We start from the raw sequence: 42,034 nt of genomic DNA on the forward strand, positions 1-42,034 counted from the left end.
GCTGCGTCTGCCCGCCTACGATTACAACATGAGCCGGCTGATTGCCCTGAAGGACATGCTCCGCAAGCTGGATCGCATTGAACAGCTGCCGGATGCGATCCTTCGGCTGGAAACCATCATGGCCGCACCGCTGCCTTGGAAACCTTGGGTAATGGTGCTGAGCGGCTTCGTGCTATCGGGCGCCATTGCGCTTTTGCTCGGCGGTGCCTTGCCGGAAATGACGGCCGCCGGCCTCAATGGCATTATTTTCATCCTCGCATTACTTTATCTGGGCGCGCGTCCCGGCTTGGTGCCGATCATGCCGGTTTTGCTCTGCGCCATTGCCGCCATCGGCGCTTATCTCTTGAGCGTGCTGATTCCGCTCACCTCGCCATTTGTTGTCATTCTGGCCAGCATCGTGCTGCTGCTGCCCGGTTTCACCATCACCATCGCCATGATCGAACTGGCAACCGGAAATCTGCTGGCCGGTACCGGACGCCTGTCCGGAGCCGCGATTCTCATGCTGCTGATGGGTGCCGGCGTCGCCATCGGTACTGGCATCGGCACCGAATGGATTCCTTACCGCACCCTGTCGGCGCTGGATAAACTTCCGGACTGGACCCTCTGGCCGGCCATCGCCCTGCTCGGCGGCACCCTGATGATCTTCCTGCAGGCGCCGCTTCGGTCACTGCACGTGATGATGGGCGCCTGCCTGCTGGCCTTTGCCGTGGCCAGCAGCGTCGGCGCCGTGTTCGGACCGGTTGCAGGCGCCTTTACGGCCGCCTTCAGCGTGGCGCTCGCGGGTCAACTGTATCAGCGCTTCAGCGGCGAGCCGGGTATTCTGGTGCAGATTCCCGGCCTGATCACGCTGGTGCCCGGCAGCGTCGGTTTCAAAGGCCTGCATGCCTTGATGGAACAGGACAATCTGGCCGGCATCAGCACCATCACCACGATGGCCACCACCGGCGCCGCCTTGGTGATTGGTACCCTGCTGGCCAACAGCATGGCCCTGTCGCGCTTCGCCCGCGGCGCTAAATCGGAAATCGACGAGGAACCGGCATGAGCCACTACACCCTGTATATCGCCAACCGCAATTATTCGTCCTGGTCGCTCCGGCCCTGGCTGCTGATGACCGAACTGCGGATTCCCTTTACCGAAACCCTGGTGCCGTTCCAGGAATCCAACCATGCCACGTTCAGCCGCTTCTCGCCGAACGCGCGGGTGCCGTGCCTGCATGACGGCGACACGGTGGTTTGGGACTCGCTCGCCATCATCGAATACCTGGCCGAGTCGCATCCCGGGGTCTGGCCGCAACAACGCGTTGCAAGGGCATGGGCCCGCGCTGCGGCGGCGGAAATGCATTCCGGCTTCAGCGCATTGCGCAACCGGTGCTCGATGAACTGCGGACTGCGGCTGCGCCTGCACACCATGACGCCGGATCTGCAGGCGGATATTGAACGCTTGGATGCCCTCTGGCAGGACGGATTGAGCCGCTTCGGCGGACCGTTCCTGGCCGGTTCGGATTTCAGTGCAGCGGATGCCTTCTATGCCCCGGTGGCTTTCCGTATCCAGAGTTACGGCCTGCCCCTGAGCGAAGCCTCGCAGGGCTATGCACAGCGGCTTTTGGCGCTGGCCGGCATGCGTGACTGGTACGACAAGGCGCTGCAGGAGCCATGGCGCGAAACCGGTCACGAGCAGGAGATACTGGCGCAGGCCGAACTGCTGGCGGATCTGCGGATTCAGCCGTAAGCCAAACGATGCAGATCCGGCGGATTTACGCTAAGGTAAAGCCGTCCCCCCCTTACATTGGAGCACCCCGTGGAAGAAAACGCAGTGAAAGATCAAAACAACTGGGCCGGCGGCGTACATGTAGCCGCTTTCGTGCTGGCGCTGTTCACCTCCTGGTCGGCCGGTGTCGGTGGCATGATTGCCGCGTTCGTGGTCTGGCTGATGAAAAAGGACGAGTCGGCGTTCATCCGGACGCACGCCACGGAAGCCTTCAATTTCAATTTCAGCATGTTCCTGTACACGCTGATCGCGGTGTTCCTGACGGTCATGACTCTGGGCATCGGTCTGATTTTCGTCATTCCGGCGGCACTGGTGCTGGCCATCGTGTGGATCTGGTGCACCATCAAGGCCGCCATGGCCGGCTTCAACGGCCAGGAGTACCGCTATCCGTTCACCCTCCGCCTGCTGAACTGAGCATCACATCCGTTAAAGAACAACGCCGGCGCAAGCCGGCGTTTTTTTGTGGTCAGACGCTATCGGCGGCCTGACAGCTTCGGCATAGCCCGTGCACCTCGAGCACCTGCGCACCCGGCGAAAAACCGAGCGCCTGCGCCTTGGCATCGAGCGATCTGGCGATGGATTCATCTTCAAGCTCGATGGCCGTATGACAGCGGTCGCAGATCAGGAACGGGACGGTATGGCGGATGCTCGGGTGATGGCAGGCCACGAAGGCATTGATGGACGCCAGCCGGTGAATGAAGCCATTGGCCATCAGGAAATCCAGGGCACGGTAAACGGTCGGCGGTGCATTGGCCCCGACTTCCGAACGCATCTGCTCGAGAAGATCATAGGCCTTGATCGGCTTTCCGCTCCGGGCAATCAGACGGAGAACCTGCTCCCGGATCGGCGTCAGACGCAGCCCGCGTTCGGCGCAGGCGGCCTTGACGGCCTCCAGATACGCGCCGGCATCATGCACGTGATGGTGCGGATGCGTGCAGGCCGGCGCACTCGGGCTCATTGCGGCAGCGATCCAATGGCGGCATGCAAACGCGCCAGCGCGGTTTCCCGGCCACAGAGATACACGGTGTGGTCGATCGATGGCGACGCCGTCGAGCCGGTGACCGCGACACGGATCGCCGGGCCGACTTTGCCCATGGCCAGATTCAGTTCCGCCAGGGTTCCGGCAAAGGCCTCATGCACGCCGCTCAGCGTCCAGTCCGGCAGGGCTTCCAGCTTTGCAGTGAACACGCCGAGCGGCTCGCGGACGGCCGCGGTAAGTTGTTTGGCCGCTGCGGCGGCGTCGATGTCGGCCTCGGTCAGCGGGCTGAACCAGCATTTGGCCTTCTCGGCCATTTCCTTTAAGGTATGGACACGGTCCCGCAGCGCCACGACCACCTCGGCCGGATCGGGCCCCTTGGTCAGGTCATAGCCGGCGTTCTGCAGGTGCCAGACCAGGTGCTTGGCCACATCCGAGGGCGCATCGGTTTTCAGATAATGCTGGTTGATCCAGTTCAGTTTGGCCGGATCCAGGCGCGAGGCCTTGGCATTGACGTCTTCGATTTTGAACAGATCGAACATTTCGGCGCGGCTGAAGATTTCCTGGTCGCCGTGCGACCAGCCCAGACGGACCAGATAGTTCAGCAAGGCATGCGGAAGATAGCCGTCATCGCGGTATTGCATGACGTTGGCCGCTCCATGCCGCTTCGAGAGCTTGGCGCCTTCCGGATCGAGAATCATCGGCATGTGCGCGAAACGCGGCATGAAATCGCCCAGGGCTTTGTAGATGTTGATCTGGCGCGGCGTGTTGTTGACGTGATCATCGCCGCGGATGACGTCGGTGATGCCCATGTCCAGATCGTCGACCACTACCGCGAAATTGTACGTGGCATAGCCGTCGGAACGGAAAATCACCAGATCATCGAGCTCGCTGTTGGAGAATTCAATCCGGCCCTTGATGCTGTCATCCCAGGCGACGGTGCCGTCCTGCGGATTGCGGAAACGGATGACCCGGTTCGGATCTTCACGGAACGGTGCGTTGGCATCGCGATAGGCGCCGTTGTAGCGCGGCTTTTCATTTTTTTCCAGCGCCTCATTGCGCATCGCCTCGAGCTCGTCCTTGCTTTCATAGGCATAGTAGGCTTTGCCCTCGGCCACCAGCTGTTCAGCCACCTGTTTGTAGCGCTGCAACCGGTCGGTCTGATAGATCGGACCTTCGTTGTATTCCAGCCCGAGCCAGTCCATCGCATGCAGAATGGCATCCACCGCCGCCTGGGTGGAGCGTTCACGGTCGGTGTCTTCGATGCGCAGCACGAATATGCCCTGGCGCCGGCGGGCTTCGAGATAACAGTAAAGTGCGGTGCGGGCGCCGCCGATGTGCAGGAAGCCGGTAGGACTCGGGGCGAAGCGGGTACGGCAGGTCATAGGAAGGCCAAAGGAAAAATCACCCTAATTTTAACGGATTCAGACGTCCGCGTCAGAACGGTGCACCGCCGGCCAGTCCGGCAGCGCCCTGCCCGCCTGCCAATCCGCCGCCTGCATGGCATCCAGAAGCCCCTGAACGGCCTCGCGCTCGGCCAAGCCATGGACCGGCAGCGCCAGCACATCACCGGCGCGGGCCCAGAGCAGGATATCGCGCACGGCCTGGACTTCATCCAGCTGCACATGCACATCGTCGGCGGCGATGCCGTTCTGCAACAGGGCGCTCTGCAGCAAGGCCGGCACCTCGCCCGGGGCGCGGCCGCGTTCATAGCCGGCCATTTCCTTCAGCACGACCTGCCCGGGAACATAGTGCGCCACGGTTTCCGCCAGCTTGACGATGTCGTCATTCTCCCGGTTTCCGGCCTGACCCAGCAGCACGGCCAAGCGACCTTCGCCCTGCAGGGCTTTGGCGATATCCAGGAACCCGCGCAGTCCTTCCGGGTTGTGCGCATAATCCATCAAAACGCGGACATCGCCGAACTGCCAGGATTGCAGTCTTCCGGGATTGTCCTGATGGCGCAGGCCGAAGGCTTGCAGGCAAGCGGCGATGGCCGAGGGCGTGAAGCCCAAAAGCGCCGCGGCCAATGCCGCGCCCGCGAGGTTATCCAGATTGTAGGCGGCCCTGCCGCCGAAACTGAGCGGCATGCTGCGGGTATCGCCGAAATCCTGCACGACGCCGTCCATCGCCAGCAGCAACCGGCCGTCCTCGATGCCGCAGGCCGGTGCGCCGGCGGTGCGCATTTCAGCCAGAACCGGATTATGCCAGTCGCGTGCAAACCAAGCCTTGGCGACTTCCAAAACCGTACCGTGCTTTACCAGCATCGGATCGGCGGCATTCAACACCAGCACACCACCGGATTTCAGGCCGCGCGACACCGAGAGCTTGACCTGTGCAAGATCATCCAGCGTGAAAACGCCATACTCGCCGAAGTGATCCTCGCTGACATTGGTGACCAGCGCGACATCAGCTTGGTCCGTGGCCAAACCCCGGCGCAACAGCCCGCCGCGTGCGGTCTCCAGAATGGCGGCCTGCACGCCCGGATGGCGCAGGGTCGCACGGGCACCGGCCGGTCCTGCGTAATCATCGGCTTCAATCAATTCGCCGTTGAAGAACAGCCCGTCGGTGCAATTATGGCCGCTGGCCAGACCCGAGGCCCGTGCCATGGCCGCGAGCAAACGGACGGTCGTGGTTTTGCCATTGGAGCCGGTCACCATGGCCACCGGCAAGCGCTGCACGGGATCGGTCAGCGCGGCTTCCGGCATTTGAAAGCCGGCGCGCGGCCAGAGCCGTGTCTGCGCCCCGAAACCGATGCTGATGCTGTCATCGTCCAGCAGTACCGGCCAACCGGTATCTTGCGCTGCCGCGCAAAAACGCATCAATGCCGGCTCGCATTCGGCCACGGCGGATTTCCGGAAAATACGGGCGGCGGCATCGACATCGCCGATCAGCGGAAACGCCGGGGCATGCATGTCGGCATCCCCGCACACCGTGGACCAGGCCCACTCGTTGATTTCCGTCGCGGTGAACAGCTGATCCATCGGCGCCGTAAAGGCCAAGGTGGCGCCCTTGGCGTGGCAGCGGCTGACGAAATCAGGCGACGCCCATCCCAGCAGTTCGGCCATGCCGGCCACGGCCTGCATCCATTGCTTGCATTGCACTTCGTCGATATCCGCGGCACGCGCCTCCAGCACCACGCCGGGCACGGCGAAATACACATTCGGCCCGGTCAGCCGGCGTGAATCGGTAAAAGCCATCCGGCAGGAACTCAGTCGTCCTGCTCGGGCAGAATGACGATGCCGCGTTCGTCACGCGCCACGCCTTCGAACTCCGGCAACACGGCATCCACGTTGCGGTTAAGCCAGGACTCCATGGCGGCGTTGCTGTCGAGCACCTGTTTCTGGGCGGCCGCCTGCCGGCTCATCTCGCCGTCGGGATTGAATTTGGTGATCTGCTTCCAGCAGCGCGCCAGCGCGTCACCGAAGATCAGCAGCAGATCGCCGGTGGCGGCCATGCGCAGCGCGCTGTCGATGGCCTGCTGCTCGTCCGGAATGACATGGATGCGGGAGTCCTCGATGCCGTTGGCGCGCAGACGCGCCGCCAGCATGTTCGGCACCTCATCGCCGTCGCGGCCGCGCAGTCCGTCATCGCGCTTGAGCACGTAGGCATCGAATTTGCCGCTGACGGTATCGGCGATGTCCAGGATGTCCTCGTCGCGGCGGTCGCCCGGGGCGGCCAGCACCACCAGACGGCGGTTCTGCACATCCATGCGCTGCACCAGATCGGTCATCACGCCGACCGCGTGGGCATTGTGGCCGTAGTCCAGAATGACTTTGAACGGATGCTCGGAGAACACATTCATGCGTCCCGGCGCCTGGAAGAAGCTGGTATCGAAGGTGCGCAGACCCTGACGGATCGCGTCCAGACCGACGCCCAGCGAAAACGCCATGGCTGCGGCGAACATCGCATTCTGCACATTGTGCATGGCCTTGCCTTCCAGCGTGGCCGGCACCAGGTGCGTCCACATCAGCGGGATGTGGCTGCCTTTGTCGTAAAGGGTGATCATCTGGCCGTTGACGCCGGCCTCAAGCGCACACGCGCGGCCGCCGGCACGGATGTGTTCGCGCACCAGGCTGTGATCGGGATTCATGGTGACGTAGCAGATCACCTTGGCATCGGTGTAGCCGGACATCTTCAGGACGTTGGCATCGTCGGCATTGAGCACCGCGCAGTCCTGGGCGACCTCCACCACGATGCGCTTGACTTCAGCCAGCTGCTCCAGGGTATCGATGCCTTTCAGACCCAGATGATCAGCCTGCACATTGAGTACGGCACCGACATTGCAGTTGCGTACGCCCATGCCTGAGCGCAGCAGCCCGCCGCGCGCGGTTTCCAGAACGGCCAGATCGATTTTCGGATCCGACAGCACCATGCGCGCCGATACCGGACCGGTCATGTCGCCCTCGATGGTGCGCTGGCCGTCGATGTAGACGCCGTCGGTGCTGGTCATGCCCGGCGTGTAGCCGGCCATCTTGCAGATGTGCGCCAGCATGCGGCTGGTGGTGGTCTTGCCGTTGGTGCCGGTGATGGCGGCAATCGGCACCCGTGACGGCGTACCTGCCGGGAACAGCATGTCGATGACCGGACCTGCGGCATCGCGGGGCGTGCCTTCGCTGGGTGCCACATGCATGCGGAACCCGGGCGCGGCATTCACCTCGCAAATGCCGCCGCCGATCTCGCGGTAGGACTCGGCGATGTTCTTGCTGAGGAAATCGACGCCGCCCACGTCCAGACCGATGGCCCGGATGGCGCGCACGGCCATGTCGCGGTTATCGGGATGGATGATGTCGGTGACATCGGTGGCGGTACCGCCGGTCGACAGATTGGCGGTCGAACGCAGCGGCACGATCCGGCCGGCTTCCGGAACCGATTCCGCGGTAAGCTCCTGGCGCGCCAGCATCATGTCGGCCTGCGCATCCAGTTCGATGCGGGTCAGCACCTTCTCATGACCGACGCCACGGCGCGGATCGGCATTGACCTGATCAACCAGCTGGGCAACGGTGTGTACGCCATCGCCGATGACCTGGCCGGGCGTGCGCTTGGTGGCCGCGACCAATTCGCCATTGACCACCAGCAGGCGGTGATCATCACCTTCAAGAAAGGTCTCGACGATGACGGAACGCGAATGTTCCTTGGCGGCCTGGAAGCCGAGCGCGACTTCCTCGTCGGTTTGCAGGCCGATGGAGATGCCGCGGCCGTGATTGCCGTTGTAGGGTTTGGTCACCACCGGGAAGCCGATCTTGCGTGCGGCTTCGATGGCGCGGTCCTGATGCTGGACCAGAATCTGGCGGGGCACCGGCAATCCGAGTCCGGCCAGAATCTTGTTGGTTTCTTCCTTATCGGAAGCCAGCTCGACGGCGATATAGGATGTTTTTCCGGTAATGGTGGCCTGGATGCGCTGCTGATATTTGCCGTGACCCAATTGAACCAGCGACTGTTCGTTCAGGCGAACCCACGGAATGTTGCGTTCTTCGGCGGCGCGCACGAGGGACGCCGTGGACGGCCCCAGGGCGCGCTTCTGGGCGAAGCGGATGAAGGCATCGCGGGCATCCGGCCAGCTCCAGTCCGCCGATACGCCGCGCACTTCCGCCAATTCTTCCGGCAACAGTGAACCGAGCAGTTTCAAGGCCAGCTCGCCGGCCTCGATGCCCTCTTCGCGCTGCGCATATTCATAGACCACCGAATACACCCCGGGACGGCCGGGGATCGAACGCGTGCGGCCGAACGTCACATCTTCGCCGGCCATGTTCTGCAGCTCGATGGCGACATGTTCGAGCACATGGCCCAGCCAGGTGCCTTCATCTTCCTGCATGCGCCGGATGAAGCCGCCGGGCTCCTTGTAGGAACAGCCATGCTGCTTCAGCTCCGGCAGCGCCGCCACCAGGGCATCGACGAACGCCGGTCCCAGACGGCCGGTAGGCCATTGCTCGAGGATACCGAGGTCGAGCTCGAGGCGGATGACCGGAAAATGGGCGTACTGTGAGGGACCGACGAAAACCGAACGAGCCGTGATGCGCATGACGTAATCCTCTATTTTTTGACGGTCACCAGCGTGCCGGGAGAGGCCACGCGGGTATGCAGATTGAAGGTGCTGCCGGCAACCAGAATGTGGATACGCAGGCCGAGCATGCATACCGGCTGCCCTTCGTCGACCTGATCCATCGATGAAAACGACAGTTCGGAGGCATCGACCACGGTCACGCCACCCGACCCGCCCACTTCCAGTACGTTTTCCGGACTGATGAACGCGGCGGAATCCTCATCCAGCCCGATGCCGATGGCGAAAGGGTTGTAAGCCAAGGCCGCGGTCAGACGCCCGAGACGGTCGCGCTGCCGGAAATGCTGGTCGATGACGAAGCGGTTGGTCAGACCGAGTCCCGGCGCCAGGCGGACATTGCCGGCAACCGGCGTCGAACCTTCCTCGCCGAAGGCGATCATGTGTTCGCTCAGGAAACTCGCACCGGCACTGGTTCCGCAGATATGCACACCGCGGGCATTGAGCTCACGCAGGCGTTTGGCCACCGGCGTACCGCCGAGCAGTGTCGCCAGCCGCAATTGACTGCCGCCGGTCAGAAACACGCCGGTGACGCCATCGAATACCGCCAGACGTGCGGGATCGGACGCATCGCTGCGCTGTTCGAAATCCACGGATACCGCCGATTTGGCACCGAGCGCGCTGAAAATGCGTTCGTATTTCGGCCCGGTTTCAAGCAGGCGGCTGGCGGTCGGAATGATGGCGATACGGGCTTTCTTGCCGCCGCATAATTCAACGAAGCGGCTGAGGATCTGCGGGTTGTTTTCCTTGACTTCGGCACCGCCGACGGGAATGATCCAACCGCGCGACTTGCCTTTGGGGGGACGACTGGGACACATGCGGGAAAGGACTCCATTGTTTTTGTTCGAATGCGCCAGCCAAAACAGGTTAAGACCGCCACGAACAGCCATTATTGCCGAAAAATCAGGGCTTGGCACGGCTTATCTGAAGCGCCCGAGGGCACTGCAGGATGCTTTTATGGCATAGTGTTGGCTGAAATCAACGCTCCGGAACACCCGCTCATGGCCGTAAACTCCCCCTCAACTCCGGCAATGGCCGGATATCGGCCCTGCCTTCGGGCGGTTCGGACATGAGCACCGTGAATGTGCGGATGGCCACCCCTTCCGATCTGCGCGATTTGGCCGAGCTGTTCGACGGCTACCGCCAGTTTTACCGGCAACCGGCCGACCTCGAGCGTGCCCGCGACTTCATCGAAGAGCGCCTGGCGCGCAACGATTCCTGGATCCTGGTCGCCCAGCGCGGCGAGTCCTTGGTCGGCTTCAGCCAGCTGTATCCGAGCTTCAGTTCGACCCACACCAGCCGCATTGCCATTCTCAATGATCTGTTCGTGGCCGAGCCGGCACGGCGCTCCGGTGTAGCTGCTGCCCTGCTGCTGGCTTCGCAGGACCTCGGCCGTAAGCTCGGACTCAGCGCCCTGGAGCTTTCAACCGCCATCGATAATACCGGCGCCCAGGCGCTGTACCGGAAACATGGCTGGATCCGGGATACCGAATTCCATGTGTTCAGCCGTTCGCTTTCGGACTGAGCCATGAAGAAATGGGCGCTGATTGCCGTATTCGGATTCGCGGTTTTCGTGCTTGGCCGTTACAGCGCCACCGAATCGCCGCAGACCTCCGGCCCCACCCGTGTCACCGCGCAATCCGCAGCGCCTCTGCCCGCAGCAACCGGTGCCGACAGCATTGCCGAAGCTTACAACCGGCGCCTGCATGACGTCCCGGTCCAGGCCGAGGGCCGCGTCGTGAAAGTGTTGCCGGATGACAAGCAAGGCAGCCGGCATCAGCGGTTCCTGCTCGATACCGGCCACGGCCATACCGTGCTGATTGCACACAACATCGATCTGGCACCCCGGATTGACGCCCTGGCGCCGGGCGACAGGGTCGCCTTCAAAGGCGAATATGTCTGGAATGACAAGGGTGGCGTCGTGCATTGGACCCACCGGGATCCGGACGGACGGCATCCGGGCGGCTGGCTGCAACACGCGGGACGGACTTACCAGTAAGCCCGGGCATGCCGCAATGCTTTAAACTAGACCCATGAAACGCCCTCTACCGACCGTCGCCATTCTGCTGTTCGTACTCAGCGCCTGCGGCAAACAGCCCGCCCAAGTCAGCCAGGAAGTCGCCATTCCCGGTGTCGAGGCGGCAGGTGAACGCACCCTCCAGGAAGTGGCGATTGCCGATTATCCGAAGGTCGTACTGAGCACCGATGCCGGGGAGGTCGTCATTGAACTGTATGAGGACAAAGCACCGCTGACGGTGCGCAACTTCATGGCTTATGTTGAAGCGGGCCATTACGACAATACCGTTTTTCATCGCGTCATCGGCAATCTGCTGGTGCAAGGTGGTGCCTACACGCCGGACTACCGCCTCAAACCGGACCGCGGCTTCATCCGCAGCGAAGCCAACAACGGTCTGCGCAACCTGCGCGGCACGGTAACCGCGGCACGCCGTGCCAACGATCCGAATTCTGCCGGCGCGCAGTTTTTCATCAATGTCGTCGACAATCCGCAATTCGATTTCGTCTCGGCGGCCGATGCAAAGAGCCAGGGATATACCGTTTTCGGCCATGTCGTCGAGGGCATGGAGGTCATTGACGGCATGCGCAATGCGAAAGTCGGCCCGCGCGCCGGCATCGGTGATGCCACGCCGGTCAAACCCATCATCATCCGTCAGATCCGGGCCGCGAAAACGCCGTGAGTCAGATTTTCATTTCCGATCTTCATTTGGATGCGGCGCGTCCGGAGACCACCGCGCAGTTTCTCGAGCTGCTGGCCGGCCAATGCCGCAGTATCGAAGCACTGTACATCCTCGGCGATCTTTATGAAGCCTGGATTGGTGACGACGAGGACAGCGCACTTGCGCTCCAGACGCAGCGGGCTCTCGCTGCCTGCAGCGCCAGCGGCACCCGTATTTTCGTGCAACGCGGCAACCGCGACTTCCTGCTCGGCCCGGCCTTTGCCGAACGCATCGGCGCGCAGTTATTGCCCGACTACGCGGTCATTTCCTGTGCCGGCGAACCCACCCTCTTGATGCATGGTGATCTGCTGTGCACCGAAGACCGCGAGTATCTCGCTTTCCGCAATCAGGTCCGTAATCCCGTGTGGCAACAGCATTTTCTGGCGCAACCGCTTGCGGCACGCCGTGCCTTTGCTGAACAGGCTCGGCAAGCCAGCCAAAACCGGCAACAGGGCCTGAAAGATACCCGTCAACTCGAAACCATCACCGATGTCTCGTCAGATGCGGTACTGGCGACGATGCGCCGCTACGGGGTCAAACGGCTGATTCACGGCCATACCCATCGACCGTCACGGCATGCACTGGCCATCGACGGTGTAGCTGCCGAACGCATCGTTCTGGGGGACTGGTATACCCAGAGTTCGCATCTTGCCGCGGACGGCAATACCCTCAACCTGCATTATTTGCCAGCACCGTAATGCCGTGCATCTCGCCGGAAGTGAAACCGGCAAGGCGACGCGCTTCGGCATTGTAAGGTCCGCGCAAAGCACCGCGACCGACATCCTTCAGCAACTCCAGAAAAGTGCTTTCCGGATCACAGCCACGCGCCTGGCAGCAGAAGTTGAACCAGCGCGTGCCGATGGCGACATGGCCGACCTCTTCCCGCAGAATGATTTCAAGCACCGCCACTGATTCACCATCACCGGTCTGGGCAAGCTTGGCGATCATGCCCGGGGTCACATCCAGTCCGCGGGCCTCAAGCAGACGCGGCACCAGGGCCATGCGTGCCAGGCAGTCCTGACGGGTTCGCAATGCCATTTCCCACAGGCCGTCATGGGCCGCGAAATCACCGTAGGCGTAGCCCATTGCAGCGAGACGGTTCTGCAGCAAGCGGAAATGCCGCGCTTCGTCGGTGGCCACGCTGATCCAATCGGTATAGAACCCGGCCGGCATGTCCGGAAAGCGCTGTACCGCGTCGCAGGCCAGATCGATGGCGTTGAATTCGATATGGGCAATGGCATGCGAAGCAGACTGCGCTTGGGCAAGGATTTCGGCGGGACCAGTTCCGGCCGTCCCGGACGTCCCGGCCGCATGACATCCTCGCCTTGCGCCGAAACATCGATTCGGACACCCTGCTCTGCGGCCGCCATCAGCGCATCCGCCGCCGCAAGCTTGGTTTCGACCGAATCCGCCTTCAGCACATTGCGGGCCAAAAGGCGCAGATCGGCATCCATGCGGCTTAGCCTGACTTGGCTTTCGCAGCGTCGCTGCGCGCCTGTTCCAGTTTCTCGAAATAGCCGGGCTCGATGCCGGTGATGTATTCCCCGGTGAAACAGGACGAGTCGAAATCCGCCACTTTGTGTTTCGGGCCGGATACGGCATCTTCCAGATCGGCGATGTCCTGATAAATCAGCCAATCGCAGCCGAGCAGTTGCTGGATTTCGGCTTCGGAGCGGCCATGCGCGACCAGTTCCGAGGCGGCCGGCATGTCGATGCCGTAGACATTCGGAAAACGAACCGGCGGCGCGGCCGAAGCCAGGTAAACCTTTCGTGCACCCGCTTCGCGCGCCATCTGCACGATCTGCTGCGAAGTCGTGCCGCGCACGATCGAGTCATCGACCAGCAGCACCACCCGGTCCTTGAACTCGAGCGGAATCGGATTGAGCTTGCGCTTGACCGACTGCACGCGCTGGCTCTGCCCGGGCATGATGAAGGTACGTCCGATGTAGCGGTTCTTGATGAATCCCTCGCGGTACTTCACGCCCAGCAGGCTGGCGATTTCCAGCGCGGCGTCGCGCGAGGTATCCGGAATCGGAATCACGGTATCGATGTCATGATCCGGACGCAGACGCAGGATTTTCTCGCCGAGTTTGACGCCCATGCGCATGCGCGCCTTGTGCACGGAGATGTCATCCATCATCGAATCCGGACGGGCGAAATAAACGAACTCGAAGATACAGGGGGTGTGTTTGCGCCCGGGCGCCGCCTGATGCGTGAACAGCTGGCCGTCATCGGTGATGACCACGGCTTCGCCGGGGGCGATGTCGCGCAGGCGGGTGAAGCCGAGGATATCCAGCGCCACCGACTCGGAGGCGACCGCATATTCATCGGTCAACAGGGTTTCGCGCTTGCCAAGCACCAGCGGACGGATGCCATTGGGATCACGGAAGGCCAGCAGCCCCAGGCCCATCACCGTGGCGACCACGGAATAGCCGCCGGAGACGCGGCGGTGAACGCCCTCGACCGCTTTCAACGCGGACTGGGGGCTCAAGGCGCCCTGCTCCAGCAGCTCGTGGGCCAGTACGTTCAGCAATACTTCCGAATCGGACTGGGTATTGATGTGCCGGTGATCCTGCTCGGAAACTTCACGGCGCAGGGTTTCGGTGTTGGTCAGATTGCCGTTGTGCGCCAGCGACAGGCCGAACGGCGCATTGGCATAGAACGGTTGCGCCTCATCGCTGCCGGACGAGCCGGCGGTCGGATAGCGGCAGTGTCCGATGCCGACATGGCCGCGCAGACGGGCCATCTGCTGTGGGCCGAATACATCGCTGACCAGCCCGTTGCCTTTATGCAGATTGATGCGTTGTCCGGACACAGTGGCGATGCCGGCCGCATCCTGACCCCGGTGCTGCAGCACGGTGAGGCCGTCATACAGCGCCGCGGCAACATCCGTGGTACCGACAATTCCGAGTATTCCGCACATAAAAAGCCTTTTTAGGGATGCTTGACCACGATGCCGTCGATGCCGGTTTTCTGCTTGACCGCCGCCAACAGGGCCGTGGCGGCCTCGCGGCTGTGCTCCGGACCGATCCGCACCCGGTAACGGCGGCCGGAGTCGGTATCAACCGGCTGAATGAAGCTGGCGAAGCCGGCAGCGCGGGCTTTGTCCCGCAGCGCCTGTGCCGCCGGTTCACTGGCAGGCGCGCCGATCTGCACGGCAAAGCCCTTGGCGTCGTCTGCAGGTTCGGGTTTCAGCACGGGCTTCTCGACCGCAGGCACGCTGGCGGGCTTTGCCGCTGCAACGGCAGGAGTAACGACGGGAGCAACATCCGCCGTCTTGACGGGCGCAGGCGCAGTTGTCGCCGGAGGCGCTGCATCCATGGCCACCACGGTACCGCCGGAAACTACGGCCGTGCTGCGCAGGCGCGCGGCTTCGGCCAACTCGCGGCTGTCATAGGGCCCGATGCGGACGCGGAAACGCTGGCCATTGCTTTGAATCAGCGGCACCAGTTTCTGGGCTTTCAAGCCTTCGGCAATGGATTTGGCCTGGGCTTCATCACTGGCGTTGATGATTACGGCATATTGACCGGCGGCAACGGCAGCCTCATCGGCAACCGGAATCGGCTCGAGACTGGGAGTTTCGGGATCCGGCACCGGAGTCGCGGCGGCGGGTTGGTCGAGCGGAATGTCGATGGTCTTGATGCCATCGGCATCCGGCTCATCCGGAATTTTCAGCGAAACATCGGCGCTGTCCGGATCGCGCACATCGGGGCTACGGAGCAGCATCGGCACGAAGATGAGGGCGAGTGCCGCCAATACGACGGCGCCGATCAGGCGTTGCTTCAACGGTGCTTCCATGTGAACCTCCGGTGGAAGCGGTAATTATACTCCGACTGCCTCCGGCTGCGGGAGGCGCATCACCGCTTCCAGGGTATGGAATGAGCCGAATACCAGAATGCGCTGTCCGTTGCTTTCGGCCAATGCCGCGGCATAGGCGGCGGCGACATCGGCGTGGATCCGGAAATCCGCACCCGGCAGTCCTGCTGCGGACAGCCGTTCCTGCCAGTCCTGTACCGACAACGCCCTGTCGGCCGGCTCGGCCATGACACCGACATGCCAAAAGCCGATATACGGCGCGAGCCGGACCAGCATTCCGGCGATATCCTTGTCCTTCAGAGCGCTGAATACCGCCACGGTCGGTTTCGGATGCATCTGCAACCATGTTTCCAGTTGCGCGACGGACTGGGGATTATGGGCCACATCCAGAATCACTTCCGGATCGGTCCGCCAGCGTTGCAATCGACCGGTCACCGTCGCCGACGCCACGCCCTGTGCCCAGGCGGTTTCGGCAATGGTCAAGGATGAGGCGCGCAAAGCCGCAATGGCACAGGCCGCATTCTGGATCTGTGCGGGAGCCTGCAACTGCGGATACGGCAACTCCAGACTGAACCCGGGTTCGCGCCAGACCCAATGGGTATCGAAACGGTCGATCAGATAATCACTGTAGGCACGGACACAATAAACCCCGTTTTCGTAGGCATGGCGGAGCACTGAAGATGGCGGGTCTTTTTCGCCCAGAATGCAGGGCCGTCCGGGACGCATGATGCCGGCCTTCTCGAAACCGATGCTTTCACGGTCATTGCCGAGATAGGCCTGATGATCGAGATCGACGGTGGTGATGACTGCGATATCGGCATCGAGGATGTTGACCGCATCCAAGCGGCCGCCCAGACCGACTTCAAGGATGGCCAGATCCAACCCGGCACGGGCAAACAGTACTAGGGCCGCCAAAGCGCCGAACTCGAAATAGGTCAGGGCGATGTCCGCACGTGCCGCCTCGATGGCCTCAAAGGCACTCACCAACTCGGCATCGGAGACCTCCGTGCCATCGATGCGGATCCGTTCGTTGTAGCGCAGCAGATGCGGTGAGGTGAAAGCGCCGGTCCGGTGCCCGGATGCCCGCGCAATCGCTTCGATGTAGGCGACCGTGGATCCTTTGCCGTTGGTGCCGGCCACCGTGATGACCGGACAGGGCAGAAGGAGTAGATTCAAACGCTCCGCCACCGCGCGCACACGCTCCAGACCCATCGCGATGGCCTGCGGATGGGTGCCGAGCTGGTACTCCAGCCATTGGTCGAGCGTTCGTGTCTTCACAGGGCGCGGTGCAATGCCTCGCCGAACAGCGGCGTATGGTGTTGGCAGTCATTCAAGCGCACCACGGCCAGATTGTCCACATCATCACCTTCCAGCAGATTGAGCGTGGTCGGCGCCTGCCGGAACGACCACAGGCGGTCGAGGCCCAGACCGAGAATGCGGCACAGCAGGACGCGGTTGACCGCATCATGCGCCACAATCAGCAAGGTGTCGTCCGCACCGAGACCCTCGCAAGCGGCGGCAAGGCCTTCCCAGGCCCGGTCCAGCACCTGCTGCAGATTCTCGCCCTGCGGCATCTGCACGGTCTGCGGCGCTTCCCGCCAAGCCTGGAAGGTGACCGGATCGCGCTCGGCGATTTCCTGGGCCAACAGCCCTTCCCAGTCGCCATGGGCGATTTCCTGCAGGCGCGGGTCGATCTGGAGCATGTGTTTCCGGCTTTCGCCGAGCGCCGCTTCGGCGGTGCTGCGGGCGCGCGCCAACTGCGAACTGACGGCCCGGGTGATGCTCACATCACGCAGGCGTTCCCCCAGCTTGGCGGCCTGGGCTTGTCCGATGTCGGAAAGCGGTATATCGATTTGACCCTGATAACGGCCGGCGGCGTTCCAGGGGGTTTCGCCGTGACGGGCAAGAATGATTTTCATCCGGGCCGCCTCAGAACATTTCCAGGGACACGATGCCCGGGATGGTGCGTAACCCGGCCACTTGCGCCTGCGAGACTTCGCGGTCGACGGTGATGGCCGCAATCGCATGGCCATCGCCGGTGGCACCGAGTGAGAAATTGATGATATTGATGCCGGCCGCGCCCAGATTCGAGCCCAACAGACCGATCACGCCCGGACGGTCTTCGTTTTTCATCAACAGGATGTGCGCACCCGGATCGAAATCGAGTTCGACGCCGTCCAATCGGACCACCCGCGGTCCGCGGTGCAGGGTGGCTTCGATGATGCGTCGGCCCTGTTCGCCGGCCACTTCAATGCGCAGCAGTCGGTCGAAACCGTCGCCATCGCCGCCGAGGGTTTCCGAAACCTTAAGACCGCGGGCGGCCGCCTCGCTCAAAGCATTGACCGGGGTCACCCGGCCGGACGCCGTGCCCAGCATGGCGGCCACCAGAAGGCGGCTGAGCGGCCGGGTATCCAGTGCTTCGGTGCGGCCGGCATAAGTGATATGCAGACTGCTGGCTGCCGGGACCAGACGATTGGCCAGTTTGCCCAGTTCGGTCATCAGCGGCATCCACGGCCCGACTTCCTTGGCCGCCTCGGCGCTGAGCGGCGGCAGATTGACGCAGCCGGCCACGGCGCCGGTTTTCAGGAAATCGATCATCTGCCGCGCAAGAATGGTGCTGACCGCCTGCTGCGCTTCCGAGGTCGATGCGCCCAGATGCGGGGTCAGAATCAGTTTCGGGTGTGCCCGCAGCGGCGAATCCTTCTGCAGCGGCTCGGTCACGAAAGTATCAAGCGCAGCGCCGGCCAGATGACCTTCATTAAGCACGGTAATCAGTGCTTCTTCATCCACCAGGCCGCCGCGGGCGGCATTGATCAGATAGGCGCCTTTGCGCATCTTGCGCATCTGCGCCTCACCGATGATGTTGGTGGTTTCCTTGGTGCGCGGAATATGCAGGGTGATGATGTCGGCCCAGGCCAACAGTTCATCGAGTGTCTTCATCGGCACGCTCATGCGGCCGGAGGCGGAGGCCGGCAGGAATGGGTCATACGCCGCTACTTCCATGCCGATGCCGGCGGCTTTGCGCGCCACGGTCGCCCCGATACGGCCCAGGCCGATGACACCCAGGCGCTTGCCTTCCAGTTCGAAGCCGGTCAGCCCGTTTTTCGGCCATTCGCCGGCTTTCATCCCGGCATCGGCCTTGGGCACATGGCGAGCCATGGAAAACAGCAGGGACACCGCATGTTCGGCAGCCGCCAGCGTATTGCCGTCCGGGGCATTCATCACCGCGATACCACGGGCGGTGGCGGCTTCGACATCGATGGTGTCGACGCCGGCGCCGGCACGGCCGATGACCTTCAAATGCGCCGCATGCTGCAGGGATTCTGCGCTAATCAGGGTCGCCGAGCGCACCATGATGCCGTCGAAGTCTTTCAGTTTCTCGGCCAATACGGCCGGATCTTTGATGGGGTCACTGGTTTCAACGGTGAAACCGGCTTCTTTGAACAGGGTCAGGCCATCGGCGTGGATGCCGTCACAAGCGAGGATTTTCATGGGAGCTCCAAGGGGGTTGATTCAAGGCGGAAAATTGTGCGCCAGAACCCCATGCGTGGAGTCGGAAGAATAACGATGTATACGGGCTACCGTGGTTGCCTGAAGCAACCGCAGAGGCCAGGAGACGGGGCGTCATACGCATGGGAGTCCTGTACCAATTCCATTTCAGGCTAACAAACCCGCGGGGATTTGCCAAGTGGTTTTATCAGGCCTCGATTGAATAATGACGCCAATATTCAAATTTTTGCACAGAAATTCATAGAGTTAGATAGAAACATGCACGCCCAGCTCCACGAGGCGGTCATCTGGAATGCCGAAATACACCGTTGCGGGCGTTGCATTGCGCGACATGAACAGAAAAAGCTTGTCACGCCAAAGTGCCATGCCCTGATTGGCACGTGCGTTGAGCGCCTCGCGGCTGGCGAAAAACGTGGTATTCATCGAATCAATTTTCGGACCCGGAAGCTGCCACGACTCAAGGGCTTTCGGTACGTTCGGGTCTTCCATGTACCCGAAACGAAGGTTCAGCCGTGAAAAGCCATTGCCAAGATCGGCATAAGACACGCGCTCGTCACTCTCAGCCCGCGGAACAGCCAGTGTTTCAACGCTCAAGATGACGTTTCTTTCATGCAAAACCTTGTTATGTTTGAGGTTATGCAGAAAAGCCGGCGGTAGGTAGTCGTTGGATGGCGTCAGGAATACTGCTGTTCCTGATACGCGTTGCGGCGGATCCGCCATTACGCTACGCACAAAGTGTTCGATCCGGAGACTGTCCCGGTTCACCTGCTGACGCACCAATTCCCGACCACGGCGCCAAGTGCGCATCACTGCAAATACCAAGGCCCCGATCAATAGCGGGAACCATGCACCCTCCATGAATTTAACCAGATTGGCGCTCAGGAAAGCCATATCTATCAGGATGAACGCAAGTGCCGACACCCAGAGAATGAACGATGGAACCCGCCAGCGTTCTGAGGCCAGCACGATAATCAGTACGGTGGTGATCAACATTGTTCCGGTAACGGAGACGCCATATGCGATGCCAAGAGCACCAGACGACCCGAAGCCTATTACGACGGCCATGACAGCAAACAACACAGCGCGGTTCACCCATGGGATATACACATGGCTGATTTCGTCAGTCGAGGTGTGAATGATATGCATACGTGGCAAATATCCCAGCTGGATAGCCTGGCGCACAACTGAGAAAGTCCCGGAAATGAGTGCCTGAGAAGCAATTACAGTCGCCAGCGTGGCAAGCACGATCATTGGATACTGGAACCATCCGGGAACCAGCAAATAGAAAGGGCTGCTAACCGCATCGGGGTTTGAAAGAATCAGTGCGCCCTGACCGAAATAGTTGAGTAGCAAACACGGTAATACCAGACCAAGCCAGGCCAGCTTGATCGGGTGGCGTCCAAAATGGCCCATATCGGCATAAAGCGCCTCGCCTCCGGTAATCGCCAAGACCACGGCGCCGAGAGCCAGCCAGGCCAATGCGCCGTGGTGGATGAAAAAATTAACTGCCCAGATGGGATTCAATGCCTCTAGTACCGAAGGGTCTTTGAGAAGCTGTGCTGCGCCGGTCGCGCCTATCGCCAAGAACCAGAGCACGGTGATTGGTCCGAATAGTTTTCCGACACGGGCCACGCCATGGCTTTGTATTGAAAACAACAGCAACAGGACCACGATAGTTGCGGGAATGATGTATTCAGACAGTTGCGGCGCAACTACACCGAGCCCTTCGATGGCGGATAACACCGAAATGGCCGGCGTCAAAACGCCGTCGCCGAAAAAAAGTGCCGTCCCGAAGATTCCCAGTATCCCCAGCCCATACGAAAGCGACGATGAAATTGGAAGGCTTCGCTGCACCACGGCCATCAGGGCAAGTATCCCGCCTTCACCCCGGTTATCCGCGCGCATCACGATGAAAACGTACTTGAAGGTGATGACTAGAATCAATGACCAGAAAACAAGAGACAGGACACCCAAGACATTTCCAGGGTCCGGATTCAATCCGTAGGATTTGCTGAATGCCTGCTGCAAGGCATATAAAGGACTTGTGCCGATATCCCCGAAAACAATGCCGACAGCACCAATAACCAATGGAAAGATTCGTTTGTTGTTGTTTGTTTGTGAGGTCTTGCTCATAAATCCATTAATCCTAAATGCCGGCGCGGCAAATGCGCTCTGGTGCAGGCATTATGCAAAAGATTGTCGCGATCAGAGGCGCGCTCAATACACTTTTTACGGACAATTTACGCAGAGTTGGGCACAATATACGGGTTGTTTTCAAAGCCCAACCATTTAAATCGGAATTCCAGATATTGCTCTGCCATCGCGATGAACTATCAGAACAACGAAGTAACGATTGAATACTCCGGTCTCGCGAGAGAAACCGGTTATGCCACGGGAGCGTGCGCGTTAGCGGTACTGGTCGGCATGGTCGCCGAAAGAACGGTTCAGTTCGATGACCTCTCACTCATATTCATCACTGCGGTAATTTTCGTTTCAACACGCTCACGCATGTCCGTAGCGGTTTATTCCGCGATTCTGTGCTTTCTTTTCTATAACTATTTCTTCATACATCCCCGCTATAGTTTTCTCATTACCGCCTCCAAAGGCATGGTGACGGTCGGGACGTTTCTGGTGGCGGCGCTTATCTGCGGACGTCTCGCCAATAAACTGCGGACCCAGATTATTCTGCTGCGATCGGCCAATGCCCAGGCATCTGCATTGAAGACATTCGGACAGCGGCTTACTTCAGCAGCAGACGAAAGTGAAGCCATGCGGGCAGCAAAGAATGCGCTACGTGATGCTCTCGAGGCCGAAGTCGTCATGTTCAGCGTCGATGAATTAAGCGGTGAAATTCATGAACAACGCGATGAGCCCGCGAACACGCGCTTCGATCCGTCATTACAGTCATCGGCTTTGGCTTGCCTGCATGCAAAGCAGGACGGCCGCACAAATGAAATGCGCGACCTGTCCTGGCACTGTCAGGCGGTTTCGCTGCATAGCCGCAATCTGGGGATAGCCTGCTTTCGACAAACTACCGCCATGCCGCAAATACCGCAGGGCAAGGCGCAGATGGTCGATGCGATGCTGCGCGATCTTGCGCAGGCGCTGGCGCGCGCAAGACTGGTCCGCCAACTCGAAGATGCCCGCGTCCAGGCTGAATCCGAACGCCTGCGCGCCGCTTTGCTATCTTCGGTATCCCATGATTTGCGCTCGCCACTATCGACCATCATCGGCAGTGCGGAAAGCTTAAGCGCGTATCGGGACAATCTAACTACGGAAGATCAATTGGCATTGGCACGCGACATTCACAGCGAAGGCCAGAGACTGGACCGCTACATTCAGAACCTTCTCGACATGACACGAGTCGGCCATGGCGCTCTGGCTATAACGCGCGAGTGGATAGGTCTTGACGAAATCTTCGGCGCAGTACTGGCAAGGATGCGTAAATTCCATCCATCCGCTACCGTTAATCTGGATTCACCGTCTCCCGTGCCGCTGCTTTATGTGCATTCCGCGCTGATTGAACAGGCTCTGTTCAATGTGCTCGATAATGCCGTAAAGTTTTCGCCTTTCGATGAACCCGTTACCATTCGCGCAAGCTGGACGCAGGACCAAATAAAAATAGACATCTGCGATCTCGGCATCGGCATTCCCGAGTCGGACAGGACGATGATATTTGACCGTTTCCATACATCCGGCCGAAGCAATCGAAGCGGCGGCGGAACCGGACTTGGCTTGACGATATGCCAGGGCATCGTAACCGCCCATAAGGGCACCGTCGTGGCTTTGCCGGGCGAACACGGCATAGGCACGATCATACGTATAACATTGCCATTGGAAGCCATGCCTACCGATTCGATCCGGGAGGAATGATGCAGAACCCGAAGGAAATGCGCATCTTGATCGTCGATGATGAACCGCAGATCCGGCGGTTCCTCGGAATCAGTCTGCGCGCACAAGGCTATAAGGTCATCGAGGCCGAAAACGGGCATTCCGGGCTGGAGCTGCTGGCAACCAACGGCGCGGATTTGGTGATACTCGACCTGGGACTTCCTGATCTTGATGGACTCGACGTCCTACGCGAGATGCGTGCCTGGTCTGGAACTCCGATCGTGGTGTTGTCAGTGCGTTCTACGGAGCCCGAAAAGGTCCTGGCGCTTGATGCGGGCGCGAACGATTATGTCACCAAACCTTTTGGCGTGCAGGAGTTATCGGCACGCATTCGGGCGCTGCTTCGTTTGCAGGCCGTCAACGATGCCCCGACGGTTTTCGATGACGGAGTTCTTCGCATCGATCTCGGGCATCGCTCGATAACACGGTACGGAGAGGCGGTCACTCTCAGCCGCAAAGAATGGGCAATGCTCGCTTTGTTGATTAAACATAGCGGCCGGGTCATCACGCAACCGCAAATTTTGCGGGAACTTTGGGGGCCTACACACCAGGAAGATACCCACTATCTCCGGATCCTTGTTGCAAAGTTGCGTACAAAACTCGGAGATGATGCTTCATCACCGAAATATATCTACACGGAGGCTGGGGTCGGCTTAAAGTTCATCCCGGAACTTATTCGATAAGTTGCTGATTTTTAAAATAGGGCCGAGAGATTACTTCCGGCATATCGCCTTAAAAGGTCAAAAAGCGTATGCTCGGAGTGCATTTTTGCCCCTACCCCCACCTTCTGCTGGAGTTTTCGTGAACAAGTCCTTGAAACTGCTGTCATTGAGCGTCGCAGTCGCGCTCAGCCTGTCTGCCTGCAAAAAAGAACAACCGGCCGCCGCCGATGCCGGAGCCGACACGCTCAGCATCGACATGAGCAAACTGCCGAAACTGCCCGCTTTTGCCGTGGCCGATCTCGACACCACCGTTTCCGCCTGCACCGACCTCAACCAGTACGTCAACGGCAAGTGGCTGGCCGCCAATCCGGTGCCGTCCGACAAAACCTCCTGGGGCAGCTTCGAAATGCTCGGCGAGTATTCGCTGGCCGTACAGAAACAGATCGTGGAAGCCGCCGCTGCCGCCAAAGCCGCGAATGGCACGGTTGAGCAGAAGCTCGGCGATATCTACGCGCTGGGCAACGATGAAGCCAAGCTCAATGCCGACGGCGTGGCTCCGGTTAAGCCGCTGCTGGCTGAAATCGACGCCATCAAAGACGGCGCCGCACTGGCTGCATACCTGCGCAGCAGTTATGCCAAAGGCAATCAATCGGTTTTCTCCTTCGGTCCTTATGAAGACTTCAAGGACGCGAAGAACGTCATCGCCTACGCCTTCGAGGGCGGTCTGTCCTTGCCGGAAAAAGCCTACTATCTGGAGCCGCAGTACCAGGACAAACGCGATGCCTTCCTGGCCCATGTCGAGCGCATGCTGGTTCTGGGCGGCGCGGATGCCGCCGCGGCGAAGACCCAGGCCGCCACCGTACTGGCCTTTGAAACCCGTCTGGCCAAAGCCTCGCTGTCACCGATCGAATCGCGCGATCCGGCCAATCAATATCACTTCGTCAGCATGGCCGAAGCCGACAAAGCATCCCCGAATTTCTCCTGGAGTGAATTCTTCAAGGCCCAGGGGCTCGGCGATGTCAAAGGCTTCTCGCTCTCGCAACCCAAGTTCTTTGCCGAAATGGACCGCATGATCGCCGAGGTTCCGGCCGCCGATTGGCAGGCCTACCTGCGTTATCAGACCCTGTCCGGCGCCGCGCCGTATCTGTCCGATGCACTGAGCAACGAGAATTTCGCGTTCTATCGCACCGCCCTGCGCGGCCAGAAAGAACAGAAGCCGCGTTGGAAGCGCGTTCTGGATACCGTCAATGGCACCATGGGCGAAGCACTCGGCCAGGTCTATGTGGAAGAAACCTTCCCGGAATCTTCGAAGAAACAGATGCAGGAACTGGTCGGCAATTTGAGCAAGGCACTTAAGACCCGCCTCGAGAACCTGGAGTGGATGAGCGCCGAAACCAAGGAAAAAGCACTGGCCAAATGGGCCACCTTCGATCCGAAAATCGGCTATCCGGACAAATGGCGTGATTACAGCGGCCTGAAAATCGACCGCAGCAAAAGCTATCTGGAAAACGTCCTGGCCGCCCAGGCTTTCGAGAACGCCTATCAGATGGGCAAAATCGGCAAGCCGGCCGACCGCACCGAATGGGGCATGACGCCGCAGACGGTCAACGCCTATTACAACCCGACCAAGAACGAAATCGTGTTCCCGGCCGCCATCCTGCAGCCGCCGTTCTTCGATCCGAAAGCCGATCCGGCCATCAACTACGGTGGCATCGGCGCGGTCATCGGCCATGAAATGCTGCACGGCTACGACGACCAGGGCAGCCAGTTCGACAAGGACGGCAACAATGTCAATTGGTGGACCGAAGCCGATCTGAAGAACTTCCAGGCCCGTACCGGCAAGTTGGTGGCCCAGTTCGACGATTACGTCGCGATTGACGGCCTGCATGTCAAAGGCCAGCTCACGCTCGGCGAGAACATCGCCGATGTCGGCGGCCTGAAAGTCGCTTACGATGCCCTGCAGCTGGAACTGGCCAATAAGAAAGTCGCGGCCATCGACGGTTTCAGCCAGGACCAGCGTTTCTTCATGAACTGGGCCACGGTCTGGCGCCGCAATTTCACGCCGGATGAGCTGAAAGTGCGCCTGAATACCGATCCGCACGCGCCGGCGAATTTCCGCGCCATCGGTGCGCCCTCGAACATGGACAGTTTCGCGGCGGCGTTCAGCTGCAAAGCCGGCGATGCCATGGTGCGTCCGGCCGACAAGAAAGTTTCCATCTGGTAAGCGCTTTTGTTTTCCCGGAAAAACCCCGCTTCGGCGGGGTTTTTCTTTGCGCTGCAAGGGCAGAGCCAGTACAATGCGCCGATGCCGAATATCATGCCCGGACAACGATGGATCAGCAGTGCCGAGCCCGAACTGGGACTCGGTACGATTCTCAGGGCAGACGCCCGGCAATCCGACATCATCTTCACCGGTTGCGGCGAACTCAAGCATTTCACCCATGCCGCTTCACCCCTGCTGCGCGTGCGCTTCGCGCCCGGTGACTGCCTGCACATGGATGGCGCTGCACGCCGCGTGGATGCGGTGACCGAAGATGCGGGCGGCACCCTGAACTACCACTGTGACGCGGATATTCTGCATGAAGGCAGCATCGATCCCGAGCAGCCTCATCTCCCGTCTGCGCTGCGCCTGCTGGTCGGCCAATACGATGCCGCCTATCTGTTCGAACTGCGCCGCCGTGCCCTGCAGGCCGGTTTTCTGGACCAGGAAGCTTTCGAACTTTTTGCCATGGCCCTGCTCGGTCACTTCGGTTGCCGGTTCACACCGGTCTCGGAACATGTATTTCTGCTTGATGCCGGAACCTCCGGGCTGGACCCGGGATTTGACAAAGGCACGCCCTGCCGTTTTGGCAGCGATGAAGGCAGTGAGGCGGGACATTTCATCCACGGCGGTCATCCACTCATGCAGGAAGCCCTCGAACGCTTTCTGCAAAGCCGTGCCGGTTGCGCGAGCTTCCTGATTGATGACACCCTGCCCGCACGCAGTGCCGTGCTGGAATCGGTATTCCGAAGCACCGAGGGTGCCGTGTCCCTGTTAGCGCTGGATGTACGGGGCAATCTCCTGACCGCCTACGCCCCGAACGAGCAGGCGGTATTCCGCTCGCGCGACAGCGGTATTGAGCTCAAGCCGTTCATGCGTAGCCTGACGCAGATCTACCCGCTACTGTTGGAAAGCAGCCTGGAACACGCCGCGGCAACCGATGCCGGAACATTGGAAGCGCTACGGCTGGTGGTCGGCGCCGAGTTTGCCTTGTTCGGCAAAAAGAACCGTTAAACGCCCCAAGGGCCTTTGCGTTTTCGGGTAAACGGGGCTTGGCCGCGCCAGTAGCGGATCAGCAGCCAGCCGAACAGCATGCCGCCCAAATGGGCGAAGTGGGCGATGCCGCCGGCCGTGCCGGTCACCCCCATCAGCAGGGACAGTGCACCGAACACGATGACCAGCGTGCGTGCCGACATCGGAATCGGCGGAATCAGCAGCATCACGCGTTCACGCGGAAACAGCATCCCGTAAGCAAGCAGAAGTCCATAGATGCCGCCGGAGGCCCCGATGGTGGGGCCCGCCGTTTCCGGCATCCAGGCCATGAACGCCAGCTGGCAGATGCCGGCACCGGCCACGCAGACCAGAAAGAAGGTCAGGTAGCGGCGAGCGCCCCAGACCTCTTCCAGCCGGCTTCCGAACTGATACAGGGCGATACCGTTGAAGAACAGATGCCCGAAGCCGGTCGGATCATGCATGAATCCGTAAGTCAGCAGCTGCCAGGGCTGGAAACCCATGCTGACCGGCAAACCGTCACTGCCGGTTCCGACCATGATCTCACCGAACGGCCAGAGCATGAACGGCATCAGCGCATCGCCGAGGAACTGCTGCGCCAGATAGACCAGGGCAATGATCCAGAGCAGATTACGGGTCACTTTCGGTAAATGCATGGCGGTATCTTCAGGAATGGAATCCCATGATACCCGATTGACTCAATCCGGCGCCCACAGCAACGTGTCCAGATCGAGGCCGCGCTTGGGCATTTTCACCCGCCCCGCACGGACCGCGACGCCCTCGGCACGCAGGCGCGCGGCCTGCTCGAGGAACATCGGCGAGCCTTCGGGGAAGGCGATTTTCCCGGAGGAAAGCAAAACCCGGTGCCAGGGCAGATCCGGCGCCCCGGAGGTGGAAAGAATCCGTGCGACCAGCCGGGCGCAGCCGGGAAAACCGGCCTTGGCCGCAATGGTGCCGTAAGACCACACACTGCCGTGGGGCAGCGTACGGATGACCGCAAGAATCCGGTCCTGCCTAGATTCCGACACCGTAATGCACCAGCAGACGGACCAGACCGTAAGCGATGCCGCCCGCGGCCGGGATGGTCAGGATCCAGGCCCAGATGATGCGTTCGATGACCGAGAACTTCAGTGCACGCGGATTTTTGGCGAAGCCGACGCCCATGATGGCGGTCGAGATGCTGTGGGTGGTCGACACCGGCATGCCGAAATGCGCGGCCACGGTGAGAATGGTCGCGGAACTGGTTTCGGCGGCAAATCCATTGATCGGATGCAGTTTGACCATTTTATGGCCGAGCGTCTTGATGATGCGCCAGCCACCCATGGCGGTACCGGCCGCCATGACCGTGGCACAGGTGAATACGATCCAGGTGTCGATATCCTTTTCACCGCCGCCGGGATGCAGGAAGGCCAGCCAGTCCGGCAGGTTATCGAGGGTTCCGGCCGTCTGCGCACCGAACAGCGCAAGCGCGATGATACCCATGGTTTTCTGGGCGTCATTGGTGCCGTGCGCGAAACCCATGTAGGCAGCGCTGGCAATCTGGGCCTTGCCGAACACGGCGTTGATCCAACGCGGGCGGGAAATCCGTGCCAACCAGCCTCCGGCGGAATTCATCGAACTGATGACCGCCATCAACAGCCCCATCAACAGCATGCCGAGCAGGAAACCGGCCATGGGCGAGGTGATCATCGGGATGACCACTTTCCAGAGCAGGCCGGCGTTCTTGGTCCAATTCTCGCCGATATCCGACCAGATCAACGCATGCCAGTTGTTGTCGGCCGCGGCCAAAGCCGCGCCGCACAGGCCGCCGATCAGGGCATGGCTCGACGACGACGGCAGACCGCGCCACCAGGTGATCAGATTCCAGATGATGCCGCCGGTCAGGGCGCAGATCAGCACCTGCGAACTGACATTGACCACATCGGTATCGATCAGGCCGGAAGAAATCGTCTTGGCCACGGCCGTGCCCGCCAGGGCGCCGATCAGGTTCATCACCGCCGCCAGCATGACTGCCTGGGTCGGGTTCAGCACTTTGGTGGCGACCACCGTGGCGATCGAATTGGCGGTGTCATGGAAGCCGTTGATGAATTCGAACACCAATGCCGTCATGATCACCAGCAGCAGAAGCACCAGTGCGAAATCCATTGCGGCGTCCTCAGGAGTTCTTCAGGATGATGTGGTGCACGACATTGCCGGCATCGCGGCAGCGGTCGATGGCTTTTTCCAGCATTTCGAACAGATCCTTGAGAATCATGTAGCGCATCGGATCGGTTTCATTCTGGTAGGCATCCCGGTAGAGCTCCAGGATCAGCCTGTCGGCCTCGGCTTCGATGGCCTGCATCTTGTCGTTCAGGCGCTTGCTGGTTTCGATATTCATGCCTTTGCGTAGCTGGCCGACCATGTCTTCGAGCACTTCGCAGCTCTGCTCCAGCATCTTGGCGCGCGGAATGAAGTCGACATCGCCGAGACGGTGCGAGGCCAGGGTGAACCGTTCCGCGAACTTTTCGATGACTTTGGGGATTTTGTACAGCACATTCGACAGTTCTTCGATATCCTCGCGCTCCAGGGCGGTCACGAACGTGTTGACCAACTCCTGGCTGATCTGGCCGGCTAAGTCCTTTTCACGCTGGCGGGCCAACTTGAATTTTTCCAGTGAGCGCTGCGGTGCAGGCGTGGCCAGAAGCTCAGCGAGAGCGTGCGTGCTTTCCCGGGCTGCTGAAGCGCTCGCCTCCAGAAGTCCGTAGAATTTATCGCCTTTGCCGAAAATGGTTTGCAGGGAAAACATGGCGCGCTCCTGAACAAGGGATTAACTTGGCATTATTGTAGGACAAAAGCAGGGGAATATTACAATTTTGTAATATTCCCGGCAACAGGGCGCTATGCCATAAGGTATGCTATCCACTGCATCCGGAATCGTCAGATATCCATGTTTGAAATCGCCATCGTCATCCTGCTGGTCCTGCTGAACGGGTTTTTCGCCCTTTCGGAAATGGCCGTGGTGACTTCACGCAAATCCCGGCTGAAACAACTGGCACAGGATTCCAAGCGTGCCAAGGCCGCCCTGGAGCTCTCGGAACACCCGGAAAGCTTCCTGTCGGCGGTTCAGGTCTGGATTACCCTGCTCGGCCTGCTGACCGGTTATTTCGGCGGCGAATCGCTGGCGGATCGGATTCAACCGGCCTTGGCGCATATCCCGCTGCTGGAGCCGTATGCCCATGCCATTGCCTACGCGCTGAGCTTTGGCGGCATCCTCTATATCTCGGTCGTGCTCGGCGAGCTCCTGCCGAAGCGCCTCGGCACCCTGCATTCCGAGAAAGTCGCGGTCATGGTCGCCATCCCGATGCGGATCCTGGCCACCATCGCGCGGCCGGCCGTGGTCGTTCTGGCCGGAAGCACCCGCTTCCTGATGCGCCTGCTCGGGCTGGATAACCGCGCCGAGGATAAAGTCACTGACGAGGAAATCCGCCATCTGGTCGCGGAAAGCCACGAACAGGGCATGATCGACGCCGACGAACGCAACATGCTCAACCGTGTGCTGCGTCTGGGTGACCGCACGGCGGAATCGCTGATGACGCCGCGCACCCTGATCATCTGGCTGGATGCCGACGCCAGCCTGGAAGAAAACCAAACGACCCTGCGCGAGCATCCTTACAGCCGCTACCCGGTGTTCGACAAGGACGACAGCAATGTGCTCGGCGTGCTGGAGTCGAAAACCCTGGTCGGCCGCGAGGCGCGCAGCAACGGCGAATTGTTCGGCGTACTGCGCCCTGCCCTGTTCGTGTCCGAATCGACCAATGCCCTGCGCCTGCTGGAAATTTTCCGGGAAGAGCAGCAGACCCTGGCTTTGGTGGTCGATGAATACGGCGACATCCTCGGCATGGTCACCGTCAATGACCTGATCGGCGCCGTGCTCGGACGCATCCAGGGCATGGAAGATGCCGAAGACGAGGCATTGATCGTTACGCGCGAGGACGGTTCCTGGCTTGTTGACGGCCGCCTTGCCATCGAGGAACTCCGGGAACTGTTGAATGTGCAGGTGCTTCCCGGCGAGGACGACAATGATTTCACCACGGTCGCCGGCATGGTCATCGCGCACTTCGGCCGGATACCGCACACCGGCGAGATTTTCGAGTTCGGCGCGTGGCGGGTGGAGGTCATCGATCTCGACGGCGCCCGGATCGACAAGCTTCTGATCGGCCGTAAACCGGCAGCCGACGCCGCATTCGACCAGTAATGCCATGAGCCATGAAATCAGCACCCGCGTCCTTCTGCAGCAGCTGGCCGATGGCAGTCCGGACGACGAGCTGACGCTCGAGCAGCTGCTGGACAGCTTCCGCCACCGCAGCTACGGTCTGTTCCTGATGCTGGTGCTGATTCCGGTGTTCATTCCGATTCCCGCCGGCCAGGGGGCGCTCAGCGGCCTGCTGACCACCCTGATCGGGGCACAGATGCTCTGGCAGATGGAGCATCCCTGGGTACCGCGGTTCATCGGCCGCAAAACATTCAAGCGCGTACACATCATCAATTTCCAGAAACATTTCGACCGCTGGCTCGGCTATATCGAAAGACTCTGCAAGCCGCGGTATGAATACGCCTTCGATCACGCCTGGGCGCGCGCCTTCAGCGGCCTGCTGCTGGTGATTCTGGGCATTCTGCTGGCCCTGCCGATCCTGGGCACCAACTATCCGTTCGGCGCCATCATTCTGGCCTACAGCCTGGGCTTCATCGAACGCGACGGCATTCTGCTCGGACTGGGCTGGATTCTGGGTCTGATTGAAATCGTCGCGGCCGTGGTGTTCTCCAGCCTGCTGATCGAACTGACCCAGAAATTCATCGCCTACTTCACCTGACGCAGCAGCCTCTGCGCATCCGAGAGCAGACCCCGGATGATTTTAATTTCGCGCTCATCCATCCGTGCCCGCAGAAACAGCCGGCGCAGACGCTGATTGATCATGTCGGGCGAGCGCCCTTTGTGGAAATCGATTTCATCCATGAATTCACCCAGGTGCGCGAACAGACGTTCGAGCTGGTCGATGCTGGCCGGTTCGGCTTCCGCCATTAGCGGGGCTTTGGCCGGCAACTGGCCGAGTTCAAGACGGCGCAGGCGGATTTCATAGCTGAGCACCTGCACCGCCGAGGCCAGATTCAGGGAGGCGTAATCCGGATTGCAGGGAATGAAGACGCGGCCATGGCAGCGCATCAGCTCATCGTTTTCAAGGCCGGTCCGCTCGCGCCCGAACAGCAGTGCCGCCTGGCCGCCATCTGCGGTGTGCTCCAGCAAGGCCGCAGCGGCCTCGCGCGGCGTGTGTTCCGGCAGACTGATGGCGCGGTCACGGGCGGTGGTTCCCAAGGCGAATCGGCAGCCCTGCAGGGCCTCGTCCAGACTGGCCACGACCCGTGCCTGTTGCACGATATCCTCGGCGCCGGCCGCCAGGGCATTGGCTTCCGGATCCGGAAAGCGCCGCGGTGCCACCAGCACCAGGTGGTTCAGTCCCATGGTTTTCATGGCGCGCGCCGCCGAGCCGATATTGCCGGGATGCTGGGTACCGACCAGCACGATGCGGATGGGATCAATCGGAACCATGGTCGGCATTTTCCGGTCTGGTGGATGAATGGGGACCACGGCGGCATTCCAGCCGGGCGGCGGTTTGAGGTATGATAGACGCGGTGTTGCTCGACAGCATCCTGTTCTTATTCCAACTTAGCCAAGGGTAGTCCCCATGCAGAATCCCGTCATCACCGTGATGGTGAAAGCCGCACGCCAGGCCGGCACGGTCATTTTACGCCATATGAACAAGCTCGACAGCTTGAACGTGTTCGAGAAGACCAAACAGGACTACGCCAGCGAAGTGGACTCCCTCGCCGAGGCCGAAATCATCAAAGAACTCAAACGCGCCTACCCGCAGGCGGCCTTCCTGTGCGAGGAATCCGGCGCCATGGGCAAAGGCAAGCAGACCTTCGTGATCGACCCGCTTGATGGCACTTCCAATTTCCTGCACGGCATTCCGCATTACTGCGTGTCAATCGCGCTGGTGGAAAACGGCGAGCCGATCGAGGCGGTCATCTACGACCCGATCAAGAACGAGCTGTTCACCGCCAGCAAGGGCAAAGGCGCCCTGCTCAATGACCGCAAAATCCGGGTCACCGACCGCAAGGATCTGTCCGGCGCCCTGGTCATCACCGGCACCCCGCCGCGTGACCGCGGCCGCATCGGTCCGCATCTGGACTTCTGCAAGGCCCTGCTGAGCACCGCCGAGGACATCCGGCGTACCGGTTCGGCGGCGCTGGATCTGGCCTATGTGGCCTGCGGCCGCAGCGATGCCTACTTCGAATCCGGCATCAAAGCCTGGGACGTGGCCGGCGGCATGTTGCTGGTGCGCGAAGCCGGCGGACGTGTTTCCGACTTCAAGGGCCGCGGCGAGCGCATTCTCGACGCCGGCAACATCGTGGCCGGCAATGTCCGCATCAACCCGATGCTGCAGGCGGCCATCGCGCAATCGGAATACGGCAAGAGTTTCTGAGCCGGTTCGGTTCGATGCCACTAAAAAACCCCGCCTTGGCGGGGTTTTTCATGCATCCGTTTCCGGCAATTACGGACGGGCGTTCAAGGCTTCCTCATCCCGCGCTTTCGGCATCAGGTCCTGCTTGGTGACGCCGAGCAGCAGCAGCAGCGGACAGGCCACGAAGATCGAGGACAGGGTACCGATGACGATACCGAGAATCTGGGATTCGGCCATACCCTTGAGCGAATCGCCGCCGAAGAAATACAGGGCGAGCACGGTCAACAGAGCCACGAACGAGGTGATGATGGTGCGTGACAGGGTCTGGTTGACCGATCGGTTCATGACTTCGAACGGCGACAGCTTGTGCAGGGTCTTGAAGTTCTCGCGGACGCGGTCGAACACCACGATGGTGTCGTTGATCGAATAGCCCATGACCGACAGCACACCGGCGAGCACGGCCAGATCGAATTCATGTCCGGTCAGCGCAAACCAGCCGGCGACCAATACCACGTCGTGCAGGGTGGTGATGATGGCGGCGACCGCGAATTTGAATTCGAAACGGATCCAGACATAGGCCAGAAAGCCGATGACCACGAAAATCAGGGCCTGCAGACCGCTCTCGGCGAGTTCCTTGCCGACCTGCGGTCCGACGTAGTAATAGTCGCGCAGGGTTGCGGGGTTGTCCGCGCTCTGAACGGCGGCAACGACGGTTGAACCGTCGATGCGCTTGCCGCTTTCCTGGGCCTGCATGCGGATCACCACCTCATTGGACGAGCCGATGACGCGCACCTGGGTGCCCTTGAAGCCGGCCTGTTCCAGTTTTCCGCGGAGCGCACCGACATCCACCGGCTGGCTGAACTGGACTTCGGTTTCGTAGCCGCCGGTGAAATCAAGGGCGAAATTGAAGCCCTTGAACACCATGCCGCCGATGGCGATGAACATGACGATGGCGGCAAACGCCAGCGAAATGAGGCGCAGGCGCATGAAGTTGATATTGCTGTTCGGGGGGAAGAGTTCCACTGTAATGCTCCTGCGATCAGACCGAAACCGTCTTCAGCTTGCGCCGGCGGCCGTAGATCAGGGTGGCGATGGCCCGCGACACGGTCACGGCCGTGAACATCGAGGTGACGATGCCGATGATGAGGGTGATGCCGAAGCCGCGGATCGGGCCGGCGCCGAAGGCCGCCATCGCGATGCCGCCGAGAAGCGCGGTCAAGTTGGCATCGGCGATGGTGCCGCTGGCCTTGTCATAACCCGCCGCGATGCTCGCCAGTGGCGTATTGCCGATGCGCAGCTCTTCCCGGATGCGTTCATTGATCAGCACGTTGGCGTCAACGGACATACCGACGGTCAATGCGATACCGGCAAAACCGGGCAAGGTCAGGGTGGCGCCGAACATCGACATCACCGCGACCACCAGCAGCAGGTTCAGCACCAGTGCCAGGTTGGTGATCAGACCGAACATCTTGTAGTAGATGACGAAGAAGATGAGCACGAACACGAACGAGAACAGTACGGCTTTTACACCGCGCTCCACGTTCTCGGCACCGAGGGTCGGGCCGATGACTCGCTCCTGGGCGAAATCCATCGGTGCCGCCAGCGCGCCCGACTTCAATTGCTTGGAAAGGCGGTCGGCTTCCTGCGGATCCAGACCGGTGGTCTGGAAATCCTTGCCGAACACGCCCTGGATTGTGGCATAGTTGATCACGTCTTCAATGATCTTGATGCTGCGCACTTCGACGCCGTCGACCTTGCGGGTCTCCGGGATGCGTTCGACGTAGACCACGGCCATGCTCTTGCCAACGTTATCCAAGGTATGGTTGAACATGCGTTTGCCGCCGGCTGTATTGAGCTTGATGCTCACCATCGGCTGGCCGTTTTCGGGATTGGTGCCCGGCGTGGCATCGACCAGCTGGTCACCGGAAACGATGACGCGGCGCGACAGCAGGATCGGGATGCGGCTGCCGTCGGGATTGGTCTCACGCATGTAGTACAGGCGCGCTTCGGCCGGCACGATGCCGGAGCGCTGCGCCTCGGCGGCGGCGGCCATGTCGCCAATCATGGCGCGGTATTCCAGAGTCGCGGTTGCGCCGATGATGTCCTTGGCTTCCGCGGTATCCTGCACGCCGGGCAACTGCACGATGATGCGGTTGCTGCCTTGGCGCTGGATGACCGGCTCGGAAACCCCCAGGGAATCGATGCGGTTGCGCAGCGTATTGATGTTCTGGTCAACGGCACCGTCGGCAATCGACTTGGCTTCCGACGGAATCATGCTGACATTCATGCCAAAGCCCTGCGCTGCGGGCAAATCCACTGCGGCAAGGGTCAGGAAGTTCTTCCCCAACAGGGATCGGGCTTTGTTGCGGTCGGCTTCGGAGGCGAACGTGACCCGTATGCCTTGGGGCGTAGAACTCACGTCATAGCCGGAGATCTTGTCTTCGCGCAGTGCCGCCCGGATTTCCTCGGCGTAGGCATTGGTGCGTTTGTCGAGTGCGGCCTGCTGATCGACCTGCATCAGGAAGTGCACGCCGCCCTGCAGATCGAGACCGAGGGTCATCGGCTTGGCACCCACGGCACTCAGCCAGGCCGGAACCGTGGAAGCCAGGTTCAATGCCGCCGTGTAACGCGCCCCGAGTTCCGGCCGGATGATATCGGCGGCCTTGATCTGGTCTTCGGGATTGGCCAGACGGACCATGACGTCGCCGTTTTCGACGGCGACCCCGACCGGGCGGATGCCGTTGCGCTTGAGCAGGGCTTCGATCCGGCCGGGAAGACCGGTTTCGAGCTGACCGCGGCTGACGCTGATCTGCACCGCGGGCTGCTGCGGGTAGATGTTGGGGAGGGAGTAGATGACGCTCGCAATCAATACCGCTGCGATGAGAGCGTACTTCCATTTCGGAAATTCAAGCATGACGGAACCCGAGGCCGAACGGCCTTCAACGAGGAATTAAGCGGACTTCAGGCTGCCCTTGGGCAACACCGCGGTGATGGCGTTCTTCTGCACTTTGATAACGACGCCGTTGGCGATTTCGATGCCGACGAAGTGTTCGCCGAGGTCTTCGACCCGCCCGGCAATGCCGCCGGCGGCAACCACTTCATCGCCTTTCGACAGACCGGCCAGCAAGGCGCGGTGTTCCTTGGCGCGCTTCATCTGCGGGCGGATGGCCATGAAATAGAACACGGCGAAGAACAGCACCATCATCACCAGCAGCGACATCGGGCTGCCCTGTTGGGCGGGGGCGGCCTGGGCGGCGGCCGGCGAAATGATCAAATCGAGCAGGGACATACGGTAAATCCTTGATTGAATGCGAAACAATGGGCAATTATGACATAACTGGGTACGGCCAGCGGGCTTTTCAAGGCGTTGTGCGTTGCCGGTAGAAGTCCTCGCGGAACGCCGCGTAGGCATTATTTTCAATGGCTTGCCGGATTTCCCGCATCAATTGCTGGTAGTAATACAGGTTGTGGATGGTGGCCAGCATCGAGGCCAGGATTTCATTGCAGCGGTCCAGATGGCGCAGGTAGGCCCGGGTGAATCCGTGCGTGCAGGTGTAGCAGCCGCAGCCGGGCTCGATCGGTGACAGGTCTTTTTCGTAGCGGGCATTGCGGATGCGGACCTGGCCCTGGTGGGTGAAGTAATGGCCGTTGCGGGCATTGCGGGTCGGCATCACGCAATCGAACATATCGATGCCGCGGGCCACCGCCTCCACGATGTCTTCCGGTTTGCCGACGCCCATCAGATAGCGCGGCTTGTCCTCGGGCAGCTGCGGACAGATGGCTTCCAGGGTCTGTTCCCGCTCATGCGCCGGCTCGCCCACGGCCAGACCGCCGACCGCGTAGCCGTCGAATCCGATGGCTTTCAAACCGTCGGCCGAAGCCGTACGCAGATGCGGATACACTCCGCCCTGTACGATGCCGAACAGGGCCGCATCATTGCCTTCGTGCGCCTTTTTCGAGCGCTCGGCCCAGCGCAGCGACAGCTCCATGGACTTGCGCGCCACGATTTCCGTGGCCGGATACGGCGTGCATTCGTCGAAGATCATCACGATGTCGGAACCGAGCACGCGCTGGATCTGCATGCTTTCTTCCGGTCCGATGAAGACCCTGGCGCCGTCCACCGGCGATGCGAAGGTCACGCCCTGCTCGGTGATCTTGCGCCGTTTGGCCAAGGACCAGACCTGGAAACCGCCGGAGTCGGTCAGGATCGGTTTCTGCCATTGGGTAAACCGGTGCAGTCCCTCATGCGCTTCGATCACTTCAAGACCGGGACGCAGATACAGATGGAAGGTATTGCCGAGGATGATTTCGGCGCCGGTGGCGAGGATATCCTCGGGCTTCATGGCCTTGACCGAGCCGTAGGTGCCGACCGGCATGAACGCCGGGGTCTGGATGGTCCCGCGCGGAAATGTCAGTTCGCCGCGACGGGCCATGCCGTCCTGTCCGGTTTTGCGGAAACTCATACGGCTCATGGCGCGGCTCCGGGAAACAGCAACATGGCATCGCCGTAGGAAAAGAACCGGTACTTTTGCGCAACCGCATGCCGGTAGGCGTCAAAAATCCGGTCCTTGCCGGCGAACGCCGACACCAGCATCAGCAGGGTGCTTTCCGGAAGATGGAAATTGGTGATCAGCGCATCGATGCTGCGTATCCGGTAGCCCGGGAAGATGAAAATCTGGGTATCGCCGGCGAACGGCTTGACCGTGCCATCGACGATCGCCGTTTCCAGTGCACGCAGCACCGTGGTTCCGACCGCGATGACGCGTCCGCCACGGGCTTTGGTCGCCGCAATCTGGGCACACAACTCGGCGCCCACATTCAACCACTCACTGTGCATGACATGGTCTTTCAGATGTTCGGCCCGCATCGGCTGGAAGGTGCCCGCGCCCACGTGCAGGGTGACATGTCCGAACTGCACCCCTTTATCCTGCAGCCGGGCCAACAGCGCCTCGTCGAAATGCAAACCGGCGGTCGGCGCCGCGACCGCCCCGGCATGGCGGGCGAAAACGGTCTGGTAACGTGTATCGTCCTCGGCATCGGCATCACGGCGGATGTAGGGCGGCAAGGGCATGCGACCGATGCGATTGAGCACGGTTTCCAGCGGAGTCTCGGTTTCAAAACGCAATCGGTAAAATTCATCTTCGCGGCCGAGCACGGTCAACACCGTGCCATCGCTCAGGCTGATGGTGCTGCCTGTTTTCGGCGACTTGGAAGCGCCGACTTGGGCACGCACGCATTGATCGGGCAACAGACGTTCGATCAGGATTTCCACCTGACCGCCGGTTTGTTTCTGGCCGTAAAGCCGCGCCGGAATGACGCGGGTGTCGTTGAAGATCAGCAGATCACCGGCGTGCAGCAGTTCCGGCAGGTCACGGAACTGCCGATCCTGGAACGGGGCATGCTCCGGCGGCACCAGCAACAGGCGGGAATCGCTGCGGTCGGGTAAAGGCGCTTGGGCGATCAGCTCGGAAGGCAGATCGAAGTGGAAATCGGATTTCTTCATAAGGCTCCAAATCAGGCGCTTATTGTAGCCTAAGCCATTGATTTTCCCCTACAGGGGGTTACGGGGCGAAAACCCGCATGATAAAATCGCGTTTTGCCAATGGCTGTCTGTCAGCCGGAGTACCCGATGAGCATTCTGGACACCCTTACCCCCCTGCGCAGCCGTACCGGTGCCGTTCGCACCCAAGGCCTCGATGACGCTACCCTGCTTCGCCTGTCGGCTCAGTACCCGGATCTGTTGACCGCCGCCGAACGCGCCGCCGCCGCATACCCGGCATTGGCCGCGGAATTTCCGGAACTGATGGATGCCGACGAGCAGGTCCAGATCGATGCCACCCAGGCCGGCTTCGTGAACTTCTACCCGGACGATGCCATCAACCCCTATGTGGCGATCGCCGCCTGCGGCCCCTGGGTCATCACCCTGAAAGGCCGGGTGCTGCACGATTCCGGCGGTTACGGCATGCTGGGTTTCGGTCACACCCCGCAACCGGTCATCGATGCCATGGCCAAGCCGCAGGTCATGGCCAACATCATGTCGCCGAGCCTGTCGCAGCTGCGCGTGGTGCAGGCACTGCGTGCCGAAATCGGCCACCGCCGCGGCGGCTGCCCGTATGCCAAATTCCTGACCCTGAACTCCGGCTCGGAGTCGGTGTCCCTGGCCGGCCGCATCGCCGACACCAACACCAAACTGATGACCGATCCGAACGGCCGCCACGCCGGCAAACGGGTCAAGCGCATCGCCGTGCAGGGCGCCTTCCATGGCCGCACCGAACTGCCGGCCCTGTATTCGGATTCCTCGCGCAAAACCTACCTGCAGCATCTGGCCAGCTACCGCCATCACAACGATCAGCTGATCACCATCGAGCCCTACTCCATCGAAGGCCTCAAGCAGGCCTTTGCCGATGCCGATGCCAATGGCTGGTACATCGAAGCCATGTTCCTCGAACCGGTCATGGGCGAAGGCGATCCCGGCCGCGCAGTACCGCCGGAGTTCTACGCCGTTGCCCGCGAACTGACCGCCGCACACGGCACCTTCCTGCTGGTCGACTCCATCCAGGCCGGTCTGCGTGCGCATGGCGTGCTGTCCATCGTCGACTATCCGGGCTTTGAACACCTGGAAGCGCCGGACATGGAAACCTATTCGAAAGCACTCAACGGCGGCCAGTACCCGCTCTCGGTGCTGGCGGTGAATGAGCGCGCCGCCAAGATCTATGCCAAAGGCACCTACGGCAACACCATGACCACCAATCCGCGTGCCATGGATATCGCCACCACCGTGCTGCGTTCGCTGACCCCGGAAATCCGCGCCAATGTCCGCGACAAAGGCAAGGAAGCCCTCGAAAAACTCAATATCCTGAAAAACGAACTCGGCGGTTTGATCACCAAAGTCCAGGGCACCGGTCTGCTGTTCAGCTGCGAACTCGATGCCGCCTTCAAATGCTACGGTGCCGGCTCCACCGAAGAGTTCATGCGCGAACGCGGGATCGGCGTGATTCATGGCGGCACCAACTCGCTGCGTTTCACCCCGCACTTCGCGATCACCAGCGCCGAACTGGATCTGGTCATCGAACATATCCGCTTCGCACTGCTCAATGGTCCGCGCCGGAAAGAAGCCGCCGCGGCCTGATTCAACGCCATTGCGACATTCCGAAAAAACCGCCGCAAGGCGGTTTTTTTCGTTGCCGGAACCCCTGATTTCCGCTTGAACGTGCTTGCTTTTGAAACTGAATGCAGCATTAACCAATAACAACGAAGCTGAACCATTTACAAGGCCCGCACCGCAGCAGTAGACTCGCTTCAACACGCAGGGGAAGGCGTGTATGCAGAATTCATGCAATTGTCAGCAAAGGGGAGCGAACGATGGGAAAACCCACTTTTTTCAGCGAGATGAAACGCCGGCAGATTTACCGCGGCGGTGTGATGTACATCGTGGCCGGATGGGTCATGGTGCAGGTCGCGACCAGCGTGTTCCCCTATTTCAATGTGCCGCCGTGGGCGGTGCGTTATCTCGTTGTTTCGATTCTGCTCGGTTTCCCGGTTTCACTCGTCTGCCTGTGGATGTTCGAAAGCGTGGATCCCAATGATCCCGAGAAACATCTGCACGACCGCCGGCAAAGCCGGGAAGAAAGCGCTTCGCTGACCAAGATGATGGAAGCCGAGCGTGCGCAGCGGCAGAAAGACAATCAGGAACTGATTGCGGCACTGGCACAGCTCAAGGCCGGCGGCCCCGAAGCACCGGCAGTCGCCGCGCCGGCTGCGGCAGCATCCATCCCGGCCGCGCAGCCGGCGCCTGAACCGGCGCCAAGCGCGCCGCCGCGGAAACGCAAAAGCCTGATGACCATGTTCGCCACCGCATTCGCCATCGCCTTGGTCCTGGCCGGCATCTGGATTCTGTTGGGTCCGAAAGACGCCCATCAGGCCTCGGCGGTCACCGGCGAAATCACCCAGAAGTATGTTGCGCCGGGCTTTGCCCAGGTCGAGAGCATGGGCGTGGCGCTATTGACTCCGCTTCTGGACAAGCTCGGCATACCGATTGCACCGCAGCGGGTCTTCACGGCTCTGCTGGTGCTGTTTTCCCTGATGGTACTTCGCGATCTGTACCGCCAGATCAAGCAGTCCGCACGCCGCCGGGCGCAGGCGCCCTGACCCTTATTGGAAGCGGGGAATCTGCGCGCTGATGGAACCGACGATGGCGAACGCCGCCATCACGATCATCGGCAGCCAGGTCAGCACCATGCCCCAGAACCGGCCTTTGGAATAGCCGGCATTGTGGCTCACGCCCCAGGCATGGATGATGCGCGAGAACAGGAACGTGCCGCCGAGCACATGGATCAGATAAGGCGGAAATCCGGTCAGTTCCAGCGAGCCCAAGAGAATCAAGGCCAGCGGCATGTATTCGGTGGCATTGGCATGACGCGCACGGCAAGCAGGATGACCAGCAGCGTGCAGAACCCGGCATACATCATTGAAATCATGGCATTGCTCCTTAAAGGGGATGGGCCAACCAGACGGCTTGGGCATCGGTGGTGGTGTAACGGCCTTTATCATCGCGCACCAGGCGCGCCACGGCAAACTCGGCATCATGGGTGAAGAACAGCTGCACATTGCGGGCATGCATATCGGCCAGAAAAGGCGCCTTTTCATCGATGACCAGTTCAGCATTGCGGTCGTAGCCCATGGTGATCGGCAAATGGACCCAGGCTCTGCCGGGAATCAAGTCCGCGCAGAACACCACGCTCTCCGAACTGCCGCGGATTTCGGCCAACAGAAGACCGGGCGTGTGGCCATCGGAATGATGAAAGTGCACGGCATCGCCCAATGTCGGCGTGGTATCCCCGGACACCAGTTC

Annotated in this window: 39 protein-coding genes and 1 pseudogene; 16 read left to right on the forward strand and 24 right to left on the reverse strand. The window is 60.8% G+C overall.

What is annotated here, in order from left to right; genetic code table 11:
- The 3 genes from Q0W88_RS04130 to Q0W88_RS04140 all read left to right on the forward strand — a co-directional run.
- The coding region (locus tag Q0W88_RS04130; protein WP_297800344.1) for a threonine/serine exporter family protein at nucleotides 1–1,042 on the forward strand (1,042 nt) is incomplete at its 5' end.
- Entirely contained in the window at nucleotides 1,039–1,728 is a 690-nt protein-coding gene (locus Q0W88_RS04135; protein ID WP_297800346.1) for a glutathione S-transferase family protein, read from the forward strand. The genes Q0W88_RS04130 and Q0W88_RS04135, both read left to right, overlap by 4 nt.
- Before the next feature lie 69 nt (nucleotides 1,729–1,797).
- A complete protein-coding gene (locus tag Q0W88_RS04140) occupies nucleotides 1,798–2,181 on the forward strand; it encodes a DUF4870 domain-containing protein (protein WP_297800348.1) in 384 nt (127 codons plus the stop codon).
- 52 nt (nucleotides 2,182–2,233) lie between these two features.
- Here the strand turns inward: Q0W88_RS04140 and Q0W88_RS04145 are convergent, their stop codons facing one another.
- The 5 genes from Q0W88_RS04145 to Q0W88_RS04165 are packed head-to-tail and all read right to left on the reverse strand — an operon-like array spanning nucleotide 2,234 to nucleotide 9,616.
- The gene (locus Q0W88_RS04145; RefSeq protein WP_297800351.1) at nucleotides 2,234–2,725 is read right to left on the reverse strand and encodes a transcriptional repressor; all 492 of its coding nucleotides are present in this window, start codon (nucleotides 2,723–2,725) and stop codon (nucleotides 2,234–2,236) included.
- On the reverse strand, nucleotides 2,722–4,128 hold the full coding sequence (gene gltX, locus Q0W88_RS04150; RefSeq protein WP_297800353.1) for a glutamate--tRNA ligase: 1,407 nt from the start codon (nucleotides 4,126–4,128) through the stop codon (nucleotides 2,722–2,724). Before gltX ends, Q0W88_RS04145 begins: the two co-directional genes overlap by 4 nt.
- Nucleotides 4,129–4,167: 39 nt before the next feature.
- A complete protein-coding gene (locus tag Q0W88_RS04155) occupies nucleotides 4,168–5,940 on the reverse strand; it encodes a Mur ligase family protein (RefSeq protein ID WP_297800355.1) in 1,773 nt (590 codons plus the stop codon).
- A gap of 11 nt (nucleotides 5,941–5,951) precedes the next feature.
- On the reverse strand, nucleotides 5,952–8,762 hold the full coding sequence (gene cphA, locus Q0W88_RS04160; RefSeq protein WP_297800357.1) for a cyanophycin synthetase: 2,811 nt from the start codon (nucleotides 8,760–8,762) through the stop codon (nucleotides 5,952–5,954).
- An 11-nt stretch (nucleotides 8,763–8,773) separates the two neighbouring features.
- Entirely contained in the window at nucleotides 8,774–9,616 is an 843-nt protein-coding gene (locus Q0W88_RS04165) for a cyanophycinase (RefSeq protein ID WP_297800359.1), read from the reverse strand.
- Nucleotides 9,617–9,867: 251 nt separating this feature from the next.
- On the opposite strand from Q0W88_RS04165, the gene Q0W88_RS04170 reads away from it, so the two are divergent.
- From Q0W88_RS04170 to Q0W88_RS04185, 4 genes are read left to right on the forward strand one after another with little or no spacing between them, the layout of a single operon-like run.
- Nucleotides 9,868–10,323: a GNAT family N-acetyltransferase gene (locus tag Q0W88_RS04170; RefSeq protein WP_297800362.1), complete on the forward strand. Its 456-nt coding sequence runs from the start codon at nucleotides 9,868–9,870 to the stop codon at nucleotides 10,321–10,323.
- A gap of 3 nt (nucleotides 10,324–10,326) precedes the next feature.
- Entirely contained in the window at nucleotides 10,327–10,797 is a 471-nt protein-coding gene (locus tag Q0W88_RS04175; protein WP_297800364.1) for a DUF3465 domain-containing protein, read from the forward strand.
- Between the two features lie 34 nt (nucleotides 10,798–10,831).
- Entirely contained in the window at nucleotides 10,832–11,494 is a 663-nt protein-coding gene (locus tag Q0W88_RS04180) for a peptidylprolyl isomerase (protein WP_297800366.1), read from the forward strand.
- Nucleotides 11,491–12,231 (forward strand): UDP-2,3-diacylglucosamine diphosphatase, encoded by a 741-nt coding sequence (locus Q0W88_RS04185; RefSeq protein WP_297800368.1) that lies wholly within the window; start codon nucleotides 11,491–11,493, stop codon nucleotides 12,229–12,231. The genes Q0W88_RS04180 and Q0W88_RS04185 overlap by 4 nt, the downstream gene beginning before the upstream one ends.
- Here the strand turns inward: Q0W88_RS04185 and Q0W88_RS04190 are convergent.
- From Q0W88_RS04190 to Q0W88_RS04220, 7 genes are all read right to left on the reverse strand, one after another.
- Nucleotides 12,203–13,102 carry a ferritin-like domain-containing protein gene (locus tag Q0W88_RS04190; protein ID WP_343212529.1) on the reverse strand — a complete coding sequence of 300 codons (900 nt, stop codon included), beginning with the start codon at nucleotides 13,100–13,102 and terminating at the stop codon, nucleotides 12,203–12,205. The genes Q0W88_RS04185 and Q0W88_RS04190 overlap by 29 nt on opposite strands.
- Nucleotides 12,993–14,456 carry an amidophosphoribosyltransferase gene (gene purF, locus Q0W88_RS04195; protein ID WP_297800371.1) on the reverse strand — a complete coding sequence of 488 codons (1,464 nt, stop codon included), beginning with the start codon at nucleotides 14,454–14,456 and terminating at the stop codon, nucleotides 12,993–12,995. Before purF ends, Q0W88_RS04190 begins: the two co-directional genes overlap by 110 nt.
- A gap of 11 nt (nucleotides 14,457–14,467) precedes the next feature.
- Nucleotides 14,468–15,331, reverse strand: coding sequence for an SPOR domain-containing protein (locus tag Q0W88_RS04200; protein WP_297800373.1), 864 nt, complete (start codon nucleotides 15,329–15,331; stop codon nucleotides 14,468–14,470).
- A 24-nt stretch (nucleotides 15,332–15,355) separates the two neighbouring features.
- Nucleotides 15,356–16,627: a bifunctional tetrahydrofolate synthase/dihydrofolate synthase gene (gene folC, locus Q0W88_RS04205; RefSeq protein WP_297800375.1), complete on the reverse strand. Its 1,272-nt coding sequence runs from the start codon at nucleotides 16,625–16,627 to the stop codon at nucleotides 15,356–15,358.
- The gene (locus tag Q0W88_RS04210) at nucleotides 16,624–17,268 is read right to left on the reverse strand and encodes a histidine phosphatase family protein (RefSeq protein WP_297800377.1); all 645 of its coding nucleotides are present in this window, start codon (nucleotides 17,266–17,268) and stop codon (nucleotides 16,624–16,626) included. The genes folC and Q0W88_RS04210 overlap by 4 nt, the downstream gene beginning before the upstream one ends.
- A gap of 10 nt (nucleotides 17,269–17,278) precedes the next feature.
- On the reverse strand, nucleotides 17,279–18,841 hold the full coding sequence (gene serA, locus Q0W88_RS04215; RefSeq protein WP_297800378.1) for a phosphoglycerate dehydrogenase: 1,563 nt from the start codon (nucleotides 18,839–18,841) through the stop codon (nucleotides 17,279–17,281).
- A gap of 264 nt (nucleotides 18,842–19,105) precedes the next feature.
- Nucleotides 19,106–20,992: a potassium transporter Kup gene (locus tag Q0W88_RS04220; protein ID WP_297800381.1), complete on the reverse strand. Its 1,887-nt coding sequence runs from the start codon at nucleotides 20,990–20,992 to the stop codon at nucleotides 19,106–19,108.
- A gap of 192 nt (nucleotides 20,993–21,184) precedes the next feature.
- On the opposite strand from Q0W88_RS04220, the gene Q0W88_RS04225 reads away from it, so the two are divergent.
- The 4 genes from Q0W88_RS04225 to Q0W88_RS04240 all read left to right on the forward strand — a co-directional run bounded on the left by Q0W88_RS04225 (nucleotide 21,185) and on the right by Q0W88_RS04240 (nucleotide 26,686).
- Nucleotides 21,185–22,732: an ATP-binding protein gene (locus Q0W88_RS04225; protein WP_297800383.1), complete on the forward strand. Its 1,548-nt coding sequence runs from the start codon at nucleotides 21,185–21,187 to the stop codon at nucleotides 22,730–22,732.
- On the forward strand, nucleotides 22,732–23,433 hold the full coding sequence (locus tag Q0W88_RS04230; protein WP_297800385.1) for a response regulator: 702 nt from the start codon (nucleotides 22,732–22,734) through the stop codon (nucleotides 23,431–23,433). Before Q0W88_RS04225 ends, Q0W88_RS04230 begins: the two co-directional genes overlap by 1 nt.
- 118 nt (nucleotides 23,434–23,551) lie before the next feature.
- A complete protein-coding gene (locus tag Q0W88_RS04235) occupies nucleotides 23,552–25,636 on the forward strand; it encodes a M13-type metalloendopeptidase (protein WP_297800387.1) in 2,085 nt (694 codons plus the stop codon).
- A gap of 93 nt (nucleotides 25,637–25,729) precedes the next feature.
- On the forward strand, nucleotides 25,730–26,686 hold the full coding sequence (locus Q0W88_RS04240) for a hypothetical protein (RefSeq protein ID WP_297800389.1): 957 nt from the start codon (nucleotides 25,730–25,732) through the stop codon (nucleotides 26,684–26,686).
- Here the strand turns inward: Q0W88_RS04240 and Q0W88_RS04245 are convergent.
- From Q0W88_RS04245 to Q0W88_RS04260, 4 genes are read right to left on the reverse strand one after another with little or no spacing between them, the layout of a single operon-like run.
- A complete protein-coding gene (locus Q0W88_RS04245) occupies nucleotides 26,683–27,339 on the reverse strand; it encodes a rhomboid family intramembrane serine protease (protein WP_297800391.1) in 657 nt (218 codons plus the stop codon). The two genes, Q0W88_RS04240 and Q0W88_RS04245, sit on opposite strands and share 4 nt — an antisense overlap.
- Nucleotides 27,340–27,381: 42 nt before the next feature.
- Nucleotides 27,382–27,711: an MGMT family protein gene (locus Q0W88_RS04250; protein ID WP_297800393.1), complete on the reverse strand. Its 330-nt coding sequence runs from the start codon at nucleotides 27,709–27,711 to the stop codon at nucleotides 27,382–27,384.
- The gene (locus Q0W88_RS04255; protein ID WP_297800395.1) at nucleotides 27,698–28,828 is read right to left on the reverse strand and encodes an inorganic phosphate transporter; all 1,131 of its coding nucleotides are present in this window, start codon (nucleotides 28,826–28,828) and stop codon (nucleotides 27,698–27,700) included. Before Q0W88_RS04255 ends, Q0W88_RS04250 begins: the two co-directional genes overlap by 14 nt.
- Nucleotides 28,829–28,838: 10 nt before the next feature.
- Nucleotides 28,839–29,468: a DUF47 family protein gene (locus Q0W88_RS04260; RefSeq protein WP_297800397.1), complete on the reverse strand. Its 630-nt coding sequence runs from the start codon at nucleotides 29,466–29,468 to the stop codon at nucleotides 28,839–28,841.
- Between the two features lie 141 nt (nucleotides 29,469–29,609).
- On the opposite strand from Q0W88_RS04260, the gene Q0W88_RS04265 reads away from it, so the two are divergent.
- On the forward strand, nucleotides 29,610–30,917 hold the full coding sequence (locus Q0W88_RS04265) for a hemolysin family protein (RefSeq protein WP_297800400.1): 1,308 nt from the start codon (nucleotides 29,610–29,612) through the stop codon (nucleotides 30,915–30,917).
- A 4-nt stretch (nucleotides 30,918–30,921) separates the two neighbouring features.
- Nucleotides 30,922–31,533, forward strand: a complete 612-nt coding sequence (locus Q0W88_RS04270) for an exopolysaccharide biosynthesis protein (protein ID WP_297800402.1) — start codon at nucleotides 30,922–30,924, stop codon at nucleotides 31,531–31,533.
- Here Q0W88_RS04270 and Q0W88_RS04275 read toward each other — a convergent pair.
- Nucleotides 31,521–32,267: an RNA methyltransferase gene (locus tag Q0W88_RS04275; RefSeq protein ID WP_297800404.1), complete on the reverse strand. Its 747-nt coding sequence runs from the start codon at nucleotides 32,265–32,267 to the stop codon at nucleotides 31,521–31,523. The genes Q0W88_RS04270 and Q0W88_RS04275 overlap by 13 nt on opposite strands.
- Before the next feature lie 136 nt (nucleotides 32,268–32,403).
- Here Q0W88_RS04275 and Q0W88_RS04280 point away from each other — a divergent pair, with 136 nt between their 5' ends.
- The gene (locus Q0W88_RS04280; RefSeq protein WP_297800406.1) at nucleotides 32,404–33,204 is read left to right on the forward strand and encodes an inositol monophosphatase family protein; all 801 of its coding nucleotides are present in this window, start codon (nucleotides 32,404–32,406) and stop codon (nucleotides 33,202–33,204) included.
- A 69-nt stretch (nucleotides 33,205–33,273) separates the two neighbouring features.
- Here Q0W88_RS04280 and secF read toward each other — a convergent pair whose 3' ends face one another.
- The 5 genes from secF to queA form a co-directional block, all read right to left on the reverse strand.
- On the reverse strand, nucleotides 33,274–34,170 hold the full coding sequence (gene secF / locus Q0W88_RS04285) for a protein translocase subunit SecF (RefSeq protein ID WP_297800423.1): 897 nt from the start codon (nucleotides 34,168–34,170) through the stop codon (nucleotides 33,274–33,276).
- A 52-nt stretch (nucleotides 34,171–34,222) separates the two neighbouring features.
- Nucleotides 34,223–36,097 (reverse strand): protein translocase subunit SecD, encoded by a 1,875-nt coding sequence (gene secD, locus Q0W88_RS04290; RefSeq protein WP_297800408.1) that lies wholly within the window; start codon nucleotides 36,095–36,097, stop codon nucleotides 34,223–34,225.
- A gap of 36 nt (nucleotides 36,098–36,133) precedes the next feature.
- The gene (gene yajC, locus Q0W88_RS04295) at nucleotides 36,134–36,472 is read right to left on the reverse strand and encodes a preprotein translocase subunit YajC (protein ID WP_297800410.1); all 339 of its coding nucleotides are present in this window, start codon (nucleotides 36,470–36,472) and stop codon (nucleotides 36,134–36,136) included.
- A 70-nt stretch (nucleotides 36,473–36,542) separates the two neighbouring features.
- A complete protein-coding gene (tgt, locus tag Q0W88_RS04300; RefSeq protein ID WP_297800412.1) occupies nucleotides 36,543–37,655 on the reverse strand; it encodes a tRNA guanosine(34) transglycosylase Tgt in 1,113 nt (370 codons plus the stop codon).
- On the reverse strand, nucleotides 37,652–38,686 hold the full coding sequence (queA, locus tag Q0W88_RS04305) for a tRNA preQ1(34) S-adenosylmethionine ribosyltransferase-isomerase QueA (protein WP_297800414.1): 1,035 nt from the start codon (nucleotides 38,684–38,686) through the stop codon (nucleotides 37,652–37,654). Before queA ends, tgt begins: the two co-directional genes overlap by 4 nt.
- Before the next feature lie 126 nt (nucleotides 38,687–38,812).
- Between queA and Q0W88_RS04310 the strand changes: the two genes are divergently transcribed.
- Both Q0W88_RS04310 and Q0W88_RS04315 read left to right on the forward strand, forming a co-directional pair.
- Nucleotides 38,813–40,312 carry an aminotransferase class III-fold pyridoxal phosphate-dependent enzyme gene (locus tag Q0W88_RS04310; protein WP_297800416.1) on the forward strand — a complete coding sequence of 500 codons (1,500 nt, stop codon included), beginning with the start codon at nucleotides 38,813–38,815 and terminating at the stop codon, nucleotides 40,310–40,312.
- A gap of 233 nt (nucleotides 40,313–40,545) precedes the next feature.
- The gene (locus tag Q0W88_RS04315) at nucleotides 40,546–41,331 is read left to right on the forward strand and encodes a hypothetical protein (RefSeq protein WP_297800419.1); all 786 of its coding nucleotides are present in this window, start codon (nucleotides 40,546–40,548) and stop codon (nucleotides 41,329–41,331) included.
- A 3-nt stretch (nucleotides 41,332–41,334) separates the two neighbouring features.
- Here the strand turns inward: Q0W88_RS04315 and Q0W88_RS04320 are convergent, their stop codons facing one another.
- Together Q0W88_RS04320 and Q0W88_RS04325 are read right to left on the reverse strand one after the other, a co-directional pair.
- A complete protein-coding gene (locus Q0W88_RS04320; protein WP_343212530.1) occupies nucleotides 41,335–41,790 on the reverse strand; it encodes an MAPEG family protein in 456 nt (151 codons plus the stop codon).
- A pseudogene (locus tag Q0W88_RS04325) lies at nucleotides 41,672–42,034 on the reverse strand (MBL fold metallo-hydrolase); the annotation flags it as partial. The pseudogene Q0W88_RS04325 and the gene Q0W88_RS04320, both read right to left, overlap by 119 nt.

It is taken from the genome of Arenimonas sp. GDDSR-1 (genome assembly GCF_025980345.1).
Lineage (GTDB): Bacteria > Pseudomonadota > Gammaproteobacteria > Xanthomonadales > Xanthomonadaceae > Arenimonas.

Excerpts from the sequence above, each read along its gene's own strand:
- Q0W88_RS04170 (WP_297800362.1), top strand. The coding sequence starts at position 9,868 with ATGAGCACCGTGAATGTGCGGATGGCCACCCCTTCCGATCTGCGCGAT.
- queA (WP_297800414.1), bottom strand. The coding sequence starts at position 38,686 with ATGAAGAAATCCGATTTCCACTTCGATCTGCCTTCCGAGCTGATCGCC.
- Q0W88_RS04165 (WP_297800359.1), bottom strand. The coding sequence starts at position 9,616 with ATGTGTCCCAGTCGTCCCCCCAAAGGCAAGTCGCGCGGTTGGATCATT.
- secD (WP_297800408.1), bottom strand. The coding sequence starts at position 36,097 with ATGCTTGAATTTCCGAAATGGAAGTACGCTCTCATCGCAGCGGTATTG.
- Q0W88_RS04260 (WP_297800397.1), bottom strand. The coding sequence starts at position 29,468 with ATGTTTTCCCTGCAAACCATTTTCGGCAAAGGCGATAAATTCTACGGA.
- Q0W88_RS04145 (WP_297800351.1), bottom strand. The coding sequence starts at position 2,725 with ATGAGCCCGAGTGCGCCGGCCTGCACGCATCCGCACCATCACGTGCAT.
- Q0W88_RS04245 (WP_297800391.1), bottom strand. The coding sequence starts at position 27,339 with ATGCATTTACCGAAAGTGACCCGTAATCTGCTCTGGATCATTGCCCTG.
- secF (WP_297800423.1), bottom strand. The coding sequence starts at position 34,170 with ATGCGCCTGCGCCTCATTTCGCTGGCGTTTGCCGCCATCGTCATGTTC.
- cphA (WP_297800357.1), bottom strand. The coding sequence starts at position 8,762 with ATGCGCATCACGGCTCGTTCGGTTTTCGTCGGTCCCTCACAGTACGCC.
- Q0W88_RS04270 (WP_297800402.1), top strand. The coding sequence starts at position 30,922 with ATGAGCCATGAAATCAGCACCCGCGTCCTTCTGCAGCAGCTGGCCGAT.
- gltX (WP_297800353.1), bottom strand. The coding sequence starts at position 4,128 with ATGACCTGCCGTACCCGCTTCGCCCCGAGTCCTACCGGCTTCCTGCAC.
- Q0W88_RS04240 (WP_297800389.1), top strand. The coding sequence starts at position 25,730 with ATGCCCGGACAACGATGGATCAGCAGTGCCGAGCCCGAACTGGGACTC.
- Q0W88_RS04155 (WP_297800355.1), bottom strand. The coding sequence starts at position 5,940 with ATGGCTTTTACCGATTCACGCCGGCTGACCGGGCCGAATGTGTATTTC.
- Q0W88_RS04210 (WP_297800377.1), bottom strand. The coding sequence starts at position 17,268 with ATGAAAATCATTCTTGCCCGTCACGGCGAAACCCCCTGGAACGCCGCC.
- Q0W88_RS04220 (WP_297800381.1), bottom strand. The coding sequence starts at position 20,992 with ATGAGCAAGACCTCACAAACAAACAACAACAAACGAATCTTTCCATTG.
- Q0W88_RS04265 (WP_297800400.1), top strand. The coding sequence starts at position 29,610 with ATGTTTGAAATCGCCATCGTCATCCTGCTGGTCCTGCTGAACGGGTTT.
- Q0W88_RS04225 (WP_297800383.1), top strand. The coding sequence starts at position 21,185 with ATGAACTATCAGAACAACGAAGTAACGATTGAATACTCCGGTCTCGCG.
- Q0W88_RS04280 (WP_297800406.1), top strand. The coding sequence starts at position 32,404 with ATGCAGAATCCCGTCATCACCGTGATGGTGAAAGCCGCACGCCAGGCC.
- Q0W88_RS04230 (WP_297800385.1), top strand. The coding sequence starts at position 22,732 with ATGCAGAACCCGAAGGAAATGCGCATCTTGATCGTCGATGATGAACCG.
- Q0W88_RS04320 (WP_343212530.1), bottom strand. The coding sequence starts at position 41,790 with ATGTGCAGCTGTTCTTCACCCATGATGCCGAGTTTGCCGTGGCGCGCC.
- Q0W88_RS04275 (WP_297800404.1), bottom strand. The coding sequence starts at position 32,267 with ATGGTTCCGATTGATCCCATCCGCATCGTGCTGGTCGGTACCCAGCAT.
- tgt (WP_297800412.1), bottom strand. The coding sequence starts at position 37,655 with ATGAGCCGTATGAGTTTCCGCAAAACCGGACAGGACGGCATGGCCCGT.
- yajC (WP_297800410.1), bottom strand. The coding sequence starts at position 36,472 with ATGTCCCTGCTCGATTTGATCATTTCGCCGGCCGCCGCCCAGGCCGCC.
- Q0W88_RS04310 (WP_297800416.1), top strand. The coding sequence starts at position 38,813 with ATGAGCATTCTGGACACCCTTACCCCCCTGCGCAGCCGTACCGGTGCC.
- purF (WP_297800371.1), bottom strand. The coding sequence starts at position 14,456 with ATGTGCGGAATACTCGGAATTGTCGGTACCACGGATGTTGCCGCGGCG.
- Q0W88_RS04180 (WP_297800366.1), top strand. The coding sequence starts at position 10,832 with ATGAAACGCCCTCTACCGACCGTCGCCATTCTGCTGTTCGTACTCAGC.
- serA (WP_297800378.1), bottom strand. The coding sequence starts at position 18,841 with ATGAAAATCCTCGCTTGTGACGGCATCCACGCCGATGGCCTGACCCTG.
- Q0W88_RS04135 (WP_297800346.1), top strand. The coding sequence starts at position 1,039 with ATGAGCCACTACACCCTGTATATCGCCAACCGCAATTATTCGTCCTGG.
- Q0W88_RS04200 (WP_297800373.1), bottom strand. The coding sequence starts at position 15,331 with ATGGAAGCACCGTTGAAGCAACGCCTGATCGGCGCCGTCGTATTGGCG.
- Q0W88_RS04255 (WP_297800395.1), bottom strand. The coding sequence starts at position 28,828 with ATGGATTTCGCACTGGTGCTTCTGCTGCTGGTGATCATGACGGCATTG.
- Q0W88_RS04315 (WP_297800419.1), top strand. The coding sequence starts at position 40,546 with ATGGGAAAACCCACTTTTTTCAGCGAGATGAAACGCCGGCAGATTTAC.
- Q0W88_RS04175 (WP_297800364.1), top strand. The coding sequence starts at position 10,327 with ATGAAGAAATGGGCGCTGATTGCCGTATTCGGATTCGCGGTTTTCGTG.